The 56,498-nt window shown below is 71.9% G+C and carries 45 protein-coding genes and 3 tRNA genes (1 of these 48 running past the window's edge); 27 read left to right on the forward strand and 21 right to left on the reverse strand.

The annotated features are described in order from the left end of the window. The first annotated feature begins 65 nt into the window (after positions 1–65). Genes B351_RS0108990 through ispH form a run of 4 tightly spaced genes read left to right on the forward strand, consistent with a single transcriptional unit; the run spans position 66 to position 5,368 of the window. Positions 66–1,016, forward strand: a complete 951-nt coding sequence (locus B351_RS0108990) for a bifunctional riboflavin kinase/FAD synthetase (RefSeq protein ID WP_026010536.1) — start codon at positions 66–68, stop codon at positions 1,014–1,016. Further along, the gene (gene ileS, locus B351_RS0108995; protein ID WP_019398709.1) at positions 1,013–3,859 is read left to right on the forward strand and encodes an isoleucine--tRNA ligase; all 2,847 of its coding nucleotides are present in this window, start codon (positions 1,013–1,015) and stop codon (positions 3,857–3,859) included. The genes B351_RS0108990 and ileS overlap by 4 nt, the downstream gene beginning before the upstream one ends. Further along, positions 3,856–4,362 carry a signal peptidase II gene (lspA, locus tag B351_RS0109000; RefSeq protein ID WP_026010537.1) on the forward strand — a complete coding sequence of 169 codons (507 nt, stop codon included), beginning with the start codon at positions 3,856–3,858 and terminating at the stop codon, positions 4,360–4,362. The genes ileS and lspA overlap by 4 nt, the downstream gene beginning before the upstream one ends. A gap of 55 nt (positions 4,363–4,417) precedes the next feature. After that, a complete protein-coding gene (gene ispH, locus B351_RS0109005; RefSeq protein WP_019398711.1) occupies positions 4,418–5,368 on the forward strand; it encodes a 4-hydroxy-3-methylbut-2-enyl diphosphate reductase in 951 nt (316 codons plus the stop codon). Between the two features lie 15 nt (positions 5,369–5,383). On the opposite strand, the gene B351_RS0109010 is transcribed toward ispH, so the two are convergent. Beyond that, a complete protein-coding gene (locus tag B351_RS0109010; RefSeq protein ID WP_019398712.1) occupies positions 5,384–7,675 on the reverse strand; it encodes a DUF3772 domain-containing protein in 2,292 nt (763 codons plus the stop codon). 117 nt (positions 7,676–7,792) lie between these two features. Here B351_RS0109010 and B351_RS0109015 point away from each other — a divergent pair, with 117 nt between their 5' ends. After that, on the forward strand, positions 7,793–8,371 hold the full coding sequence (locus B351_RS0109015; protein WP_026010538.1) for a DUF488 family protein: 579 nt from the start codon (positions 7,793–7,795) through the stop codon (positions 8,369–8,371). A 207-nt stretch (positions 8,372–8,578) separates the two neighbouring features. On the opposite strand, the gene B351_RS0109020 is transcribed toward B351_RS0109015, so the two are convergent. Beyond that, a tRNA-Thr gene (locus tag B351_RS0109020) sits at positions 8,579–8,654 on the reverse strand. Between the two features lie 198 nt (positions 8,655–8,852). On the opposite strand from B351_RS0109020, the gene radA reads away from it, so the two are divergent. Next, a complete protein-coding gene (gene radA / locus B351_RS0109025; protein WP_019398714.1) occupies positions 8,853–10,250 on the forward strand; it encodes a DNA repair protein RadA in 1,398 nt (465 codons plus the stop codon). A gap of 13 nt (positions 10,251–10,263) precedes the next feature. Here the strand turns inward: radA and B351_RS0109030 are convergent, their stop codons facing one another. The 7 genes from B351_RS0109030 to B351_RS0109060 form a co-directional block, all read right to left on the reverse strand. Continuing rightward, positions 10,264–11,157: a filamentous hemagglutinin N-terminal domain-containing protein gene (locus B351_RS0109030; RefSeq protein WP_019398715.1), complete on the reverse strand. Its 894-nt coding sequence runs from the start codon at positions 11,155–11,157 to the stop codon at positions 10,264–10,266. Beyond that, entirely contained in the window at positions 11,154–12,875 is a 1,722-nt protein-coding gene (locus B351_RS0109035; protein ID WP_019398716.1) for a ShlB/FhaC/HecB family hemolysin secretion/activation protein, read from the reverse strand. The genes B351_RS0109030 and B351_RS0109035 overlap by 4 nt, the downstream gene beginning before the upstream one ends. Before the next feature lie 6 nt (positions 12,876–12,881). Beyond that, on the reverse strand, positions 12,882–13,673 hold the full coding sequence (locus B351_RS0109040) for an inner membrane protein YpjD (protein ID WP_019398717.1): 792 nt from the start codon (positions 13,671–13,673) through the stop codon (positions 12,882–12,884). Positions 13,674–13,876: 203 nt separating this feature from the next. Next, positions 13,877–15,463, reverse strand: a complete 1,587-nt coding sequence (locus B351_RS0109045) for a DHA2 family efflux MFS transporter permease subunit (protein ID WP_026010539.1) — start codon at positions 15,461–15,463, stop codon at positions 13,877–13,879. Positions 15,464–15,478: 15 nt separating this feature from the next. After that, on the reverse strand, positions 15,479–16,669 hold the full coding sequence (locus B351_RS0109050) for an efflux RND transporter periplasmic adaptor subunit (RefSeq protein WP_019398719.1): 1,191 nt from the start codon (positions 16,667–16,669) through the stop codon (positions 15,479–15,481). 13 nt (positions 16,670–16,682) lie between these two features. Next, positions 16,683–18,161: an efflux transporter outer membrane subunit gene (locus B351_RS0109055; protein WP_019398720.1), complete on the reverse strand. Its 1,479-nt coding sequence runs from the start codon at positions 18,159–18,161 to the stop codon at positions 16,683–16,685. Positions 18,162–18,164: 3 nt separating this feature from the next. Beyond that, positions 18,165–18,614, reverse strand: coding sequence for a MarR family winged helix-turn-helix transcriptional regulator (locus B351_RS0109060; protein WP_019398721.1), 450 nt, complete (start codon positions 18,612–18,614; stop codon positions 18,165–18,167). A 170-nt stretch (positions 18,615–18,784) separates the two neighbouring features. On the opposite strand from B351_RS0109060, the gene ffh reads away from it, so the two are divergent. Continuing rightward, the gene (gene ffh / locus B351_RS0109065) at positions 18,785–20,155 is read left to right on the forward strand and encodes a signal recognition particle protein (protein ID WP_019398722.1); all 1,371 of its coding nucleotides are present in this window, start codon (positions 18,785–18,787) and stop codon (positions 20,153–20,155) included. A gap of 70 nt (positions 20,156–20,225) precedes the next feature. After that, on the forward strand, positions 20,226–21,053 hold the full coding sequence (locus B351_RS0109070) for an aminotransferase class IV (RefSeq protein WP_232207910.1): 828 nt from the start codon (positions 20,226–20,228) through the stop codon (positions 21,051–21,053). 264 nt (positions 21,054–21,317) lie between these two features. Here the strand turns inward: B351_RS0109070 and B351_RS0109075 are convergent, their stop codons facing one another. The 3 genes from B351_RS0109075 to B351_RS0109085 are packed head-to-tail and all read right to left on the reverse strand — an operon-like array spanning position 21,318 to position 28,736. After that, positions 21,318–24,422, reverse strand: a complete 3,105-nt coding sequence (locus B351_RS0109075) for an efflux RND transporter permease subunit (protein WP_019398724.1) — start codon at positions 24,420–24,422, stop codon at positions 21,318–21,320. Position 24,423: 1 nt separating this feature from the next. Then, positions 24,424–27,519: a multidrug efflux RND transporter permease subunit gene (locus B351_RS0109080; protein WP_019398725.1), complete on the reverse strand. Its 3,096-nt coding sequence runs from the start codon at positions 27,517–27,519 to the stop codon at positions 24,424–24,426. Then, positions 27,516–28,736, reverse strand: a complete 1,221-nt coding sequence (locus B351_RS0109085; RefSeq protein WP_019398726.1) for an efflux RND transporter periplasmic adaptor subunit — start codon at positions 28,734–28,736, stop codon at positions 27,516–27,518. The genes B351_RS0109080 and B351_RS0109085 overlap by 4 nt, the downstream gene beginning before the upstream one ends. Positions 28,737–29,093: 357 nt before the next feature. Here B351_RS0109085 and rpsP point away from each other — a divergent pair, with 357 nt between their 5' ends. From rpsP to B351_RS0109115, 6 genes are all read left to right on the forward strand, one after another. Then, positions 29,094–29,360: a 30S ribosomal protein S16 gene (gene rpsP, locus B351_RS0109090; protein ID WP_019398727.1), complete on the forward strand. Its 267-nt coding sequence runs from the start codon at positions 29,094–29,096 to the stop codon at positions 29,358–29,360. Between the two features lie 37 nt (positions 29,361–29,397). Continuing rightward, entirely contained in the window at positions 29,398–29,931 is a 534-nt protein-coding gene (gene rimM, locus B351_RS0109095) for a ribosome maturation factor RimM (RefSeq protein ID WP_050992169.1), read from the forward strand. A gap of 127 nt (positions 29,932–30,058) precedes the next feature. Continuing rightward, positions 30,059–30,829, forward strand: coding sequence for a tRNA (guanosine(37)-N1)-methyltransferase TrmD (trmD, locus tag B351_RS0109100; protein ID WP_019398729.1), 771 nt, complete (start codon positions 30,059–30,061; stop codon positions 30,827–30,829). 197 nt (positions 30,830–31,026) lie between these two features. Continuing rightward, positions 31,027–31,422, forward strand: coding sequence for a 50S ribosomal protein L19 (rplS, locus tag B351_RS0109105; RefSeq protein ID WP_019398730.1), 396 nt, complete (start codon positions 31,027–31,029; stop codon positions 31,420–31,422). 224 nt (positions 31,423–31,646) lie between these two features. After that, positions 31,647–32,051: an RNA-binding S4 domain-containing protein gene (locus tag B351_RS0109110; protein WP_019398731.1), complete on the forward strand. Its 405-nt coding sequence runs from the start codon at positions 31,647–31,649 to the stop codon at positions 32,049–32,051. A 93-nt stretch (positions 32,052–32,144) separates the two neighbouring features. Beyond that, positions 32,145–32,378: a hypothetical protein gene (locus B351_RS0109115; protein WP_019398732.1), complete on the forward strand. Its 234-nt coding sequence runs from the start codon at positions 32,145–32,147 to the stop codon at positions 32,376–32,378. Between the two features lie 60 nt (positions 32,379–32,438). Here B351_RS0109115 and katG read toward each other — a convergent pair whose 3' ends face one another. Both katG and B351_RS0109125 read right to left on the reverse strand, forming a co-directional pair. Next, on the reverse strand, positions 32,439–34,664 hold the full coding sequence (katG, locus tag B351_RS0109120; protein WP_019398733.1) for a catalase/peroxidase HPI: 2,226 nt from the start codon (positions 34,662–34,664) through the stop codon (positions 32,439–32,441). Between the two features lie 268 nt (positions 34,665–34,932). Then, positions 34,933–35,994, reverse strand: coding sequence for a cytochrome-c peroxidase (locus B351_RS0109125; RefSeq protein ID WP_019398734.1), 1,062 nt, complete (start codon positions 35,992–35,994; stop codon positions 34,933–34,935). Between the two features lie 120 nt (positions 35,995–36,114). Between B351_RS0109125 and B351_RS0109130 the strand changes: the two genes are divergently transcribed. The 3 genes from B351_RS0109130 to B351_RS0109140 all read left to right on the forward strand — a co-directional run bounded on the left by B351_RS0109130 (position 36,115) and on the right by B351_RS0109140 (position 37,938). Then, positions 36,115–36,807, forward strand: coding sequence for a YafY family protein (locus B351_RS0109130; RefSeq protein ID WP_019398735.1), 693 nt, complete (start codon positions 36,115–36,117; stop codon positions 36,805–36,807). 81 nt (positions 36,808–36,888) lie between these two features. Then, positions 36,889–37,530 (forward strand): glutathione S-transferase family protein, encoded by a 642-nt coding sequence (locus B351_RS0109135; RefSeq protein ID WP_019398736.1) that lies wholly within the window; start codon positions 36,889–36,891, stop codon positions 37,528–37,530. 3 nt (positions 37,531–37,533) lie between these two features. Then, the gene (locus tag B351_RS0109140) at positions 37,534–37,938 is read left to right on the forward strand and encodes a GFA family protein (RefSeq protein WP_019398737.1); all 405 of its coding nucleotides are present in this window, start codon (positions 37,534–37,536) and stop codon (positions 37,936–37,938) included. 168 nt (positions 37,939–38,106) lie between these two features. On the opposite strand, the gene mutS is transcribed toward B351_RS0109140, so the two are convergent. Both mutS and B351_RS0109150 read right to left on the reverse strand, forming a co-directional pair. Further along, positions 38,107–40,704: a DNA mismatch repair protein MutS gene (mutS, locus tag B351_RS0109145; protein WP_019398738.1), complete on the reverse strand. Its 2,598-nt coding sequence runs from the start codon at positions 40,702–40,704 to the stop codon at positions 38,107–38,109. Positions 40,705–40,753: 49 nt separating this feature from the next. Next, positions 40,754–42,196 (reverse strand): diguanylate cyclase, encoded by a 1,443-nt coding sequence (locus B351_RS0109150; protein ID WP_019398739.1) that lies wholly within the window; start codon positions 42,194–42,196, stop codon positions 40,754–40,756. A gap of 522 nt (positions 42,197–42,718) precedes the next feature. On the opposite strand from B351_RS0109150, the gene B351_RS0109155 reads away from it, so the two are divergent. From B351_RS0109155 to B351_RS0109170, 3 genes are all read left to right on the forward strand, one after another. Further along, entirely contained in the window at positions 42,719–45,265 is a 2,547-nt protein-coding gene (locus tag B351_RS0109155; protein WP_232207911.1) for a TonB-dependent siderophore receptor, read from the forward strand. A gap of 353 nt (positions 45,266–45,618) precedes the next feature. Beyond that, positions 45,619–46,497, forward strand: coding sequence for a cation diffusion facilitator family transporter (locus B351_RS0109165; protein ID WP_019398742.1), 879 nt, complete (start codon positions 45,619–45,621; stop codon positions 46,495–46,497). A 93-nt stretch (positions 46,498–46,590) separates the two neighbouring features. After that, entirely contained in the window at positions 46,591–47,088 is a 498-nt protein-coding gene (locus B351_RS0109170; RefSeq protein ID WP_026010542.1) for a CinA family protein, read from the forward strand. A 23-nt stretch (positions 47,089–47,111) separates the two neighbouring features. On the opposite strand, the gene B351_RS0109175 is transcribed toward B351_RS0109170, so the two are convergent. Both B351_RS0109175 and B351_RS0109180 read right to left on the reverse strand, forming a co-directional pair. Beyond that, positions 47,112–47,321, reverse strand: a complete 210-nt coding sequence (locus B351_RS0109175) for a helix-turn-helix transcriptional regulator (protein WP_019398744.1) — start codon at positions 47,319–47,321, stop codon at positions 47,112–47,114. Next, the gene (locus tag B351_RS0109180) at positions 47,321–47,860 is read right to left on the reverse strand and encodes a hypothetical protein (protein ID WP_019398745.1); all 540 of its coding nucleotides are present in this window, start codon (positions 47,858–47,860) and stop codon (positions 47,321–47,323) included. Before B351_RS0109180 ends, B351_RS0109175 begins: the two co-directional genes overlap by 1 nt. Positions 47,861–47,972: 112 nt before the next feature. On the opposite strand from B351_RS0109180, the gene lexA reads away from it, so the two are divergent. From lexA to B351_RS0109220, 7 genes are all read left to right on the forward strand, one after another. Beyond that, entirely contained in the window at positions 47,973–48,623 is a 651-nt protein-coding gene (gene lexA / locus B351_RS0109185; protein WP_019398746.1) for a transcriptional repressor LexA, read from the forward strand. 167 nt (positions 48,624–48,790) lie between these two features. After that, positions 48,791–49,816: a recombinase RecA gene (recA, locus tag B351_RS0109195; RefSeq protein WP_019398747.1), complete on the forward strand. Its 1,026-nt coding sequence runs from the start codon at positions 48,791–48,793 to the stop codon at positions 49,814–49,816. A gap of 144 nt (positions 49,817–49,960) precedes the next feature. Further along, positions 49,961–50,341, forward strand: a complete 381-nt coding sequence (locus tag B351_RS0109200; RefSeq protein WP_019398748.1) for a TfoX/Sxy family protein — start codon at positions 49,961–49,963, stop codon at positions 50,339–50,341. A 31-nt stretch (positions 50,342–50,372) separates the two neighbouring features. Continuing rightward, positions 50,373–50,855 carry a recombination regulator RecX gene (recX, locus tag B351_RS0109205; protein WP_019398749.1) on the forward strand — a complete coding sequence of 161 codons (483 nt, stop codon included), beginning with the start codon at positions 50,373–50,375 and terminating at the stop codon, positions 50,853–50,855. Positions 50,856–51,021: 166 nt separating this feature from the next. Further along, entirely contained in the window at positions 51,022–53,667 is a 2,646-nt protein-coding gene (alaS, locus tag B351_RS0109210; protein WP_019398750.1) for an alanine--tRNA ligase, read from the forward strand. Positions 53,668–53,813: 146 nt separating this feature from the next. After that, positions 53,814–54,020 carry a carbon storage regulator CsrA gene (csrA, locus tag B351_RS0109215; protein ID WP_026010543.1) on the forward strand — a complete coding sequence of 69 codons (207 nt, stop codon included), beginning with the start codon at positions 53,814–53,816 and terminating at the stop codon, positions 54,018–54,020. A gap of 82 nt (positions 54,021–54,102) precedes the next feature. Next, positions 54,103–54,195, forward strand: a tRNA-Ser gene (locus tag B351_RS0109220). 1,007 nt (positions 54,196–55,202) lie between these two features. On the opposite strand, the gene B351_RS0109225 is transcribed toward B351_RS0109220, so the two are convergent. The 3 genes from B351_RS0109225 to thiD all read right to left on the reverse strand — a co-directional run. Beyond that, positions 55,203–55,279 (reverse strand) — tRNA-Arg (locus tag B351_RS0109225). A 41-nt stretch (positions 55,280–55,320) separates the two neighbouring features. After that, positions 55,321–56,181, reverse strand: a complete 861-nt coding sequence (locus tag B351_RS0109230) for an alpha/beta fold hydrolase (protein ID WP_019398752.1) — start codon at positions 56,179–56,181, stop codon at positions 55,321–55,323. Further along, a protein-coding gene (gene thiD / locus B351_RS0109235; protein ID WP_026010544.1) for a bifunctional hydroxymethylpyrimidine kinase/phosphomethylpyrimidine kinase crosses the window boundary here: on the reverse strand, positions 56,178–56,498 show its final stretch. The gene runs 489 nt beyond the window's last position; the window shows 321 of its 810 coding nt (coding positions 490–810); its start codon lies off the right edge, out of view — the gene reads right to left on this strand; its stop codon occupies positions 56,178–56,180. The genes B351_RS0109230 and thiD overlap by 4 nt, the downstream gene beginning before the upstream one ends.

Below are 56,498 nucleotides of genomic sequence, written 5' to 3' on the forward strand. Positions count from 1 at the left end.
TGCAGGCTCGGCCCCGGGCCGGCGCCGGCTGGCGCCGCGGGGCGTCCCAGGTCATACCCAAGCAGATGAGCAGGCTGTTCCGTGACGTCGATGGCGGGTTGCTGTGCCCGCGCGGCAGCGTGGTCTGCATCGGCGCCTTCGACGGCCTCCACCTCGGCCATCGGGCGCTGGTGCGGCATGCCGTGGCGCGCGCACGCGCGCTGGACGTGGCGGCGGTCGCGCTGAGCTTCGAACCGCTGCCGCGCGAGTTCTTCGGCCGCGGCAGCCCGCCGCCGCGCCTGACCCTGCCGCGCGACCGCATCCGCCTGCTGCTGGACCAGGGCCTGGACCACCTGGGCCTGTTGCGCTTCAACGCCGCGCTGGCGGCGATGCCGGCCGAGGACTTCGTGCGCCGCGTGCTGGCCGGCCGGCTGGGCGCGCGCGAGGTGTGGATCGGCCCCGACTTCCGCTTCGGCCACCGCCGCGGCGGCGACCTGGCCCTGCTGCAGGCCATGGGCGCGGAACTGGGCTTCCACGCCGGCGAGATCGAGCCGGTGCAGGCCCAGGGCGAGCGCGTCTCCAGCACCCGCATCCGCGAGGCCCTGGTCGCCGGCGACTTCGCCCGCGTGCATTCCTTGCTGGGCCGGCCCTACGCGATCGGCGGGCGCGTGGTGCGCGGCCGCCAGCTCGGCCGCACCCTCGGTTTCCCGACCGCGAACCTGCGGTTCCCCAAGGCGCCGGCGCTGTCCGGCATCTACGCGACCTGGGTGCACGGCGTGGCCGCGCAGCCGTGGCCGTCGGTGTCCAGCTTCGGCACCCGGCCCACGGTCGAGGGCGTGGAGCCACTGCTGGAAGCCCACCTGTTCGACTTCGCCGGCGACCTCTACGGGCGCCACATCGAGGTCGAGTTCGTCGCCAAGTTGCGCGACGAGGAGAAATTCCCCGACCTGCCGGCCCTGACCGCGCAGATGCAGTGCGATGCCGAGCAGGCGCGCGCCATCCTTTCCGAATCCGAACGACTGCGAGCCACGGCGTGAGCCAGGACTACAAAGCCACCCTACACCTGCCCGCCACCGACTTCCCCATGCGCGGCGACCTGCCGCGGCGCGAGCCCGAGATCCTCGCGCGCTGGGAGTCCGAGCGCCTCTACGAGAAGCTGCGCGCCCATGCCAAGGGCCGCCCGCTGTTCGTCCTGCACGACGGCCCGCCGTATGCCAACGGCGCGATCCACCTCGGGCATGCGGTCAACAAGATCCTCAAGGACATCATCGTCAAGTCGCGCCACCTGGCCGGCTTCGACGCGCCGTACGTGCCGGGCTGGGACTGCCACGGCCTGCCGATCGAGATCGCGATCGAGAAGAAGTACGGCAAGGTCGGGGTCAAGCTCGACGCGACCGAGTTCCGGCAGAAGTGCCGCGAATACGCGCAGTCGCAGATCGAGATCCAGCGCAAGGACTTCAAGCGCCTGGGCGTGATCGGCGACTGGGACAACCCGTACCGCAGCCTGGACTTCCGCTTCGAAGCCAACGAGATCCGGGCCCTGGCCAGGATCGTCGACAACGGCCACCTGACCCGCGGCGTGAAGCCGGTGCACTGGTGCTTCGACTGCGGCTCGGCCCTGGCCGAGGCCGAGATCGAGTACCAGGACAAGGTCTCCCCGGCGATCGACGTGGCCTACCTGGCGCGCGACCCGCAGGCGGTGGCGCGCGCCTTCGGCGTCGAGCTGCCGGAAGGCGTCGAGGGCGCGGTGCCGATCTGGACCACCACCCCGTGGACCCTGCCGGCCTCGCTGGCGGTGTCGCTGGGTCCGGACCTGGAGTACGCCCTGGTCGAAGGCCCGGCACAGGATGGCCGCCGCCGCTGGCTGGTGCTGGCCGACGCGCTGGCCGAGCGCGCGCTGCAGCGCTACGGCGTGGCCGGCGTGACCGTGCATGGTCGCGCCGCCGGTTCCGCGCTGGAGCACCAGCTGCTGGCGCATCCGTTCTACGCCGAGCGCGACATCCCGGTGATCCTCGGCAGCCACGTGTCGGCCGAGGACGGTACCGGCGCGGTCCACACCGCGCCCGGGCACGGCCAGGACGACTACGTGGTCGGCAAGGCCTACGGCCTGATCGAGAAGTACACGGCGGCCCAGCTCAATCCGGTCGACGGCCGCGGCGTGTACCTGCCGTCGACCCCGGCCGCGCGCGGCGTGGAGCTGGCCGGCCAGCACATCTGGAAGGCCAACGACGTCATCGTCGAGGTGCTGCGCGAGGCCGGCGTGCTGCTGGCCGCGAGCAGGCTCGAGCACAGCTATCCGCACTGCTGGCGCCACAAGACCCCGATCGCGTTCCGCGCCACCCCGCAGTGGTTCATCTCGATGGAGCAGGCCAACCTGCGCGCCGACGCGTTGGCCGCCATCGACACGGTCAAGTGGTATCCCGAGTGGGGCAAGGCCCGCATCGCTGGCATGGTCGAGGGCCGCCCGGACTGGACGATCTCGCGCCAGCGCACCTGGGGCGTGCCGATCGCGCTGTTCGTGCACCGCGAGACCGGCGAGCCGCACCCGCGCAGCAGCGAGCTGATGCGCCAGGTGGCCGACCGGGTGGAGCAGGGCGGCATCGACGTGTGGTACTCGCTGGATGCCGCCGAGCTGCTGGGCGAGGAGGCCGGCGACTACGAGAAGATCACCGACATCCTCGACGTCTGGTTCGATTCGGGCGTGACCCACGAGGCGGTGCTCCTGGAGCGCGGCCTGGGCAAGCCGGCCGACCTGTACCTGGAAGGCTCGGACCAGCACCGCGGCTGGTTCCAGTCCTCGCTGCTGACCGGCGTGGCGATCGACAAGGCCGCGCCGTACCGGCAGTGCCTCACCCACGGCTTCACCGTGGACGAGCACGGCCGCAAGATGTCCAAGTCGCTGGGCAACGGCATCGAGCCGCAGGACATCATGAAGACCCTGGGCGCGGACATCCTGCGCCTGTGGATCGCCTCGGCCGACTACTCCAACGAGATGTCGCTGTCGCAGGAGATCCTCAAGCGCAACGCCGACGCCTACCGCCGCATCCGCAACACAGCGCGCTTCCTGCTGGCCAACCTGCACGGCTTCGAGCCGGCGCGGCACCTGTGCCCGCTGGACGACATGGTCGCGCTGGACCGCTGGATCGTGCACCGCGCCTGGGAAGTGCAGGAGAAGATCAAGGCCGCCTACGAACGCTACGACTTCGCCGGCATCGTCCAGGCGCTGCTGAACTTCTGCTCGGTGGACCTGGGCTCGCTGTACCTGGACGTGACCAAGGACCGCCTGTACACGATGGGCGAGGACTCGCGCGGCCGCCGCAGCGCGCAGAGCGCGATGTACCGCATCGCCGAGGCCTTCGTGCGCTGGATCGCGCCGATCCTCAGCTTCACCGCCGACGAGCTGTGGGGCTACCTGCCCAAGGACACCGGCGACGGCCAGCGCGAGGAGAACGTGCTGTTCGCCACCTGGTACGAGGGCCTGGCGCCCATGCCGGAGGACGCGGAGCTGGGCGCGGCCGACTTCGAGCGCCTGCTGGCGCTGCGCGAGCAGGTGGCCAAGGTGCTGGAGCCGATGCGCGCCAACGGCCAGATCGGCGCCGCGCTGGAGGCCGAGATCACCGTGACCGCCGGCGCCGAGACCGCGGCCCACCTGCAGCCGCTGGCCGAGGAACTGCGCTTCCTGTTCATCAGCGGCGACGTGACCGTGGTGCCGGCGCAGACCGACGGCATCTTCGTCACCGCCCAGCCCACCAGCAAGCCCAAGTGCGTGCGCTGCTGGCACTACCGCGCCGACGTCGGCACGCATCCGGGGCACCCGGAGGCCTGCGGCCGCTGCGTGTCCAACATCGAGGGCCCGGGCGAAGCGCGGAGGTGGTTCTGAGCCCGCGTCCCGCCCCGCGCCCGAACGCGCTGCCGTGGCTGCTGCTGTCGGCGGCGGGGATCGTGCTGGACCAGTGGAGCAAGGCCTGGGTGCTGTCCAGCCTGCCCGAGTTCACCGCCGTGCCGGTGATCGAGGGCTTCTGGAACTGGTACCGCACCTACAACACCGGCGCGGCGTTCAGCTTCCTGGCCAACGCTGGCGGCTGGCAGATCGTGTTCTTCAGCGTGTTGGCCTTCGCCATCAGCGGGCTGATGGGCTGGTGGCTGTGGCGCACCCCGCGCGGCGACTGGCGCCAGGCCCTGCCGTACGCGCTGGTGATCGGCGGCGCCCTGGGCAACGTGATCGACCGCCTGGTCCACGGCCACGTGGTCGATTTCATCCAGTGGCACTGGCGCGACTATTACTGGCCGGCGTTCAACATCGCCGACTGCGCGGTGGTCGGCGGCGCGATCGGCATCGCCCTGTTCGGCCTGGCCGGCGCCCGCCGCAAGCCGGCTTCCTGAACCCCGCCGGCGCCGCGGCCGGCCGCCGCGGCCCGGATATCGGATAATCCCGCCCATGGACGTCATCCTCGCCAACCCCCGCGGCTTCTGCGCCGGCGTCGACCGCGCGATCGAGATCGTCAAGCGCGCGATCGAGACCCTCGGCGCGCCGATCTACGTGCGCCACGAGGTGGTGCACAACCGCTTCGTGGTCGACGACCTGCGCGCCCGCGGCGCGATCTTCGTCGAGGAGCTGGACGAGGTCCCCGACGGCAACACCGTGATCTTCAGCGCCCACGGCGTGTCCAAGGACGTGCGCAACGAGGCCGCGCGCCGCGGGCTGAAGGTGTTCGACGCCACCTGCCCGCTGGTGACCAAGGTGCACCTGGAGGTGGCGCGCCACTGCCGCGCCGGGCGCGACGTGGTCCTGATCGGCCACGCCGGCCACCCGGAGGTCGAGGGCACGATGGGCCAGTGGGACGCCCAGTGCGGCGGCGGCAGCATCTACCTGGTGGAAGGCGTGGAGGACGTGGCCAGGCTGGAGGTGCGCCAGCCGGAGAACCTGTTCTACACCACCCAGACCACGCTCTCGGTGGACGATACCCGCGGCATCATCGAGGCCCTGCAGCGCCGCTTCCCGGCGATCCAGGGGCCGAAGAACGACGACATCTGCTACGCCACCCAGAACCGCCAGGATGCGGTGCGCGAACTGGCGCGCCGCTGCGACCTGGTGCTGGTGGTCGGCTCGCCCAACAGCTCCAACTCCAACCGCCTGGCCGAGCTGGCCCGGCGCGAGGGCGTGGAGTCGTACCTGATCGACGGCGCCCACGAGATCGATCCGGCCTGGATCGCCGGCAAGCAGCGGGTCGGCCTGACCGCCGGCGCCTCCGCGCCGCAGGTGCTGGTGGACGGGGTGATCGAGCGCCTGCGCGAGCTGGGCGCCGGCGGCGTCACCGAGCTGGAGGGCGAGCCGGAGAACATGGTCTTCGCCCTGCCGAAGGAACTGCGCCTGCGCCTGGTCGACTGAGCGCGGCGCGCCGGCTCAGCCCGGCGGCATCTCCTGCGCGCGCAGCCGGCGCAGGATCTCGAACAGCAGCGCGCTGCGCGTGGCCGAGGCCTGGCGCGGCGAGGGCACGTAGCCGCTGGCGCTGAACACGATGCGGTCGTTGGTGATGTTGTCGATCGCCACCGAGGGCGCGGGCGTTTCCAGGATCGCCGGGTGTTCGCGGAACACTTCCAGCAGCAGGTCGCGCACCCGGTCCGGGTCGGTCGACAGCGGCATCGGCAGCTGGATCTTCACCAGGCCCTCGGCGTTGGCGTAGGTGCGGTTGCGCACCGCCTTGGTGATCAGCTCGGAGTTGGGCACCAGCACCGTGGTGCGGTCGCCGGTCTGGATCTCGGTGGCGCGCACGTTGATCCGGCGGATGTCGCCCTCGGCGTCGCCCACCACCACCCAGTCGCCGACCTTGACCGGGCGCTCGGCCAGCAGGATCAGGCCGGAGATGAAGTTCTGCACGATCGCCTGCAGGCCGAAGCCGATGCCCACCGACAGCGCGCTGGCGATCCACGCGATCCGCTCCAGGCCAACCCCGATCGCCGCCAGCGCCATCGCGATCGCCAGCACCATGCCGGCGTAGCCGACCAGGGTCGCGACCGAGGCACGCATGCCCTCGTCCATGCGCGTGGTCGGCAGCAGGCGGCGTTCCAGCCAGCGCCGGAACAGGTGCAGCAGCAGGCTGGCGCCGGCGAACACCAGCAGGGCGCGGACGATGTTGCGCGGGCTCAGGACCAGCTCGCCAATGGTGATGCCGCGCAGCAGCTGCATGCTGCGGTCGACCAGGTCGGTGCCGCCGGCGCCCCAGGGCATGGCCAGCGCGATCAGCGCCGCCAGCGCGACCACCGCGCGCAAGGCCACCGACAGCAGCACCGCGGCGCGGTCCACCAGGCGCGGCTCGATCCCGAAGCGGGTGTTGATGCGCCTGCCGGCGGCGCCGCGCGAGGCCAGGACCGTGCACACCAGGTCGTCGACGAAGCGCATCGCCAGCCAGGCCGTGGCGGCCACCATCACCGCCCAGATCACCTGCATGCCGACGAAGGCCGACAGCGCCACGTAGCCGGCCACCAGGCCCAGGAACGCGACCGCGTTGCCGATCCAGCCCAGGCTGACGGCCACGTTCATCCACGGCCGGAAGTGGACCGGCGGCGCGTCGCCCGCGTCGGCCAGCGGCTGCAGGCGCTGGATCCGCAGCAGCACCACCAGCACCAGCGCCACGCACAGCGCCGCCGACAGGCCGGTGATGGCCACCGCCAGGTCCAGGCTGGTCGCGGCCAGCCGGACCACCTCCTGGCCCAGGCTGGCCAGGGCGATCACCAGCGCCGCCGGCAGCGGGAACACGCGCAGCGCCCTGGCGCCGGCGTCGGAGATCGCCGGCAGGCGCCACGAGGGCCGGTCCACCGACAGCAGCGCGCTGCCCAGGGCGGTGGCCACCGCCACGAACACCGCCAGCGCCAGCGCATGCCCGGCCAGCGCCGCCACCGCGGCCGGCGGCGCATTCGGCAGCAGCGCGCCGCGTACCAGCTGCGCCACGCACAGCGCTGCGACCAGTGCCAGCAGCACCCGCAGCGTCGGCGGGGCCGAGCGCCGCAGGCGGCCCGGCGGCACGTGCCGGGTGGCCAGCTCCGGGATCCGGCGGCCCAGCCACCAGGCTCCGGCCGCCAGCAGCACGGCCAGGCCCAGGCTCACCAGCGGCTGCAGGCCGGCCGCCTTCCAGTGTTCGCGGCTGGCCTCGACGACGGCGTGCCACAGCTTGCGCACCCGGCCCAGGTCGCGCGGGGCGCTGGCGGCGAGCTGGCGCCAGAACGCCGGCCGCCACGGCGGCGTGGTCCGCTCCGAGAGCATCCCGAAGAAGCGCTGCTGGCGCAGCGTGGCGATGCGCTCCAGCAGCTGCGTGCCTTCCACGACCGCCAGCCGTGCCTGGCGCAGTTCCGCATCCACCGCCGCACGCTGGTCCTGCAGGGCGCGGCGCTCGCGGGCCACGTCGCCGGGTTCGTCCTGGCCTTCCGGCACCTCGCCCAGTTCGGCCAGGCGCGCGTCCAGGCTCTGCAGCTCCGGGGTGCGGCCGTCGATCAGCGCCTGCGCCGCGGCCTGGATCTCCAGCACCGCCTCGCGCGCCTTGGCGAGCTCGGCATCGTGCTCGTAGCGCTCCAGGCGGGTGGCGATCGTCTCCAGCTGGCGCCGGCCCGCGTCCACGTCGGGCTCGTCGGCCAGGGCTGGCGCGCCGAGGACGAGGCAGAGCAGCAGGAGCGGGCGCAGCAGGAAGGCGGTCCGGTGCATGGACGGTCGGGTCGCGGATGGGGCGGTTACGTTAGCACCGGGCGCGCGGCGCACGGGCGACCGTGCTTTCACCGGGCGGGGACCATGCTGGCGGCCGGATCCCTGGCGGCGGACGACATGGCGCAACGGCAGCACGACAGGCAGGACCCGGCGGCGCCGACCATCTGGACCGTCGGCCATTCCACCCTGGAGTGGGAGGCGTTCCTGGAGCTGCTGCGCGCGCACGGCATCGGCGCGATCGCCGACGTGCGCCGCTACCCGGGCTCGCGGCGCTACCCATGGTTCGCCAGCGACGCCCTGGCCCGCGCGCTGCCGCAGGCCGGGATCGGCTACCGCTGGCTGCCGCAGCTGGGCGGGCGCCGCGCACCGCGGCCGGATTCGCCCAACGCCGCCTGGCGCAATGCCGGCTTCCGCGGCTACGCCGACCACATGGCCAGCACCGAATTCGGCGAGGGCCTGGCCGCGGCACTGGAACTGGCAGCCACGCAACGCACCGCGCTGATGTGCGCCGAGGCGGTGTGGTGGCGCTGCCACCGCCGCCTGCTCTCCGACCTGCTGCAGCACCGCGGCTGGCAGGTCCTGCACATCCTCGACGCCGGCCCGGCGCAGCCGCACCCCGGCAACCCCGATGCGCGCCCGGCCGGCGATGGCCTCGTCTATCCGGCGCTGCAGGGCGGGCTGTTCCCGGAAGGATGACCGGCTGGCCGGTCCGGGCGGGAAGAGGAGGAGCCTCCAGGTGCCCTCTGTTGGCGCGCCGGCTGCAATCAGCGGCTGCCCGGGCCTGGAGTGCCGTCGCTTGATGGCTGGATCCGGGCCGCTGGCGATGACGCCGCCGGGAGCGGAGGTGGAAGGCTAGGGCGGCCGGAAGGACGAACGCCCGGCACGGGGCCGGGCGTTCGGGATTGGTGCCGGAAATAGGATTCGAACCTACGACCTACGCATTACGAATGCGCCGCTCTACCAACTGAGCTATTCCGGCAGGCCGGGCGCCGCAGCGGCCGGGGGGCGCGATTCTAACCGGACAGGCGCCGCGCAGGCCAGCGGGGCCGGGGACGGGGCATCGGCGGTGCGCGCGGCGGCGGGCCGCCTGCCTTGGCCTGCCCGGCCGGGCGCGTGCGTCTCAGCCGGCGCGAACCGCGGCGGGTATGCTGCCGCCCTCGTTGGACGAAAGGCATCGATGGCCATGGCGAAACCGGGCAAGGCGCGCACCGCCTACGTGTGCGGCGAATGCGGCGCCGAGTACAGCAAGTGGCAAGGGCAGTGCGGCGAGTGCAGTGCCTGGAACTCGCTCTCGCAGGTGGTGCTGGAGCCGGCCTCCGCCGCGGGCACGGCGACGCCGGCGGCGCGCCGCAGCGGCTGGGCCGGCAAGGTCGACCCGCCGAAGGTCACCGCGCTGAAGGACGTCACCCAGGCCGCCGAGGTGCGCGTGTCCACCGGCATCGGCGAGCTGGACCGGGTCCTGGGCGGCGGCCTGGTCGAGGGCGCGGTGGTGCTGGTCGGCGGCGACCCGGGCATCGGCAAGTCCACCCTGCTGCTGCAGGCGGTGGCGAAGATGGCCCCGCAGCTGCCGGCGCTGTACGTCACCGGCGAGGAATCGCTGGCCCAGGTGGCCGGGCGCGCGGTGCGCCTGGACCTGCCGCTGGACAACCTGCAGGCGCTGGCCGAGACCGGGGTCGAATCGATCCTGCGGCACGCGGCGGAGGCCAAGCCGCGGCTGATCGTGGCCGACTCGGTGCAGACCCTGTGGACCGAGACCTTGACCGCCGCGCCGGGCTCGGTCAGCCAGGTGCGCGAGAGCGCCGCGCGCCTGGTGCGCTACGCCAAGGAGACCGGCACCGCGGTGTTCCTGGTCGGCCACGTCACCAAGGAGGGCGGCATCGCCGGCCCGCGCGTGCTCGAGCACATGGTCGACGCGGTGCTGTACTTCGAGGGCGAGAGCGGCAGCCGCTTCCGCGTGCTGCGCGCGTTCAAGAACCGCTTCGGCGCGGTCAACGAGCTGGGCGTGTTCGCGATGGGCGAGAAGGGCCTGAAGGAAGTGCCCAACCCTTCGGCGATCTTCCTCTCCGGCAGCGCGCGCCAGCCCGGCAGCTGCGTGATGGTGACCCGCGAGGGCACCCGTCCGCTGCTGGTGGAGGTGCAGGCGCTGGTGGATTCCTCGCCGCTGTCCAACCCGCGCCGGGTCGCGGTGGGCCTGGAGCAGAACCGCCTGGCCATGCTGCTGGCGGTGCTGCACCGGCATGGCGGCGTGGCGGTCGGCGACCAGGACGTGTTCGTCAACGTGGTCGGCGGCATCCGCGTGCAGGAAACCGCGGCCGACCTGCCGGTGCTGCTGGCGGTGCTGTCCTCGCTGCGCGACCGGCCGTTGCCGGACAAGACCATCGCCTTCGGCGAGGTCGGCCTGTCCGGCGAGATCCGCCCGGTCCCCAACGGCGAGGAGCGCCTGCGCGAGGCGGCCACGCATGGCTTCCGGCGCGCGATCGTGCCCAGGGCCAACGCCCCGCGTGGCGGCACGAAGTACAAGGACCTGGAAGTGATCGCGGTCGAGCGCCTGGCCGACGCGCTGGAACACGCCTGAGCGCGGCAGCGCCTCAGGGCCGGCCGGGTGCGGAGGCCTGCGGCGCCGCCGGGGCGGCGCCGGCGGGAACGGCCACCAGCAGCACCCGACCGTCGCGCACGGCCACGCCGCGCGCCTGCGGCGTGGTGCCCGTGGCCACCGCGCTGGAAACCAGGGCGGCGCTGCCGGCATCCGACAGCACCAGGTCCCCGCCATCCTCCTGCAGGCCGCCCTCGTCGACCAGCGCCTGCACCTGCTCCGGCTGCAGGCCGATGCGCAGGTGCCCGCCGGCACCCGCATCCAGGGTCAGCAGGCCGCGGCCGGGCGCGGCGCCTGCGCCGGCCGGCGGTTCGGCATCTTCCGCTTGCGGATCGGCGACCCGCAGGGGCAGCGGCGGATTGCCTGCACTCGGCGCCATCGGCAGCAGGCCTTCCGGAGCGGCCTGGTCGAAGCGGCCGTCGCTGGCCATGAATTCGCTGTCGGCGATGTCCAGGCCGGTGCTCACCAGCCGGCCCACGTCCACCTGCGCGCCGGGCGCGAACAGCACGCCGGCGGCGTTGACCAGGTAGACGTGGCCGTTGCCGGAAAGCCGGCCGGCGATGCGCGAAGGCTGCCCGCCCAGCACCCGGTTGAGCACCACCGCCGAGGCATCGGGCTGGACGAAGTGCACGGCGGCATCGGCGCCGATGTCGAAGCTGCGCCATTCCAGGATCGCGCGCTGGCTGTGCTGGGTGATGGTGAGGCTGCGCTCGTGGCGGGCCAGGTCGGCCTTGCCGGCGACCACGCGCCCGTCCTGCGGCAGGGCATCGCGCTCTTGCGCGCCGGCGCCGGCCGCAAGCGCCAGGGTGGCGGCCGTGGCCAGGCACAGGACATGGATGCGGGTCGGGCGCATGGCGGTGTACTCGCTAGGGCCGGAGCGGTGGGTCATGGCGAAAAGCGCTGGCGCAGGTTGAACCATAGCTGCGGCCCGCGGCGGGTGCCATCCTGGTTGGCGCCGTCCAGGCCGCCCGGGTTGTCGCCCAGCGGTGCGGCGAGCGCCAGGCCCAGGGTGGTGCCGCGGCGGTACCAGCGCAGGCCCAGCCCGGCCGCGGCCAGGCCGTAGCGGTTGACCAGCGCCGGGTCCCAGGGATCCTGGCGCGCGCGGATGCGGCCGCCGTCGGCGAACAGGAAGGCGTCGACCTCGCTGCTGCCCGGCGCCGGGAACACCCGGTGCAGTTCCAGCTGGGCCAGCGCGCCGCTGTCGCCGGGCGCCTCGTTGACCGGATAGCCGCGCACGCCCGAGGGGCCGCCGAGCACGAACTGCTGCGAGGAATCGAGGTTGCCGTCGGCCCACTGGCCGTTGACGCGCGCGCGCAGGTACCAGTCCCGGCCAAGCCAGCGGTCGTGGCGCAGCTCCAGCCGGGCGAGGGAGAAATCGCCGTGCACGCCGGCGCTGTCGAACTCCAGCTCGACCGGAAGGCCCAGGCGCACGCGGCCATGGGCCAGGTCCAGGATCCAGGCGGTATGGCCGCTGCCGGCGTGCACGGCATCGCCGAACAGGCTCAGGGTTAGGTCGTGCAGGCGGCGCCGGCGCAGCTCCTCGCCGAGGCTGGCGTCTTCCTGCAGGCGCCGGGCCCAGGCCAGCTCCATCTCGAGGTTGGCCGCCTCGCTGCGCAGCAGGGGATAGCTCACGCCGGCGCGGTACAGGCGCGAGGCGCCGCGCGCCTCCAGCTCCTCGAACTCCTTGCCCAGGCGGTAATGCAGGTCGGTATAGCCGAGGCTACCGCGCAGGCCGCTGGCGCCCAGCGGCAGGGTGTAGCTGGCGCCGGCGTACTCCAGCTCCTCGCCGCGCATCACGGTGGCGCCGAGCTGGTCGCCGTAGCCACTGGGGTTGTCCACGGTCAGCCGGCCGATCGCCTGCGCGCGCCCGGTGTAGCGGCTGCCGTCGTTGCCGACCGCGAGGCTGCCGCCGAACAGCGGGCCGTCCTCGACCTGCAGCACCAGGTCGCTGGTGCCCGGTTCCTGGCCGGGTTGCAGCACACCGTCGACGTACACGCCCGGCAGGTCGTTGGCCAGCAGCAGGCCGCGCTCCAGCCGCCACATGGGATAGGGCTCGCCGGCACGCAGGCCGCGGCCGGCCATGGCGGCCACGAAGTCGCCGCGCGCGCGGCTGCCTGCGTCCAGCACGCCGATCCGGCCAAGGCGGCCTTCCAGCACCTGCACGACGACCGTGCCGTCGGTGATGTCCTGTTCCGGCAGTTCGGCGCGGGCGAACCAGCCGTGGGCGCGGTAGAGCGCCACGATCCGGCGCAGGGCCGCCTGCAGGTCGGAGAAGCGCAGCGGGCGGTCGCGCCAGGGCGCCAGCGCTTCCTGCAGGGTCGCCTCCGGCAGCAGGGTGGCGCCTTCCAGGCGGAAGCGGCGGACCTCGAACCGCGGCCCGGCTTCGTCGGCCGCGGGCTGTTCGCGCGTCGCGGGCGCGGGCGGCGCCACCGGCGCCATGCCAAGCGCGCGCTCGGCCTGGCGCTGCACCTGGCCGGCATCCGGCGGCGTGGCCAGCGCCGATGCCGGGGGCAGCAGCGCGGCGAGGGCCGCGGCCAGGACCGCCGCCCCGCGGGGAGCGGGCCGGCTACGGGTGGGCCGGTGCGGGCGCCGTGCGGTCGAGCGCATGGCGGTTCAGGGCCTGCCCAGCACCAGTTCCAGCACGAACTTGCTGCCGAAGAAGGCCAGCAGCAGGAGCACCATCGCGGTCAGGGTCCAGCGCACCGCGCGCACGCCGCGCCAGCCGTAGCGCCAGCGGCCCAGCAGCAGGCCGCCGAACACCAGCCACGACAGCATGCTCAGCACGCTCTTGTGCACCAGGTGCTGGGACAGGAAGTCCTCGACGAAAAGTACGCCGGTCAGCAGGGTCAGGCTCAGCAGGGCGAAGCCGGCGCCGATCGTGCGGAACAGCAGCGACTCCAGTTCGGTCAGCGGCGGCAGCGAGCGCAGCCAGGTGCTGAAGGTGCGCCGGCGCAACGCGCGCTCCTGGATGCGCAGCATCACCGCCAGCACCGTGGCGATGGCCAGGGTGGCGTAGGCCAGCAGCGCCAGCCAGGCATGCAGCTGCAGGCGCCAGCCCAGCACCGTCGAGGTGGTGTGCCCGTGCAGGTGGTAGGCGACCAGCAGCGCCGCCGCCAGCGGGAAGGCGAACACGCCCAGCGCGGCCATGCGTCCGCGCGCGCCCACCAGCATGGTCATGCCGGCCATGCCCATGCCCACCAGCGACAGGGCGGAGAAGAAGTGCATGTCCGGGCCGCCGGGCGTGCGCCAGGCGACGAGGAGGTGGTAGGCGGCGTGCAGCAGGACCGCCGGTGCCGCCGCGGTCAGCCAGGCGCGTCCCGGCTGCGGCCGGCCCTGGCCCATGGCGCGGAACAGCAGGCCCGCGGCGGTCAGGTAGGCAAGTGCGGCAATGAGAACGATTGTCATCGCGTGAGTGTCGCATAGCGCCGCGGCCAACCGGAATGTCATGGGTTGCCTTGACCGCCACGGCGGGCGCCAAGGCAGCGTCGCGGCGTCACCGCTGGCGGCGGCGCGGGAGGGATGGGCCGGCCATCATGCCAGCCTGGCGCGGTGCCCGGGGCGGCACTGTGTGTGGCCGTGCTGCGCGCCCGCCGCGGCGGCGGGCGCGCTCAGTGGTCGCCGCCCACCGGCCGCGGCCCCTTGGCCGTGAACGGCGGCCGCGCGAACCACACCAGCACGATCACCGCCAGGAAGATGATGCCAAGCAGGTGGAAGATCTCGTTGAAGCCGATCTGCGCGGCCTGCTGGCCGATCTCCTGGTTGAGCATCAGCGCCCCGCGGGTGAGGTCGCCCTGGCCCAGCTGGATCGCCAGCTGGCGCACGCCTTCGTCGCTGGCGGGCAGGTGCTCGGTCAGGCGCGCATGGTGGATGGTGGTGCGCTGGTTCCAGGCCCAGGTGGTCAGCGAGGCGGCGAAGCTGCCGCCCAGGGTGCGCACGAAGGTGGCCAGGCCGGAGCCGGCGGCGATCTCGTGCGGCTCCAGGTCCGACAGCAGGATGGTCAGCACCGGCATGAAGAACAGCGCCACGCCGATGCCCTGCACCAGCTGGATGATCGCCACCCGCTCGAAGTCCACGTCCAGGTTGAAGCCTGCGCGCATGAAGCTGGTGGTGGCCATCGCCACGAATGCCAGGCTGGCCAGCATGCGCAGGTCGAAGCGGGTGGCGTACTTGCCCACGAACGGCGTCAGCAGCACCGGCAGGATGCCGATCGGCGCGGTGGCGAAGCCGGCCCAGATCGCGGTGTAGCCCATGTTCCGCTGCAGCCACAGCGGCACCATCAGGCCGATCGCGAAGAACGCGGCGTAGGCCGTGACCATCGCCACCGTGCCGGCGGCGAAATTGCGGTGGCGGAACAGGCGCAGGTTGACGATCGGGTCCTTCTCGGTGAGTTCCCAGATCACGAACACCGCCAGCGCCACGACCGCGATGATGGTCAGGACCACGATCTCGGTGGACTGGAACCAGTCCTTCTCGTTGCCGAGGTCGAGCATGATCTGCAGCGCGCCCACGCCCAGCACCAGGGTGGCCAGGCCGATGTAGTCCATCTTCGGCCGCTCGGTGCGCTCCGGCCGGCCCTTCATCTGCGAGCTCACCACCCAGGCCGCGAACAGGCCGATGGGCACGTTGATGAAGAAGATCCACTCCCAGCTGTAGTTGTCGGTGATCCAGCCGCCGAGGATGGGGCCGGCGATCGGCGCGACCACGGTGACCATCGCCAGCAGGGCGATGGCCTGGCCGCGCTTGGCCGGTGGATAGATCGACAGCAGCAGGGCCTGGGTCACCGGGTACATCGGGCCGCAGACGAAGCCCTGCAGGGCGCGCGAGACCACCAGCATGCCCATGCTCTGCGAGATGCCGCACAGCAGGGAGGCGACGACGAAGGCCAGGGTCGCCCACTGGAACAGGCGCACCTCGCCGAAGCGGCGGCTGAGGAAGCCGGTCAGCGGCAGGGCGATGGCGTTGCTGACCGCGAACGAGGTGATCACCCAGGTCGCCTGGTTGGCACTGGCGCCGAGGTTGCCGGAGATGGTCGGCAGCGAGACGTTGGCGATCGTGGTGTCCAGCACCTGCATGAACGAGGCGAGCGCCAGGCCCAGGGTGGCCAGGGCCACGCTGGGCGGACGGAATGGCTGGGCCGCGGCGGCCGCGCGTGGCGCGGCGCCGGATCCGGGGGCGGTGGCGGCGGTGGAGGACATGGGGGAGGGCGTCCGTCAGCCGTGCGCGCGCGGCAGGTTCTGCTCGATGATCCGGGTGATCAGCGCGTTGGCCTCGTCCAGCTGCCTGCGGTAGACGGCGGTGGAGAAGCGCGGCTCGCCTTCGCCGCGCGACTGCGCCAGCACCTGGCCGCTGTCATCGCGCACGTCCACGTCGACATGCATGCTCAGGCCCAGGCGCAGCGGATGGGTGGCCAGCTGCTGCGGGTCCAGCTCGATCCGCACCGGCACGCGCTGCACGATCTTGATCCAGTTGCCCGAGGCGTTCTGCGCCGGCAGCAGGGAGAACGCGCTGCCGGTGCCCAGGCCGAGGCTGGCGACCTTGCCCTGGTAGCGGACGCTGCCGCCGTACAGGTCGGCCCTGACCTCGACCGGCTGGCCGATGCGCATGCGCGCCAGCTGGGTTTCCTTGAAGTTGGCCTCCACCCACATCTGCTCCAGCGGCACCACGGTCATCAGCGTGGCGCCGGGCTGCACGCGCTGGCCCAGCTGCACCTGGCGCCTGGCCACGTAGCCGGACACCGGGGCGACGATCGCGGTGCGCTGCAGTTCCAGGTAGGCCTGGCGCAGCTGCGAGGCGGCGGCCTGCACCTGCGGCTGCTCCTGCACGGTGGTGGCATCGACCAGGGCGCGGCTGCGCTGCAGGTTGCCCCGGGCGGTGCCCAGCGCGGCCTCGGCGGCGGCGAGCACGTCGCGGGCGTGGGCCAGTTCCTCGCGCGAGATCGCGCCGCTGGCGACCAGGCCCTCGCGGCGCTTCACGTCGGCGCGTGCCTGCTCGACCGCGACCTGGCGCGCGCGCAGTTCGGCCTGGGCAGCGTCGGCGCTGCCGAAGTAACCGCGCACCTGGCGCACGGTCGCGGCCAGGTTGGCCACGGCCTGGTCGTAGGCGACCTGGGCGTCGTTCGGGTCCAGCTGCACCAGCACCTGGCCGGCCTCGACCCGGTCGCCGTCGTCGGCCTGGATGCCGACCACGGTGCCGGCGGTCTGCGGCACCACGCTCACCACGTTGCCCTGGGCGTAGGCGTCGTCGGTGTCCTCGTGCCAGCGGGCGTACAGCAGGTACCAGGCCAGCCAGGCGGCGCCGGCCAGGACCACGACCAGCAGCAGGATCTTCAGGGCGCGCTGGCGCTTGCCATTGCTGGCGGGCGCGGCCGGCGCGGTCACTTGCGGATTGGTTTCGGTGGTCATGGGCGTGGGGGGCTCAGGAGTTCGGTTCGGAGGCGGTGGATGCGGTAGCGGGCGCGTCGAAGGACAGGCCGCCGCCAAGCGCGCGGTCGAGGTCGACCGCGGCCAGGTAGCGCTGCGCGCGCAGCGCCGCCAGCTGCTGCTCGACCTGCAGCAGCGGACGCTGCGCGGACAGCACCTCGAGCTGGCTGCCGATGCCGGCGTGGTAGCGGGCCTCGGCCAGCTGCAGCGCGGCCTCGGCGGAGGCGCGCGCCTCCTGCAGCGAGCGTTCCTGCGCGTCCAGCGAGCGGATCGCCTGGACTGCGTCGGTCACCTCGTGCAGGGCATCGACCACGCCCTGGTTGTAGCGGGCCACGGCCAGGTCGTAGTCGGCATTGCGCGCATCCAGCCGGTTGCGGCGCGCGCCGGCGTCGAAGATCGGCAGGCTGATTGCCGGGCCGCCGAAGCCGAGCACGGCGTCGCCGTCGAACAGGTCGGCGAAGTCGGTGGCGGCCAGGCCGACCAGGCCGCTGAGGTCGATGCTGGGCCTGAAGGTGGCCTTGGCCGACTTGATGCCCTGCGCCGCGGCCTCGACCCGCCAGCGCGCGGCGACCACGTCGGGGCGGTGGCCCAGCAGTTCGCTCGGCAGCACCCCCGGCAGCGCCGGCGCGGGAGCCTGCAGCAGGCGTGGGCGGGCGATGTCCAGGCCGCGGTCCGGGCCCTGGCCCAGCAGCGCGGCGAGGGCAGTGCGCAGGGCGTCGATCTGCTGCTGCGCCGCCTCCACCTGGGCCTTGGCCGTGGCGATGGCGGTCTCGGCGTTGCGCAGCGACAGCGCGCCGTCGATGCCGGCGTCCACGCGCTGGCGGCCCAGCTGCAGCAGGCGCTCGCTGCGCTGCTGCTCGCGCAGGGCGATGTCGTGCGCCTCGTGGGCCTGGGCCAGGGCGATGTAGCTGCGCGCCACGTTCGCGGCCAGGGACAGGCGTGCGGCCTGGGCCTCGATCTGGCTGGCGCGGGCCTCGCCCAGCGCAGCCTCGTAGTCGGCGCGCCTGCCGCCCCACACGTCCAGCGGCCAGTCGAAGTTGAGCATCAGCACCGCGTTGTGCATCAGCTGGCCGCCCAGCTCCTCGCCGGCCAGGCCCTCGGGCAGCTGGGCCACCGCGTACTGCGCGCTGCCGGCCACGGTCGGCTTGCGCGCGGCGGAAGCGAGGCCGGCCTGGGCGCGGGCCTTGCGCAGGCGGGCGTCGGCGGCCACCAGCGAGGGACTACCGTCGAGGGCCTCGGCGACCAGCGTGTCCAGCTGCGGGTCGCCGAAGGCGCGCCACCAGTCCTGGCGCGGGAACGCGGCCGGGCTGGTGGGCGCGCCGTCCAGGCTGCGCGCGGCGGCATGGGTGTCGGCATCGCGCAACTGCGCGGCCGGCTCCAGCCCGCCGGTGCTGGCGCAGCCGGCCAGCGCGAGCGCAAGGGACAGGGTACCGATGGCCGCCAGGCGGCGGCCGGGGTGGGGGAGGGCAGGCATCGGTCAGGTTTCCGGAATGGAAAGGTTGTCGCGGACCTGCTCCAGCAGGCGCACGAACTGCGCGCGCTGGGCTTCGTCCAGGCCGGCGAAGGCGGCCTCGCTGACCCGCTCGCCGCACTGGGCGATGTCGCGCGCGATCTGCTTGCCGCCTTCGGTCAGGCGGATGTTGAGCGCGCGGCGGTCGCCCGGATCGGCGCCGCGCACGATCAGGCCGCGGGCCTCGAGCCTGTCCAGCAGGCGGGTCATGGCGCCCGGGGTCAGTTCGGCGATGCGCGCCAGCTCGGTGGCGTTGGCCACGCCCTCGGACAGCTTCTTGATGATCAGGAACTGGCTGAAGGTGAGGTCGTGGCCGACCTTGACCAGCTCGTGCTGCCAGCGCGCGCGCATGGCGTCGCGGACCTGGCGCACGAGCAGGCCGAGGCTGGAGCCGGAGCAGACGGGGGGCGAAGACATGGGGACGGGAGGATACTCGCCCTGGCAATATTTGCAAGCGCAAATATTGCCTGTTCAACCTGTGCCCGGGGCCGGAACCGGCCGGGCACAGTGCGCAGGCGCAACGGACGGGGGCACTGCCCCGCGCCCGCTATAATCGCCGGCCGTTTTCCGCCTTCCGGTCCGCCTGCATGTTCGAATCCCTGACCCAGCGCCTGTCCGGCACCCTCGAGCGCCTGCGTGGCCGCGGCCGGTTGACCGAGTCCAACATCAGCGAGGCCGTGCGCGAGGTCCGCATCGCCCTGCTGGAGGCCGACGTCGCCCTGCCGGTGGTCCAGGCCCTGATCCAGCGCATCAAGGTGCGCGCGGTCGGCCAGGAGGTGCTGAAGTCGTTGACCCCGGGCCAGGCCCTGATCAAGGTGGTGCGCGACGAGCTGACCGCGGTCATGGGCTCGTCCGCCACCGACCTGAACCTCAATGTCCCGGCCCCGGCGGTGTTCCTGATGGCCGGCCTGCAGGGCGCCGGCAAGACCACCACCGTCGGCAAGCTGGCCAGGCACCTGAAGGAAAAGCGCAAGAAGAAGGTGATGGTGGTCAGCGCCGACGTCTACCGTCCGGCCGCGATCGAGCAGCTGAAGACGCTGGCCGAGCAGACCGGCGTGCTGTTCTTCCCGTCCGACGCCGGGCAGAAGCCGGAGGACATCGTCCGCGCCGCCATCGCCGATGCGCGCAAGTCCTTCGTCGACGTGCTGATCGTCGATACCGCCGGCCGCCTCGCCATCGACGAGGCGATGATGGCCGAGATCAAGGCGCTGCACGCGGCGGTCAACCCGGCCGAGACCCTGTTCGTGGTCGATGCCATGACCGGCCAGGACGCGGCCAACACCGCCAAGGCGTTCTCCGACGCCCTGCCGCTGACCGGCGTGGTCCTGACCAAGACCGACGGCGATGCCCGCGGCGGCGCGGCGCTCTCCGTGCGCTACATCACCGGCAAGCCGATCAAGTTCGTCGGCACCGGCGAGAAGGTCGACGGCCTGGACGTGTTCCACCCCGACCGCGTCGCCGCGCGCATCCTCGACATGGGCGACGTGCTGTCGCTGGTGGAGCAGGTCGAGCAGACCGTCGACCAGGAGAAGGCCGCCAAACTGGCCGCCAAGGTCGCCAAGGGCAAGAAGTTCGACCTCAACGACATGCGCGACCAGCTGGAGCAGATGCAGAACATGGGCGGCATCGCCGGCCTGATCGACAAGCTGCCCGGCCTCGGCCAGGTGCCCGAGCACCTCAAGCAGCAGGTGGCGCAGAGCCGCGAGGTGCCGCGCATGATCGCCATCATCGGCTCGATGACCCCCAAGGAGCGGCGCAACCCGGGCCTGCTCAACGGCTCGCGCCGTGCCCGCATCGCCCGCGGTTCGGGTACCACCCCGGCCGACGTCAACAAGCTGCTGAAGCAGTACCAGCAGATGGAGAAGATGATGGCGAAGATGGGCCGCGGCGGCATGAAGGGGATGATGCGCGGCCTGCAGGGCATGATGGGCGGCATGGGCCGCATGCCGTTCCGCTGATCCACGCGCGGGCTGGCCACGCGGCCCCGGCGCCGGCCGGCTGGCCCGGTCGAGGACGATGGAGGACGCGATGACGCAGCCGCCTTCGGGCAGCTTCCTGCTCAACGGCCGCCCGGCCGCCTCCGATCCCGAGGGCCTGCGCGCGCTGGCGCAGGTGAACTACGGCCACTTCACCGCGTTGCAGGTGCGTGGTGGCCGCGCCCAGGGCATGGAGCTGCACCTGGCGCGGCTGGGCCAGGGCAACGCCGAGCTGTTCGACGCTGCGCTTGATGAGGCCCAGGTCCGGGCCTGGATGGCCCAGGCCGCGGCGGAACAAGGCGGCGACTGCTCCCTGCGCGTGGCCGTGTTCGCGCGCGGTTTCGACCACCGCCAGCCGCTGCGCGCGCTGCAGGCGGACGTGCTGGTCTCCGCCACCGCGCCGGCACGGCCATCGGGCAAGGCGATCCGGGTGCGCAGCGTCGCCTTCGTGCGTCCGTTCCCGCACCTCAAGCACGTGGCCACCTTCCCGCTGTTCCAGCACCGGCGCCTGGCCATGCGGGACGGCTATGACGATGCGCTGTTCGTGGACGGCACGGGCGCGGACGCACGGGTGGTGGAAGGCACGGTCTGGAACATCGGCTTCTGGGACGGGCGGGGCATCACCTGGCCGGCGGGCCCGGCCCTGCGCGGCACCGCCGAGCAGCTGCTGCAGGCCGGGCTTGGGACCCTGGGCTGCATGCAGCAGGTGCGGCCGGTCGCGCTGGGCGAGGTCGGCGACTTCGCCGCCGCGTTCGCGGCCAACGCCAGCGGCGTGCAGCGCATCGCCGCCATCGACACGGTGGAATTCGCGCCGTCGCCGGAGCTGGACGCCTTGCTGGCATACGCCGCCGCCCATGCCCCCTGGGAGCCGTTGGCGTGACGGGGATTGGTGGTTGGTGATTCGGGATTGGTGATTGGTGATTGGTGCCTGGTGATTCGTAGGCGGCTGCGTCGCCAGGAATCCATGGTGGCCTTGCAGACCATGACCAATCCGAATCCGGATCCCACTCCCGGAGACGCGGCCGCGCAGGGTTGGGCCTGCAATCGCACCTGGATCCCGGATGCGCTTGGGTTATCCGGGCGACGACCCTTCCGCCAGCCCGGCCGGTACCAGCAAGCGCTCCTGCCAATCCCGAATCCCGAATCACGAATCCCGAACCACCAATCCCGTCCTTCCCGCCATCCGCTCGCGCAGCCGGTCCAGGGCCAGGAACACCGCCGGGGTGGTGTAGAGCGTCAGCACCTGGCTGACCAGCAGGCCGCCGACGATGGCGATGCCCAGCGGGCGGCGCATTTCCCAGCCCTCGCCGGTGGCCAGCATCAGCGGCAGCATGCCCAGCAGCGCGGCCACGCTGGTCATCAGGATCGGGCGGAAGCGCAGCTTCGCCGCCTCCAGGATCGCCGCCTGCGCCGGCTGGCCCTCGCGCTGCGCCGCCAGCGCGAAGTCCACCATCAGGATGGTGTTCTTCATCACCACGCCCACCAGCAGGAACAGGCCCAGCAGCGAGATCAGGTTGAGCTCGCCGTCGAACAGCAGCAGCGCGACCAGCGCGCCGATCCCGGCCGAAGGCAGGATCGACAGGATCGCCAGCGGCTGCACCAGGCTCTCGTACAGCACGCCCAGCACCAGGTATACCGCCAGCACCGCGCCCAGGATCAGCCACGCCTGGCGGTCGCGCAGGTCCTGCAGGCTGCCGGCCTCGTCGCCGAGCCGGGCCTGGACCTCGGTGGGCAGCATGATCTTCGCCATCGCGTCCTCGATCGCCGCGGTGGCCTCGCCCAGGGTGACGCCCGGGGCGAGGGCGAAGCTGATCCGGGTGGAGACGAACTGCGAATGGTGCTGGATCCGGTCCGGGGCCATGCCGTAGCCCCAGCTGGCGATCGCCGAAAGCGGCACGCGGTGGCCGCCGGCGGCGATCACGTACACCTGGTCCAGCGTCTCCGGCGAGGTGGTGTAGCGCGGATCCAGCTCCATCACCACCCGGTACTGGTTGAGGCTGTCGTAAAGCGTGGCCACCTGGCGCTGGCTGAAGGAGTTGTTGAGCACGGTGCCGACCGTGCGCATGTCCACGCCCAGCCGCGCCGCCGCCTCGCGGTCGATCTCCAGGCGCACCTGGCGCATGCCCTCGTCGCCGCTGGAGTCCACGTCCACCAGCTGCGGCAGCGCCGCCAGCGCCTCCTGCACCTTCGGCGTCCACTCGCGCAGCGGCCCGATGTCGCCGGCCAGCAGCTGCAGGTCCAGGTTGCCGTCGTCGTTGCCGCCGCCGATGCGGATGTCCTGGTCCACCCAGAACCACAGGTTGCCGCCGGGCACCTTGGGCAGGTTCCGGCGCAGGCGGTCGATCACCTCGCGGCTGGAGACCTTGCGCTCGGCCAGCGGCTTCATCTGCATCATCACGAAGCCGTTGTTCACCCCGGTGCCGCCGCCGATGTAGCCGGCGATGTCGGCGATCGCCGGGTCCTGCAGCAGGAACTCGCGGTAGGCCTGGATCTTCGGCTGCATCACCTGGAACGAGAGGCCGTCGTCGCCGCGGATGAAGCCGCGCAGCTGGCCGGTGTCCTGCTGCGGCACCGTGCCCTTGGGCACCTTGGCGAACAGGTAGGCATTGAGCGCCACCGTGCCCAGCAGCAGGCAAAGCATCAGCGGCAGGCGGGCGAGGCTGCGGTCCAGCGAACGCAGGTACAGCCGGCGCAGGCCGCCGAACAGCAGCTCGCCCAGCCGCTCCCACGGCGGCACCACCCGGTCCGGGCCGGCGCTGCGCAGCAGGCGCGAGCACAGCGCCGGGGTGAAGCTCAGCGAGACCGCCACCGACACCGCCATCGCCGCCACCAGGGTCAGCGAGAACTCGCGGAACAGTTTCTCGACGAAGTCGTCCAGGAACAGGATCGAGACGAACACCACGCCCAGGGCGATGTTCATCGACAGCAGGGTGGCGCCGACCTCGCCGGCGCCGCGCATCGCCGCCGCCACCGGCGACAGGCCGGCGGCCAGGTGCCGGGAGATGTTCTCCAGCACCACGATGGCGTCGTCCACCACCAGCACCGCGGCCACGATCAGCGCCATCAGCGACAGCGTGTTGAGCGAGAACCCGGCCAGCCAGATGATCGCCAGCGCGCCGAACAGCGAGACCGGGATCGCCAGCGAGGGCACCAGCGCCGCGCGCCAGCTGCCCAGGAACGCCAGCACCACCAGCACCACCAGGCCGATCGCCAGCACCAGGGTGGCCTCGGCCTCGCGCAGGGTGGCGCGGATCACCGGCGAGCGGTCCATCACCACCTTCATGTCCACGCCTGCCGGCAGCAGCGCCCGCAGCGTGTCCATCTGCCCGTGGATCGCGTCCACGGTGCGGATGATGTTCGCGTTCGGCTGGCGGTTGACCATCATCAGCACCGCCGCGCGGCGGTTGTGGAAGCCGGAGGCGTAGCGGTTCTCGGTGCCTTCGCCGACCTGGGCCACGTCGCGCAGGTGCACCGCGCGGCCGTCGCGCCAGGCCACCACCAGGTCGCGGTATTCCTCCGCTGTGCGCAGCTGCAGCCCGGCCTCGACCTGCCACTGGCGGTCGTCGCGGGCCACCGTGCCCAGCGGGCGCAGCGCGTTGGCGTTGCGGATCGCCGCGGCCACGTCCTCCAGGGCGATGCCGTACTGGTTCAGCGCGCCGGGGTTGAGCGAGACCCGCACCGCCGGCAGCGAGCCGCCGCCGACGCCGACCTCGCCCACGCCCGGCACCTGCGCGATCTTCTGCGCCAGCACGGTCGAGGCCACGTCGAACACCTGCGCCGGGGTGAGCGTGTCCGAGCTCAGCGCGATGGTCATGATCGGCGCCTGCGACGGATTGATCTTGCGGTACTGCGGCATGCCCGGCATGCCCGAGGGCAGCTGCGCGCGCGCGGCGTTGAGCGCGGCCTGGACCTCGCGCGCGGCCTCGTCGATGTCGCGGTCCAGCGAGAACTGCAGGTCGACGCGGGTGCTGCCCTGGTTGCTGCTGGAGGTGATGCGGGTGATCCCGGGGATGCTGCCCAGCGCCCGCTCCAGCGGGGTGGCCACGGTGGCCGCCATCGACTCGGGGCTGGCGCCGGGCATGCTGGCGCTGACCTGGATCGCGGGGTAGTCGACCTGCGGCAGCGGCGCCACCGGCAGCTGGCGCAGGGCCAGCAGGCCGCACAGCACCACCGCCACCGCCAGCAGCACGGTGGCGACCGGGCGCTCGATGAACACCCGCGACAGGTTGGGCGAGGCGCCTTCGTGCATGTCAGGCCGCCGCGCCGGCGCCTTCGGCCGCCGCCTCGCGGCGGCGCGAGAGGCGGTCGAAGAACAGGTACACCACCGGGGTGGTGAACAGGGTCAGCACCTGGCTCACCAGCAGGCCGCCGACCATCACCAGGCCCAGCGGCTGGCGCAGCTCGGCGCCGGAGCCGGAGGCGAACACCATCGGGATGGCCGCGAACAGTGCCGCCAGGGTGGTCATCAGGATCGGGCGGAAGCGCAGCAGGGCGGCGCGGTGGATCGCCTCGCGCGGCGCCAGTCCCTGCTCGCGCTCGGCCTCCAGGGCGAAGTCGATCATCATGATCGCGTTCTTCTTCACCAGGCCGATCAGCAGGATGATGCCGATCACCGCGATCAGGTCCAGGCTGCGCCCGGACAGCAGCAGCGCCGCCAGCGCGCCCACCGTGGCCGAGGGCAGGGTGGAGAGGATGGTCACCGGGTGGATGAAGCTCTCGTAGAGCACGCCCAGCACGATGTACATCACCAGCACCGCGGCCAGGATCAGCCACAGGGTGCTGGAGAGCGAGTTGCGGAACGCCTGCGCCGCGCCCTGCAGGCGCAGCTCGACGCTGGCCGGCATGCCGATGTCGGCACGCGCCTGCTCGATCGCCGCCACCGCCTCGCCCAGCGAGGCGCCCGGCGCCAGGTTGAAGGAGAAGGTCACCGCCGGGAACTGGCCCAGGTGGCTGACCTGCAGCGGGGTCGGGCGGGTCTCCACGCGCGCCAGGCCCGACAGCGGCGTCTGCCGGCCGTCGGCGGTGGCCACGTGGATGCGGCCGATCGCCTCCGGTCCCAGCTGGAAGCGCGGATCGGCCTCCAGCACCACCCGGTACTGGTTGGCGTGGGTGAAGATGGTCGAGACCTGGCGCTGGCCGAAGGCGTCGTACAGCGCGTCGGCGATCGCCGAGACCGACACGCCCAGGCGCGCGGCCGCGTCGCGGTCGATGTCCAGCCAGGCCTGCAGGCCCTGGTCCTGCAGGTCGCTGGCCACGTCGGCCAGGGCCGGGTGCTTGCGCAGCGCCTGCAGCATCGCCCCGGTCCAGCGCGACAGCTCGTCCAGGTCCGGGGTGGTCAGGGCGAACTGGTACTGGGTGCGGCTGACCCGGTCCTCGATGCTCAGCTCCTGCACCGGCTGCAGGTACAGGTCGATGCCCGGCACCGCGGCGGCGCGGCGCTTGATCCGCTCGATGATCTCCAGCGCGCCGGCGCTGCGCTCGGCGTGCGGCTTGAGTTCGATCAGGAAGCGGCCGCTGTTGAGCGTGGCGTTGCTGCCGTCCACGCCGATGAAGGAGGACAGGGTGGCCACGTCCGGATCGGCGAGGATGGCGTCGGCCAGCGCCTGCTGGCGGCGCGCCATGGCCTCGAACGAGACCGACTGCGGCGCCTCGCTGATGCCCTGGATCAGGCCGGCGTCCTGCACCGGGAAGAAGCCCTTGGGCACGGCGATGTACAGCGCGACGGTCAGGGCCAGGGTGGCCGCGGTGGCGCCCAGCATCAGCGGCTGCCGCGCCAGCACCCAGTGCAGGCCGCGGTCGTACAGCGCCACCACGCGGTCGAACATGTCGCCCTGGGCGCCGTCGGCGCCGGCCTCGCCATGGCCGTGCCCGGCCTTGAGGAAGCGCGCGCACAGCATCGGAGTCAGGGTCAGCGAGACCACCAGCGAGATGCCGATGGCCACCGCCAGGGTGATCGCGAACTCGTGGAACAGCTTGCCGACCACGTCGCCCATGAACAGCAGCGGGATCAGCACGGCGACCAGCGACACCGTCAGCGAGACCAGGGTGAAGCCGATCTGGCGCGCGCCGTTGAGCGCGGCCTCCATCGGGCCTTCGCCGTCCTCCATGCGCCGGGCGATGTTCTCCAGCATCACGATCGCGTCGTCGACCACGAAGCCGGTGGCGATGGTCAGCGCCATCAGGGTCAGGTTGTTGAGCGAGAACCCCGCCAGCAGCATCACCCCGAAGGTGGCCACCAGCGACAGCGGCACCGCGATCGAGGGAATGATCGTGGCCGGCACCGTGCGAAGGAACACGAAGGTCACCAGCACCACCAGGCCGATCGCCAGCAGCAGCTCGTGCTGCACGCCCTTGATCGAGGCGCGGATCGACTCGGTGCGGTCGCTGAGCACGGCCACGTCCACCGCCGCCGGCATCGAGGCGCGCAGCTGCGGCAGCAGGGCGTGGATCCGGTCCACCACCTCGATCACGTTGGCGCCGGGCTGGCGCTGGATGTTGACCAGGATCGCCGGGGCCTTGCCCGACCAGGCGGCGAGCTGGCTGTTCTCCGGCCCCTTCTCCACGGTGGCGACGTCGCCCAGGCGCAGCGGCGCGCCGTCGTTCCAGGCCAGCACCAGCTGCCGGTACTCCTCGGCCGAACGCATCTGGTCGTTGGCGTCGAGCATGGTGGCGCGGGTGGGGCCGTCGAAGCTGCCCTTGGGCATGTTCACGTTGGCCGCGCCGATCGCGCGGCGGATGTCGCCCATGCCCAGGCCCGCGGCGGCCAGCGCCTGCGGGTTGACCTGGATGCGCACGGCAGGGCGCTGCCCGCCGGCCAGGCTCACCAGGCCCACGCCCGGCAGCTGCGACAGGCGCTGGGCCATGCGCGTGTCGACCAGGTCGTAGACCTCGGGCAGGGCCATCGAAGGCGAGGTCACCGCCAGGGTCAGGATCGGGGTGTCGGCCGGGTTGACCTTGCGGTACACCGGCGGCATCGGCAGGTCGTCGGGCAGGAAGTTGGAGGCGGCATTGATCGCGGCCTGCACCTCCTGCTCGGCCACCCCCAGGTCCACCTCCAGCGAGAACTGCAGGGTGATCACCGAGGCCCCGCCGGAGCTGGTGGAGGTCATCTGGTTCAGCCCCGGGATCTGGCCCAGGCGCCGTTCCAGCGGCGCGGTCACCGCGCTGGTGGTCACCGCCGGGCTGGCGCCCGGGTACAGGGTGAGCACCTGGATGATCGGGTAGTCGACCTGGGGCAGCGCCGAGACCGGCAGCAGGCGGTAGGCGAACAGGCCCGACAGCAGCAGCGCCAGCATCAGCAGCGAGGTCGCCACCGGGCGCAGGATGAACGGGCGGGACAGGTTCATCGCGCGGCGGCCGCCTTGCTGCCACCAGCCGCGGCGTCGATGGGCCTGCCGGCGTCGGCCGCGACAGGCACGCCGTCGGCGTCGACCACCTGCACCTTGCCGCCCTCGCGCAGGCGGTCCAGGCCCTCGAGCACCACGCGCTCGCCGTCCGCCAGGCCCTCGAGCACGGCCACCCGGCCCTCGTGGCTGGCGCCCAGCTTCACCTCGCGCACGCTGGCGGTGTCGTCCTCGCCCACCACGTACACGTAGGTGCCGCGGTTGCCGAACTGCACCGCCGCATCGGGGATCGAGACCACGTCCGCGCTGCCCAGGCGCAGGCGCACGTTGACCGACTGGTTGGGGAACAGCGACTCGTCCGCGTTCTCGAACAGGGCGCGCAGGCGCAGGGTGCCGGTCTGCACGTCGATGCGGTTGTCCAGGCTGGACAGGGTGCCGCTGGCCAGCGGCTGGCGCTCGTCGCGGTCCCAGGCCTGCACCGCCAGCGCCTGGCCCCCGCGCACCGCCGCCTGCACCGAGGGCAGCACGCCTTCGGGCAGGGCGAACACCACGCTGATCGGACGGGTCTGGGTGATGGTGGCGATCCCGCCCTCGTCGCCGGCGCGCACCAGGTTGCCCACGTCCACCGTGCGCAGGCCGATGCGGCCGTCGATCGGCGCGGTGATGCGGGTGTACTGCAGCTGCAGGCGGGCCTCGTCCACCGCGGCCTGGTCGCTCTCGCGGCGGCCCTCGAACTGGCGCACGCGCGCCTGCAGGTCGGCCACTTCCTGGGCGGAGACGTAGTTGGCGCCGGCCAGGTCGCGGAAGCGCTGCAACTGGATGCGGGTGTTCTCCAGCTCGGCCAGGTTCTGCTTCTGCGCGCCCTCGGCCTGGGCCAGGCGCACCTGGAACGGGGCCGGGTCGATCTCGGCCAGCAGCTGGCCGGCGCGGACCTGCTGGCCCTCGTCGAAGGCGATGCGCAGCAGCTCGCCCTCGACCCGCGGGCGCACGGTCACCGTGCGCAGCGGGGTGACGGTGCCCAGCGCCTTGATCTCCAGGTCCAGCGGGCCGCGCTCGGCGGTGGCCACGCGCACCGGGGTCGGCGGGCGCTCGCCCCAGCCGCCGCGACCGCCGCCCGGAGGCGCGTCCTCCTTCCCGGAGCAGCCCCGCCACAGCAGGACCAGGGCCAGCACCAGGCCGAGGACCAGGAGCGCTTTGAGGAGGCGGGGCAGCTTTTTCATCGGTAGTCCATCAGGGCGGCGGGCGCAGGGCCCGCCGTGGGGGAGGTGTACGGGGCAAGGCCTGGGGTCGCGGCGCCGCTTTCCCTGGCCGGGCTGTGCGCCCGGCGCGACGCCTGCCCGGTGATGGTACGGGAGCGGTTTGCCGCGGTTGCATGACTTTGGTCATGCTGCGCGTAATTCACCAGGGATCGCGCGCCCGTGAAGCGGGGGCAGGAGCCCGCAGCGGTGCGGGTCGCGGCCGGGCGGGGTGGCCGGCAAGGCGGCCGGGCGGGGTGGGGTGGTTTCCCTGGCGGCGGTGTTCGGCTAGAATCGCCGGCTTACCTCGTCATCCTGGCGACTGGGCAACACGAAAAACACATGGTCAAGATCCGTCTCACCCGCGGCGGCGCCAAGAAGCGCCCGTTCTACCACATCGTCGTCACCGACTCGCGCAGCGCCCGCGACGGCCGCAACATCGAGCGCGTCGGCTACTACAACCCCGTTGCCCAGGGCAACGAGCAGCGCGTTGTGCTGGACATCGCCCGCGTCGACTACTGGGTGGGCAACGGCGCGCAGCTGACGGACAAGGTCCGCAGCCTGTACAAGGAAGTGGTCAAGGCCCAGGGCCAGGCCCAGGCCGCCTGATGGCGACGGCCGCCCCTGGCGGCGGCCGGTACCTGACATGAACGACGCAGGGCGTCCCACTCCAGCACCGCGGAAGCTGATTCTGCTGGGCCGGGTGACGGGCGCCTTCGGCGTGCGCGGCGACGTCAGGCTCGAGTCCTGGACCGAGCCGCGCGCGCAGATCTTCCGCTACCAGCCCTGGATCCTGCGTTCGGCCAACGGCGCCGAGCGCGAGCTGCGCGGGGCCAGGGGGCGCGACACCGGCAAGCACGTAGTGGCGACCCTGCCCGGCTGCGACGACCGCGATGCCGCCGAGGCCCTGCGCGGCACCGAGATCCTGGTCCCGCGCGAGGCGCTGCCGCCGCCGGCACCCGGCGAGTACTACTGGGTCGACCTGGAAGGGCTGAAGGTGGTCACCGTCGACGGCGTGGCCCTGGGCGAGGTTTCGCACCTGCTGTCCACCGGCGCCAACGACGTGCTGGTGGTGCGCGGCGAACGCGAGCGCATGATCCCCTTCGTCCGGCCCGACTACGTCACCTCGGTGGATTTCGACACCGCCACCATCACGGTCGACTGGGATCCCGATTTCTAGGGGCCGTGATTCGTGATTGGTAATTGGTGATTTGAAAGAGCGATAAGCTCGGATTGCCAGCCGAACTGGGTTGCCAGCGCCTCCCGCTTTTCCGAATCACGAATCCCGAATCACCAATCACCGCTCCATGCGCATTGACGTCGTCAGCCTGTTCCCCGAAGAGGTCGACCGCTGCACGGCGTTCGGCGTGACCGGGCGCGCGCGCGAGCGCGGGCTGCTGCAGTTGCACGGCTGGAACCCGCGCGAGTACGCCGACGGCAACTACCGCAAGACCGACGACCGCACCTTCGGCGGCGGGCCGGGCATGGTCATGCTGGTGGAGCCGCTGCGGCGCTGCCTGGCGGCGGTGCGGCAGGCCGACCCGACCCCGGTGCACGTGGTCTACCTGAGCCCGCAGGGCCGGCGCCTGGAGCAGAAGCGGGTGCGCGAGCTGGCGGCGATGCAGCGCCTGGTGCTGCTGTGCGGCCGCTACGAGGGCATCGACGAGCGCCTGGTCCAGGCCGAGGTGGACGAGGAGCTGTCGATTGGCGACTACGTGCTGTCCGGTGGCGAGCTGGCCGCGGCGGTGGTGGTCGACGCGGTGGCCCGGCTGCAGGACGGCGCGCTCAACGACGCCGGCTCGGCTGCCCAGGACAGCTTCGAGGACGGGTTGCTGGACTGCCCGCACTACAGCCACCCGGTCGAGCACGCGTACGGCACCGTCCCGGAGGTGCTGCGATCGGGCAACCATGCTGCGATCGCGCGCTGGCGCCGGCAGCAGGCCCTGGTGCGGACCTGGCTGCGGCGCCCGGACCTGCTGCAGGGGCGGGAACTGTCCAAGGTCGACCGCAAGCTGCTGGAGGAGGGCCTGCGCGCGCTGGAACAGGACCCGGCGGGGCAGGAGGCACCGCCGGCCTGACCCTGCCCGGTTCCGGTCCATGGGGTGACTAGCCACGGACCTTGCGGACCGGCTACAATGCCCGATTCCTGCAAGAGGCAGGCCCCGAAGGGCGCCGGAGCAGGCATCCACAACAACAAACGCGCAGCGCAATCCGGCGACTGCGTTAGCCCGAGTTGTCATCCAGACACGCCCACCCGAACAAAGAGTCGGTCACCATGAGCAAGCTGAACAAGTCCATCATCGCGGAGTTCGAGTCCGCCCAGATCAACCGCGAACTGCCGAAGTTCAGCCAGGGCGACACCGTCGTGGTGAACGTCAAGGTCAAGGAAGGCAACCGCGAGCGCGTGCAGGCCTACGAAGGCGTGGTCATCGCCACCAAGAACGCCGGCCTGAACTCGTCCTTCACCGTGCGCAAGATCTCGCACGGCTACGGCGTCGAGCGCGTGTTCCAGACCTTCAGCCCGATGATCGAGTCGGTCGAGGTCAAGCGCCGCGGCAAGGTCCGCGCCGGCAAGCTGTACTACCTGCGTGGCCTGGAAGGCAAGGCGGCCCGCATCAAGGAAGACCTGGCTGCCGTGGCCAAGGCCAAGGCCGAGAAGAACGCCGGCTGATCCGCCGCGTCTTCGCTGTCCGCGACGGCCGCCCCAGGGCGGCCGTTTGCGTGGTGGCCTCCGCGCGCTGGCGTCCCCGCGCCGACGGGCGCACACTGCGGACGTACCGCGGCCTGCCGGCAGCCGCCATCCGCACCGGCCGTACACGCAATCGATGCCGAACACCCGTACCTGCAACCTGGCCTGCATGATCCCGCCCCACGCGGGCGCCGCTGGTGCCTCCCATGGCTGAGACGGAAGCCGGCGCGCACGTGCGCCTGGACGTCTGGCTGTGGGCGGCGCGCTTCTTCCGCACCCGCAGCCTGGCCCGCCAGGCGGTGGACACCGGCAAGGTCGAGGTCGGCGGACAGCGCGCCAAGCCTTCGCGTGCGATCCGGGTCGGCGATGCCCTGCGCGTGACCCGCGGCGAGGAAACCTTCGAGGTCCAGGTACTGGGCCTGAGCGACACCCGCGGCCCGGCCCCGGTGGCGCAGGCGTTGTACGCCGAGAGCGCCGAATCGGCGAAGCGGCGCGAGGAGCAGCGGCTGCAGCGCGCCGCCATGCGCGATGGCTACCGCCCGCCGGAGCACAAGCCGGACAAGCGCGCCCGCCGCCTGATCCAGGCCCTGGGCGACATCGACGCGTTCTGATCCACCCCTGACTTCCGGCCTGTCGCGCGGGCACCCGTGCCGGTGTAGAACGGGCGTGTTCCCGCCGACCGGAGTTGCCGAATGCTTCGCAGGATGTCCGCCCTTGCCGTGCTGTCGCTGGGCCTGGCCGGTTGCGCCAGTGTCCAGGACGATCCACTCGCCCCGATGGCCGCCGATTGCCTGGTGGGCGGCGACAAGGGGCCGGCGCTGCCGGGCCAGCCGGGTACCAGCCGCGACCGCCGCTGCAAGCCGGCGGAGGAAGCGGTGATCTGGTCCAGCGAGCGCGACAGCCGGATCAAGCTCGACCTGCGCGCGCGCGACCAATAAGCACCAACGAAAAGCCCCGCCCGGAACCCGGGCGGGGCATGCTGCGTGCCGCGTGCGGGCTCAGGCGCGCAGGTCGAAGCGGTCCAGGTTCATCACCTTGGTCCAGGCGGCGACGAAGTCGCGGGCGAACTTCTCCGCGCCGTCGTCGGACGCGTACACCTCCGACAGGGCGCGCAGCACCGAGTTGGAGCCGAACACCAGGTCGACCCGGGTCGCGGTCCACTTCACCGCGCCGCCGTTGCGCTCGCGCACTTCGTACAGCTGGCGCTCCGCGTCCACCGGCGTCCACTCGTAGGCCATGTCCAGCAGGTTGGTGAAGTAGTCGGTGCTGAGCACGCCCGGGCGCTCGGTGAACACGCCATGGCGGCTGCCGTCCCCGCTGGCGTCCAGTGCCCGCAGGCCACCGACCAGCGCGGTCATCTCCGGCGGGGTCAGGGTGAGCAGCTGGGCCTTGTCCACCAGCAGGTGCTCGGCCGGCACTTCGGACGGGGCCTTGAGGTAGTTGCGGAAGCCATCGGCGAACGGCTCCATGTGGCGGAAAGCCTCGACGTCGGTCTGCTCCTGCGAGGCATCCACGCGGCCGGGCGCGAACGGCACCTCGACGTAGACGCCGGCCGCCTTGGCCGCCTGCTCGATCGCCACGCCGCCGGCCAGCACGATCAGGTCGGCCAGCGACAGCCGCACCTGCGGCTGCAGCTCCTCCAGCTTCTCCAGCGCCTTGATCGCGCGCTGGTTGACCAGCCAGCCGCGCTGCGGCTCCAGGCGGATGCGCGCACCGTTGGCGCCGCCGCGCTTGTCGCCGCCGCGGAAGGTGGAGGCCGAAGCCCAGGCCAGGGTGACCAGGTCGCCGGCCGGCAGGCCCAGCGCCTCGATCTTCGCCTTGGCATCGGCGATGTCGGCCGCCTCGGGGGCGTGCACCGGCCTGGGCAGCGGGTCCTGCCAGATCAGGTCCTCGGCCGGCACTTCCGGGCCCAGGTAGCGGGCCTTGGGGCCCATGTCGCGGTGGGTCAGCTTGAACCAGGCGCGGGCGAAGGCATTGGCGAAGGCCTGCGGGTCATCGCGGAAGCGGCGGGAGATGGGGCCGTAGACCGGGTCGAAGCGCAGCGCCAGGTCGGTGGTGAGCATGGTCGGCTTGCGCCTGGGCGAGTCCGGGGTGGGGCCGGGGATGAAGGGCTCGACGTCCTTGGCCACCCACTGGTGCGCACCGGCCGGCGACCTGGTGAGCTCCCACTCGAAGTCGAACAGGAACTTGAAGAAGTCGTTGTTCCACTGCGCCGGGGTGCTGGTCCAGGTCACCTCCAGGCCGGAGGTGATGGTGTCGGCGCCCTTGCCGGTGCCGAACCTGTTGGCCCAGCCCAGGCCCTGCATCTCCAGGTCGGCCGCTTCCGGATCCGGGCCGACATTGTCGGCCGGGCCGGCGCCGTGGGTCTTGCCCAGGGTGTGGCCACCGGCGATCAGGGCCACGGTTTCCTCGTCGTCCATGCCCATGCGGCCGAAGGTCACGCGGATGTCGTGCGCGGCCAGCAGCGGATCGGGGTTGCCGTCCGGGCCTTCCGGGTTCACGTAGATCAGGCCCATCTGCACCGCGGCCAGCGGGTTCTCGAGGTTGCGGCTGTGGATCTTGCCGTCGGCGTCGTCCTCGGACACCAGCACGCTGTCGCCCTCGGGCTTGGGCACGCCTTCCGAGCCGCGGGCGTAGCGCTCGTCGCCGCCCAGCCAGGTCTTCTCGCGACCCCAGTACACGTCCAGGTCCGGTTCCCAGGTGTCCTCGCGGCCGGCGCCGAAGCCGAAGGTGCGGAAGCCGGCGTGCTCGAGGGCGACGTTGCCGGCCAGGATCATCAGGTCGGCCCAGGAGATCTTCTGTCCGTATTTCTTCTTGACCGGCCACAGCAGGCGGCGGGCCTTGTCGAGGCTGACGTTGTCCGGCCAGGAGTTGAGCGGGGCGAAGCGCTGCTGGCCGCGGCCACCGCCGCCGCGGCCGTCGCCGACGCGGTAGGTGCCGGCGCTGTGCCAGGCCATGCGGATCATCAGGCCCACGTAGCTGCCGAAGTCGGCCGGCCACCAGTCCTGCGAACTGGTCATCAGGTCCAGCAGGTCCTTCTTCAGCGCCGCGTAGTCGAGCTTGCTGAACTCCTCGCGGTAGTTGAAGTCCTTGCCCAGCGGATTGGAGCGCTCCGAGTGCTGGGTCAGCAGGTCCAGGCGCAGCTGGTTCGGCCACCAGTCGCGGTTGGTGGTGCCTGTGCCGGCGACGCCGGCGTGGAACGGACACTTCTTCTCGGTCGTCATTGGGATTGCCCCTCTGCTTCGTGCCCACGGGGGAGCGGGCGGTGGATGCGATGCGGCGCGGGCCGCGCGCCGCCTGTGGCGAAGGGACTGCTGCTGCAAGCCCGTAGCCGGTGTGAATCGAACGGCCACAGGCTAGTTGGCAGGGGCTATCAAGAGAAATTGTTAGTTGCGAATTTCCCGATAGCACCTGCCTATGGAACAGGCGGCGCCCCGCAGGGCGCCGGACCGGAAGAACGGGGCGGCGCGTGGCCGCCCGGCCCGCCAAGCATCACTCCGGACGCGGCGTGGTGGAAGTGCTCGGCGGCAGCAGCGGCGTGGTCACCTGCGGCTGGCGCCCGGTGAGGGTCTTCAGGAAGCGGGCGATGGCCTCGACCTCGGCCGCGTCCAGTTCGTGGCCCAGCTGGCTGCTGCCCATGATCGCCACCGCCTGGTGCAGGTCCCAGACCTGGCCGCTGTGGAAGTAGGGCGCGGTCAGTTCCACGTTGCGCAGCGGTGCGGCGCGGAACACGTACTCGTCGCTGGCGGTCTGGGTCACGGCGAAGCGGCCCTTGTCGCCGGCCGGCAGCACGTCGGCGCCGGGGCGCGCGACCACGCCGAACGGGAAGTAGGCCTGGCCACCCACGTTGGGACCGGAATGGCAGGACGCGCAGCCCTTGTCGATGAACAGCGACAGGCCGCGCAGCTCGGTGGCGTCGAGGCTGTCCTTGCCGGCGAGGAACTGGTCGAAGCGCGAGTCCGGCGTCACCAGGGTGGTCTCGAAGGCTTCCAGCGCGCGTGCCATGTTCTCGAAGGTCACCGGCTCGCGCTCGCCCGGGAAGGCCTTGCGGAACGCTTCCACGTAGGCCGGGATGCTGCGCAGGGTGGCTTCCACGCGCTCGGGCGTGTTGTTCATCTCCACACTGGCCTGGACCGGGCCCTTGGCCTGCTCCTTCAGGTCCTCGGCGCGGCCGTCCCAGAACTGGGCGATGTTGAGCACCGCGTTGAGCACGGTGGGCGAGTTGCGCGGGCCCTTCTGCCAGCCGTGGCCGATCGAGGTGGGCACGTTGTCGGCGCCGCCGGTGGCGACGTTGTGGCAGGTGTTGCAGCTGATCACGTGGCTGCGCGACAGGCGCGGCTCGAACCACAGCGACTTGCCCAGTTCCACCTGGGCGGCGGTGACCTGCTGGCCGCGCACCTGTTCGATCCTGTGCGGGACCGGGCCGAACAGGGCGTTGGCGGTCTCGCGCAGCGCGGCCGCGTCCGGCTGGTCGGCGGCTTGCGTCGACTGGGCCTGCAGGCCGGTGCAGGCCAGGGCGAGGGCGGCGGCAAGGACGGTGCTGCGGTGGCGCATGGACTTCTCCGGTGGGGCTGTGGCGCAGTTATCGGATGCGCCCGCGACCGTGGCATTGACTGCGATCAACCGCGCCGCCGCGGCTATGCTTGGCATCCCGTCGCCAGGCCTGCCGTAGGGATGACCCAGCGCGCCACCCGTCTGCTACGGATGCTCGAGGAACTGCGCCAGCGCCGTGGTGCGGTGCGCGGCGCGCAACTGGCCGAATGCCTGGGCGTGAGCCTGCGCACCGTGTACCGCGACATCGAGGCGCTGCGCTCGCAGGGCGCGCAGATCGACGGCGATGCCGGCGTCGGTTACCGCCTGCGCCCCGGGTTCGTGATGCCGCCGCTGATGTTCCCGGCCGAGGAGCTGGAGGCGCTGGTGCTGGGCGCGCGCTGGGTGGCCTCGCATTGCGACCCTGAGCTGGCGGCCGCCGCCAACCGCGCGCTGTCGCGCATCGCCGGCGTGCTGCCCGGCGAGCGGCGCCTGGAGATCGAGACCAGCGGCCTGTTCGCACCGTACTGGCAACAGCGCGCACCCGAGCCATGGGTGCCGGCGCTGCGCCGCGCGATCCGCGACGGCCATGCCGTGCGCCTGCGCTACCGCGACGCCGAGGGGCGCGAGAGCGAGCGCGTCGTTTGGCCCTTCGCCATGGCCTTCCTCGACGACATGCGCCTGATCGCCGCCTGGTGCGAGCAACGCGGCGACTTCCGCCATTTCCGCGCCGACCGCGTGCTGGACCTGGAGGACACCGGCCGCCGCTATCCCCAGACCCGCCACCAGCTGCTGCGCCGCTGGGAACAGCTGCGCCTGCGCCGCAGCGAGGGCTGAGCAGGCCCTCGCACGCTGCTGACAGCAGCTGTCAGCAGGCCCGTCCCAGACTTGGATTCCCTTCCAGTGACGGAGACGACCATGGGCAAGACGCTGACCTTCTACACCAACCCCCTGTCCCGGGCGCGCATCACCCGCTGGATGCTGGAGGAGACCGGCCTGCCGTACGAAGAGGTCGTGCTCGACTTCGGCACCACGATGAAGTCGCCCGAGTACCTGGCGGTCAACCCGATGGGCAAGGTGCCGGCGATCCGCCACGGCGACCTGGTGGTGACCGAGAACGCCGCCATCTGCGCCTACCTGGCCGACCTGGTCCCGGAGAAGGGGCTGGCGCCGCCGCCGGGTGCGCCCGAGCGCGGCAGCTACTACCGCTGGCTGTTCTTCCTCGCCGGGCCGGTGGAGTCGCTGCTCACCGCCAAGGAAGCCGGCGCGCTGGCCAGGCCGCTGTCGGCCGGCTACGGCACCGAGGCCGACCTGCTGCGCACTCTGGAGCAGGCGGTGGCCGGGCGCCAGCACCTGGTCGGGGACCGCTTCACCACCGCCGACCTGCTGATGGCAGCCTTCCTCGGCTACTACATGATGGTCGGCATGCTGGAGAAGAAGCCGGCGTTCGTCGCTTTCGCCCAGCTGCACGCCGCGCGCCCGGCGGCGGTGGCGGCCAACGCGCGCGACAACGCGCTGGCGGTGCAGCACCCGGTGCCGGCCGGGATGCAGGAGGCCTGAGCGATGGAGAAGGCCTACCACGGCAGCTGCCACTGCGGCGCGGTGCGCTACCAGGCGGTGATCGACCTGGCGGCCGGCACCGGCCGCTGCAACTGCACCTTCTGCACCAAGACCCGCTCCTGGGGCGCGCAGGCAAAGGATTTCGAGCTGCTGCAGGGTGAGTCGGCCCTGGGCGACTACGGCCGCGACTGGGGCGAGGGCAACATCCACCACCGCTTCTGCACGCGCTGCGGAACCCATGTGTACGGGCACGGCTACATCGCCGAGGCCGGCGGCGACTACCTGGCGGTGCGGGTCAACACCCTGGACGATGCCAGCATCGACGAGCTGGTCGGCGGCGGCATCCGCTACGCCGACGGCCGCCACGACAACTGGATGAACCCGCCGGCCGACATCCGCGCGCTGTAGCGCGGGCAGGCGAGGCGCACGCGCCGCCACCCTTGTCGCCGGTCGTCCCCTGGCGTGGCGGATCCGCGGATGCGGCCCTTGGCCTTGTCCGGGCTACGCCGGTGAAGCCGTGGCCCGGTGGGCGAAGTGCTCCCGGGCCTTCGGGCGGCAGGCGCAGGCGCCCCCGCCCTACAGCAGCGACTTCAGCCGGTACAGCGCCTCCAGCGCCTGCTTCGGGGTCAGCTCGTCCGGATCCAGCGCGGCCAGTGCCTCCTGCGCGGCCGAGGGCGCCGGCGCGAACAGGCCGAACTGCTGCGGGGCGTCCAGTGCCTGCGGCGCCATTTCCGAGGCGTGGGTCTCGCGGCCGCGCTGCTCCAGTTCGGCCAGGCGCCGCCGCGCCTGCGCCAGGGTCGCCTTGGGCAGGCCGGCCAGCGCCGCCACCTGCAGGCCGAAGCTGCGGTCGGCCGCGCCTTCGCGCACCGCGTGCATGAACACCAGCGAATCGCCGTGCTCCACCGCGTCCAGGTGCACGTTGGCGATGCCGCTTTCCGGCGTGGCCAGCGAAGTCAGCTCGAAGTAGTGGGTGGCGAACAGGGTCCAGCAGCGGTTGACGGTAGCGAGGTGGCGCGCCACCGCGTCGGCCAGGGCCAGGCCGTCGTAGGTCGAGGTGCCGCGGCCGATCTCGTCCATCAGCACCAGCGACTGCTCGGTGGCGTGGTGCAGGATGTAGGCGGTCTCGGCCATCTCCACCATGAAGGTGGACTGGCCGCGCGCCAGGTCGTCGCCGGCGCCGATGCGGGTGAGGATGCGGTCGATCGGGCCGATCACCGCGCGGCTGGCCGGCACGAAGCTGCCGATGTGCGCCAGCAGCACGATCAGCGCGTTCTGGCGCATGTAGGTGCTCTTGCCGCCCATGTTCGGGCCGGTGATCACCAGCATCCGCCGCGCCTGGCCGTCGCGGTCGCCGTACAGCTCCAGGTCGTTGGGTTCGAACGGTTCCTCGCGCACCGCCTCCACCACCGGGTGGCGGCCGCGCTCGATGCACAGGCAGGGCGCGTCGGTCAGCTCCGGCTGCGACCAGTCCAGCGCCTGCGCGCGCTCGGCGAAGCAGGCCAGCACGTCCAGCTCGCTGAGCGCCGCGGCGCAGCGCTTGAGCGGTTCCAGCACCTCGTTGAGCGCGTCCAGCAGCGCGTCGTACAGGAACTTCTCGCGCGCCAGCGCGCGCTCGCGCGCCGACAGCACCTTGTCCTCGAATGCCTTCAGCTCCTCGGTGATGTAGCGCTCGGCCCCGGTCAGGGTCTGGCGCCGGGTGTAGTGCACCGGGGCCTTGTCGGACTGGCCCTTGCTGATCTCGATGTAATAGCCGTGGACCCGGTTGTAGCCGACTTTCAGCGTGGCGATGCCGGTGGCCGCGCGCTCGCGCGCCTCCAGGTCGACCAGGAACTGGTCGGCGTTGGTGGACAGCCGTCGCAGCTCGTCCAGCTCGGCATCGTAGCCCTCGGCGATCACCCCGCCGTCGGCCAGCTTCAGCGGCGGCTGCGGGGCGATCGCCGTGGCCAGCAGGTGCGCGATCTCGTCGTGCTGCCCCAGCTCGGCCGCCAGCGCCTGAAGCCGCGGCGAATCCAGCGGCGCCAGCGCCTGGCGGATGCCGGGCAGCAGGCCCAGCGCGTCGCGCAGGGTGGACAGGTCGCGCGGCCGCGCCGAGCGCAGGGCCACGCGGGTGAGGATGCGTTCGACGTCGCCCAGGCCGCGGAAGCCGTCGCGCAGGTCGGCGTCGGCGCGCTGCTCGACCAGGGTGGCCACTGCGTGGTGGCGGGCGCCGAGCACGCCGCGGTCGCGCAGCGGACGGTGCAGCCAGCGCCGCAGCAGGCGTCCGCCCATGGGGGTGATGGTCGAATCCAGCACGCCCAGCAGGGTGTGGCGGGTCTGGCCGTCGACCCGCGAATCCAGCTCCAGGTGGCGGCGGGTGGCCGCGTTCATCGCGATCGCCTCGCCGGAGGTCTCCAGCGCGATCGAGGTCAGGTGCGGCAGGCGCTGCTTCTGGGTTTCCTCGACGTAGCCCAGCAGCGCGCCGGCGGCGGCGATCGCCAGCGGCTTGTCGTCGATGCCGAAGCCGGTGAGGTCGTGCAGGCCGAAGAAACGCAGCAGCTGGCGGCGGCCGCTGTCCGGGTCGAACAGCCACGGCGGGCGGCGGCGGATGGCACCGGCCGACAGCCGCGGCCAGCCTTCCTCGTCCGGCACCAGCAGTTCGGCCGGTTCGAGGCGGGCGAGCTCGGCCTCCAGCTGGTCGGCGTTCTCCACCTCGCTGACCAGGAAGCGGCCGGCGGACAGGTCGGCCCAGGCCAGGCCGTAGCCGCTGCGCCCGTGCGCCACCGCCATCAGCAGGGTGTCGCGGCGCTCGTCCAGCAGCGCCTCGTCGGTGACCGTGCCGGGGGTGACGATGCGCACCACCTTGCGCTCGACCAGGCCCTTGGAAGTGGCCGGGTCGCCGATCTGCTCGCAGATGGCCACCGACTCCCCCAATGCCACCAGCCGCGCCAGGTAGCCTTCGTAGGCGTGCACCGGCACGCCGGCCATCGGGATCGGCGCGCCGCCGGAGCTGCCACGCTGGGTCAGGGTGATGTCGAGCAGGCGCGCGGCCTTGCGCGCGTCGTCGTAGAACAGCTCGTAGAAATCGCCCATCCGGAAGAACAGCAGCAGGTCCGGATACTCCGCCTTGGCGGCGAAGTACTGCTTCATCAGCGGGGTGTGTTCGGGCGCTGCGGACTTGTCTGCGGTCTTGGCCATCGGCTTGCGGGTTCTGCGGGGCTGCCGATTGTAGCGGCCGCGGCCGCGCTCAGCCCCGCAAGGCGCGCTGTCCCGGCGGGTCTGGCAGGCCGCCGTCGGCCACCACCACCTGGTCGCGGCCGCCGCGCTTGGCCTGGTACATGGCCGCGTCGGCGCGGGCCAGCACGCGCTCGTAATCCGGGTGCCCGTCCTGCAGGGCCACGCCGATGCTGGCGGTCAGCGGCAGGCGCACGCCGCCCTGCAGCAGCACCGGCGATTCGGCGATCGCGCGCCGCAGCGCGTGGGCGATGGCCACCGCCTCGGTACGGCTGACCGAGCCCAGCACCACCACGAACTCCTCGCCGCCGTAGCGGAACAGGTAGTCGCTGCCGCGGGTGTTCTCCACCAGGATCGCGGCCACGTGCTGCAGGGCGCGGTCGCCGGCCTCGTGCCCGTACTGGTCGTTGATCGCCTTGAAGTGGTCCAGGTCCAGCATCAGCACCGCGAACTGGCGGCCGGTGTTGGCCTGCAGCGCCACCTCGCGGCGCAGGATGGTCGGCAGGAAGCGGCGGTTGAGCAGGCGGGTGAGGGCGTCGCGGCCGGACTCCAGGTCGCCGATGCCTTCGAACAGCACCCCGACCAGGTTGCGGATCTCCGCGGCCCAGCCGCGGATCTCGTCCAGCAGGGCGCGGCGTTCGGCGGCGCTGCCGGATCCCGGCAGGCGCTCGCGCAGGGCCGCGTCGATGCGCTCGGCCAGCTCGCCGACCTGGCGGGTCTCGCTGGTCTCGCCGAAGCTGGCCATGCCCTTGTGCAGGAACCACAGGCCGAACTCGGAGCGGGAGACCAGCAGGTTCTCCACCGGGCCGGGCTGGTCCGCGGTGAGGGCGTAGAGCAGGGCGTTCTCCCAGGCCAGCAGCAGGGCGCGCTGGCGCTCGCGCTCGGTGCCCACGTTCTGGATCAGCGAGAACAGGCGGAAGGAGCCGTCCAGCTCGCTGGCGGCCTCGCGCGAGCGGGCGTAGGCGCGGGTCATCGACTCCAGCGCCAGGTCCATCAGGCCGTCCAGGTGCAGGCTGGCGCGCAGCGCCAGCGTGGCGTCGGCGGTGGCGGCGCCGATCACCTGGTGCATGTGCTCCTTGAGAATGCGCGTGCCGCGGCCGACCAGGTCGACCGGGATGCCGATGCGGGCGTGCACCTGGCCGACGTGCTCGTGCAGGCGGTGCAGCGATTCGACATCGCCGGCGCGGGCACTGGCCAGCTGCCGCAGCCAGCGCTGCAGCGAGGGCTTGAGCCGGCCCTGGACCTGGTCCGGGTCGAGGAAGCGGTTGGCGCGCGGGTCCTTGAGCAGGCCGCCGTAGAAGCACTCCGCAAGCGCGGGAGCGTTGGCGGCCACCAGGTCCTCGACCAGCCGTGCGACCTCGTCGCCGGCGCTCTGCAGCCGGCAGGTCCAGTCGGCGATCAGCTGGGGGTCGGGAGGCGGGTGTGCGGGGGCGTGTGGGGCAGGGGAAGTCGACATGTCGGGGGAACCATCCATGCCCAATTATCGCCCGTCGCGGAGGGCCTGCGTGACGACGCGGCGCGCAGGCCGGCCGGCGATCCGTGCGGGGGCGGGGCAGGTGGCCAAGGGGGCGGGGCGGTATTCCGTGCCGGATAAAACGCCGACTGGAGTAATTCATTCGCAAGCATGATGGGCGCCATTTTGGTGATGGTCGAATCAAAACGGTGCTGGCGAATGAATCGCACCTGTTCGGTGCCTATAAGGAAATGCCATGTAATCAATCGCTTGCTGGTTAATTCCGCTTGCATACGTGGATTATCGAAAATCACCCGTGATTGATTTTTCGGTTTGCCAACGCGCGCCTGTTTGGATGTAATGCTGCAGTGCACCAACCGAATGTCGGTGCCGGATGGGGAGCCCAACGAAAACCACCAGTTAATCCGGAGGCGCAGCATGAAACCGCTCCATAGCAGGCGCGTGATGTTCCCGAGTGTCCGGTTGGCGATTGCCGTCCAGGCTGTCATGGCCACGGCCCTGGCCGTGGCGAGTCCCCCGGTACTGGCGCAGGCCGTGGCACCCGACGGGGCCGGGACTTCGCCGGAGGCCGCGGCCCCGCAGGGCAGTGCCACCAACCTGGATACCGTGTCGGTGCTGGGCAACCGCAGCCAGCCACGCTCGGTGTCCTCATCGGCGGTGCCGATCGACATCCTCGGCGGCGACGAATTCCGCAACCAGGCCGCCACCGATGCCCTCGACCAGCTGCGGGTGCTGGTGCCCTCGTTCAACGTCAGCACCATCCCGATCGACGACGCAGCCAGCCTGGTGCGCCCGGCCAACCTGCGTGGCCTGCCACCGGACAACACCCTGGTCCTGGTCAACGGCAAGCGCTTCCACCGCTCGGCGGTGATCACCTTCCTCGGCCACGGCCTGTCCGACGGCGCGCAGGGTCCGGACCTGTCGGTGTTCCCCTCGCTGGCGCTGGAGCAGGTGGAGGTCCTGCGCGACGGTGCCGCCGCGCAATACGGCTCCGACGCGATCGCCGGGGTGATCAACTTCGGCCTGAAGAAGGCCAACGAGGGCGGCGCCTTCGAGGCCTTCGCCGGCCAGTATTACGAGGGCGACGGCTTCACCACCCAGTATTCGGCGCAGGTGGGCCTGCCGCTCACCGCGCGCGGCTTCGCCACCCTGACCCTGGAGTGGCGCGAGGCGGACGACACCTCGCGCAGCGTGCAGCGCGACGATGCAGCCGCCGCGATCGCCGCCGGCTACCCCGGCGTGCCCGCGCCGGCGCAGGTCTGGGGCTCGCCCAAGGTCGAGGACGACCTCAGGTTCGTCGCCAACCTCGGCATCTCCGGCGACACGGTGGACTTCTACCTGTTCGGCAACTACGCCAGCCGCGAGGTGGACGGCGGCTTCTACTTCCGCGACCCGACCGCGCGCTCGGGCGTGTACTCCAACGACGACGGCCAGACCCTGCTGGTCGGCGACCTCACCGGCGCCGGCGGCTGCCCGGTGATCCCCCTGCGCGATGCCGACGGCAACCTGTTCCCGTACAGCACGGTCAGCGCCCAGGTCGCGGCGCTGCCGGGCAACTGCTTCACCTTCCTGCAGACGCTGCCGGGCGGCTTCACCCCGCGCTTCGGTGGCGAGCTGGAGGACTACTCGGTGGTGGCCGGGGCCAAGGGTGCATGGGGCGCCTGGCACTGGGACCTCAGCGCCAGCTACGGCCGCAACGACATCGAGTTCCTGATCTACAACACGGTCAACGCCTCGCTTGGCCCGGACCAGCCGGCCAACCTGCGCTTCCGCCCCGGCGGCAATACCCAGACCGAAAAGGGCATTAACGTCGACCTCGGCCGCGATTTCGACGTGGGCTTCAGCCAGGGGCCGCTGCGCCTGGCGCTGGGCGCCGAATGGCGCGAGGAGAGCTTCAAGGTCAGCGAGGGCGACGCTGCCTCCACCGGCATCGGCCCGCTCACCGAACAGGGCTTCGCCCTGGGCTCCAACGGCTTCAACGGCTTCAGCCCGCGCACCGCCGGCACCTTCGACCGCAGCAACTGGGCGGTATACGTGGACGTGGAGGTCCAGTCCACCGAGCGGTTCCTGCTGGCGGCGGCGGTGCGCCACGAGGACTTCGAGGACTTCGGCGGCACCACCAATGGCAAGCTCACCGCGCGCTACGACGCCAGCGACAGCTTCGCCCTGCGCGGTGCGCTGAGCACCGGCTTCCGCGCGCCGACCCCTGGCCAGGCCAACATCAGCCAGATCAGCACCGTGTTCGGCGGCACCTCGCTGCAGGACATCGCCACCCTGCCGCCGACCAACCCGATCGCCGAGCTCAAGGGCGCGCGGCCGCTGGGCCCGGAGGAGTCGCGCAACCTGTCGCTGGGCCTGGTCTGGGACAGCGGTGACTGGCTGGTGACCGTGGACGCCTACCGCATCGAGGTGGACGACCGCATCGCCCTGAGCACCAGCTTCGACCTCAGCGACGCCGAGCGCGCCGCGCTGGTGGCCGGCGGCAACCCGGAAGCGGCGTCGATCTCCTCGGTGACCTACTTCGGCAACGCCTTCGACACCACCACCACCGGCGTGGACCTGGTGGCCAGCGTGGAGACCGCGCACTTCGGCGGGCGCACCACCTATTCACTTGCGCTGAACTGGAACCGCACCGAGGTCGATGCCTGGGACCCGGACTTCATCGACGAGGCGCGGGTGTACAAGCTGGAGGAGTCGCTGCCCAGGACCAAGGGTTACTTCAGCATCAACCACCAGCGCGAGGTGTTCCATGCCAACCTGCGCCTGGGCTATTACGGCTCCTGGTACGAGGACCACCTGGACAGCGGGGTGATCCGGGCCGAGGACGGCGGGCTTCCGATCCACGAGGGCAGCAAGCTGATCGTGGATGCGGAGGTCGGCTGGGAGCTGCCCTCCGGCCTGTACTTCAACATCGGCGCGCAGAACCTGTTCGACGAGACGCCGGCCGACAACCCCTGGGGTGCATCGGTGGCCGGTGCGGCCTATCCGGTGCATTCGCCCTACGGCTTCAACGGCGGCTTCTACTACGCACGCGTGGGCTGGAAGTTCTGACTGGCGGCGCCGGGGCCCCGGTGCCGGGGCACCGGCCTGCGCCGCGGCAAACGCCCGCGGACTTGTAATAGTCTCCGCCGGAGGCTTTGCCGATAGTGCGGCCCAGGGCCCCCCAACATCATCCGCAGACGGCGCGGACCGGCGCCGATCCAGGCCTAGGCGCAGGCGGGTGCGTGCATGCGCCCGCCGGTGCCGGTCATGACGCGCGCGAACACGGGCAACATGGCCACGACGCCCATGGCTCCGGCCGCCACGACCATGCTCCGTCCGGCGCGCACGCCGCGGGCGGCCACGACGGGCACGAGCATGGCCACGGCGGGCACCACCACCACGGCCCGGGCGGGCATAGCCACGTGCCCGCGGAGATCCGCCACGAGCGCCCACTGTGGTGGGCGCTGGGCCTGACCGCCACGGTGCTGGCGGCCGAGGCGGTCGGCGCCTGGCTGACCAACAGCCTCGCCCTGCTGTCCGATGCGGCGCACATGGCCACCGACACCCTTGCCCTGGGCATCGCGCTGGTTGCGGTGCGGCTGGCGCGGCGCCCACCGGATGCGCGCCGCACCTACGGTTACGCCCGTTTCGAGGCGCTGGGCGCGCTGGCCAATGGCGGCCTGCTGTTCGTGCTGGCCGGCTACATCCTGTGGGAGGCGTGGCAGCGCTTCCGCGCGCCGCTGCCGGTGGCCAGCCTGGGCATGCTGGGCGTGGCCTGCGTCGGCCTGGCCTGCAACCTGGCGGCGATGAAGCTGCTGCATGCCGGCGCGGGGCAGAGCCTGAACCTCAAGGGCGCGTACCTGGAGGTGTGGAGCGACATGCTCGGCTCGCTGGCGGTGATCCTGGCCGCCGGCATCATCCATTTCACCGGCTGGACCTGGGTGGATCCGCTGCTGGCGGTGCTGATCGGGCTGTGGGTGCTGCCGCGTACCTGGATCCTGGTGCGCGAGGCGCTCAACGTGCTGATGGAAGGCGTGCCGAACGGCGTGGACCTGCAGGCGCTGCGCCGCGACCTGGAGGCCCAGGCCGGCGTGGCCGGGGTGCACGACCTGCACGTCTGGGCGCTGGCCTCGCGCACGCCGGCGCTGAGCGCGCACGTGGTGGTGGGCGAGGACGCCGATGCCGACGCCGTGCGCCGCGCGCTGGCGGGGATGATCGCCGAGCGCCACGGCATCGCCCACGTCACCCTGCAGATGGAGGCCGGCGGCGGCGAACCCTGCCATGGCTGCGGGCACGCCTGAGCGGCGCCCGCAGGCCGGCGCATTGCGCCGGCGCACGACAGCGGGCGTGGTTCTGCGGTAGAACGGGGCGGTTCCTTCCCACGGACCATGCCGATGCTTCCACCCACTGATGCCCAATTGCGCGAGCAGGCGCAGGCCCTCGGCGACCGCCTCGCCGCCGCGCGCGAGCACCTGGTCACCGCCGAGAGCTGCACCGGCGGCTGGATCGCCAAGTGCCTGACCGACATCGCCGGCTCCTCGGCCTGGTTCGACTGCGGCATGGTCGTGTACAGCTACGAGGCCAAGCAGGCGCTGCTGGGCGTGCGCCCGCAGACCCTGGAGGAACACGGCGCGGTCAGCCGCGAGACCGCGATCGAGATGGTCTCCGGGGCGCTGGTGCACTCCGGCGCCAGCCTCGCAGTGGCGGTCACCGGCATCGCCGGGCCCGGCGGCGGCAGCGAGGACAAGCCGGTGGGCACGGTATGGATTGCATGGAAGCGCCGCGGCGGCTATGCCAGCGCCTCGGTGTTCCGCTTCGAGGGCGACCGCGAGGCGGTACGGCGGCAGACCGTGGGCAAGGCGCTGGAAGGCGTGGCCGCGCTGCTGGGCTGACGGCGCGCCGCGGTCCGGCCGGATCAGTCCTCCGGCCGGTACTCGAGCAGGTCGCCGGGCTGGCACTGCAGGACCCGGCAGATCGCCTCCAGGGTGGCGAAGCGCACGCCCTTGACGTGGCCCTGCTTGAGCAGCGACAGGTTGGTCTCGCTGATGCCCACCGCGTCGGCCAGTTCCCTGGACTTCATCTTGCGGCGGGCGAGCATCACGTCGAGGGTGACCACGATCGGCATCAAACGATGCTCCGCGCGTCTTCGGCCGCCCGCACCGCCAGGCGCAGCAGGTGCGCCACGCTGTACAGGCACAGGCAGGCCAGCAGGAAGTAGTACGGGTTGGTGTCCACGGTGATGTGCAGTACCCAGTCGCCCTGCTGGCTGCGCACCACCGCGGCGATCACGCCGGCGGCCACGACCAGCGCCGCCGAGAGCGGCAGCGAGTGGGCCAGGCGCATGAACGCGGTGGCCACCGCCGGCGACAGCGCATCGCAGGCATACAGCGCCTTGCCCAGCCGCCGTACCGCGGCCAGCGGCACGACGTAGGCGGCGGTGGCGACCAGGATCGAAACGGCCAGCAGGCCGCGGTCACCGGGCGGCAGGCGGCTGGCTTCGTCCCAGGGCAGGCCGAATACCACCCAGGCCCCGAACAGGCTTCCGTGCCCGGACAGCAGCCACAGGGCGGAACCCATTCCGAGGGTGACACTGACGACGGTACCGAGCGAGGCCAGCGACATCAGGCGGTAGCCGTGCCGGCGGATCTTCATTTCCGGGGTCATGGCGCTCCTCCTTGAGCGGGTTGTTTACGCAAAACATAAAGAAATTTATGCCCGGGTCAAGCCTGTATGGCCGGGTTGCGCCGAGCTTCGGTTAGCAGTATTACTACTAACCATGGACCTGACCGACACCCAGCAGGCGATCCTGCGGCTGATCGCCGAGCGCATCGAGGCCGAGGGCATGCCGCCTTCGCAGGCCGAAATCGCCCGCGCCTTCGGCTTCAAGGGCGTGCGCGCCGCGCAATACCACCTGGAGGCCCTGGAGGCCGCCGGCGCGATCGAACGCGTCCCGGGCCGGGCCCGTGGCATCCGTCTCCGCCAGCTGCCGCCGGCCCTGCAGCCGGAACTGGCGCTGCCGCCGGCCAACGACGACGCCCTGCGCCTGCCGGTGCTGGGGCGGGTGGCCGCGGGCATGCCGATCGGCGCCGACGTCCCCACCGACCTGGCCGAGAGCTTCCTGGTCCTGGACCGGGTGCTGTTCTCGCCGTCGCCGGACTACCTGCTTCGGGTGCAGGGCGATTCCATGCGCGACGAGGGCATCTTCGACGGCGACCTGATCGGGGTGCACCGCACCCGCGAAGCGCGCTCGGGCCAGATCGTGGTGGCGCGGGTGGACGACGAGATCACGGTCAAGCTGCTGAAGATCGGCAAGGACCGCATCCGCCTGCTGCCGCGCAATCCCGACTACGCCCCGATCGAGGTCCTGCCGGACCAGGACTTCGCGATCGAGGGGCTTTACTGCGGCCTGGTCCGCCCCAACCGGTGAGCCGGCCGCGAACGCGGCGTCTTCCGACGCCATGCCGGGCACTCCGGCGATGGGCGCGCCCGGCCCGGCCCGCTAGCCTGGTGCCACGCCGCTCCGTGCGTCGCAGCTTTTGCGACCGCCCCCGGCCACACTACGCACATACTCACTGACACCGAGGACACACCCAGATGGACGAGAACAAGAAGCGCGCCCTCGCGGCGGCCCTGAGCCAGATCGAGAAGCAGTTCGGCAAGGGCTCGGTGATGCGCATGGGCGACCGCGTGGTCGAACCGGTGGAGGTCGTGCCGACCGGCTCGCTGATGCTGGACATCGCCCTGGGCATCGGCGGCCTGCCCAAGGGCCGCGTGGTCGAGATCTACGGCCCGGAGTCCTCGGGCAAGACCACCCTGACCCTGCAGGCCATCGCCGAGTGCCAGAAGCAGGGCGGCACCGCCGCCTTCATCGACGCCGAGCACGCGCTGGATCCGATCTACGCCGCCAAGCTGGGCGTGAACGTCGACGACCTGCTGCTGTCGCAGCCGGATACCGGCGAACAGGCGCTGGAAATCGCCGACATGCTGGTGCGCTCCGGCTCGGTCGACATCCTGGTGGTGGACTCGGTCGCCGCGCTGACCCCGAAGGCGGAAATCGAGGGCGAGATGGGCGACCAGCTGCCCGGCCTGCAGGCCCGCCTGATGAGCCAGGCGCTGCGCAAGCTGACCGGCAACATCAAGCGCTCCAACACCCTGGTGATCTTCATCAACCAGCTGCGCATGAAGATCGGCGTGATGATGCCGGGCCAGAGCCCGGAAACCACCACCGGCGGCAATGCGCTGAAGTTCTACGCCTCGGTGCGCCTGGACATCCGCCGCATCGGCTCGATCAAGAAGGGCGACGAGATCATCGGCAACCAGACCCGGGTCAAGGTGGTCAAGAACAAGCTGGCGCCCCCGTTCAAGCAGATCGTCACCGAGATCCTGTACGGCGAGGGCATCAGCCGCGAGGGCGAGCTGATCGACATGGGCGTGGAAGCCAAGCTCGTGGAGAAGTCCGGCGCCTGGTACAGCTACGGCTCCGAGCGCATCGGCCAGGGCAAGGACAACGCGCGCCAGTACCTGCGCGAGAACCCCGAGGTCGCGGCCAAGCTCGAAGCCGAGCTGCGCGAGAAGTTCCAGCCGGCCGAGGCCGCCCGCGACGAGGACGCCGCGGACTGAGTCCACCCGTCTCTCCGTTCCCTGCCGGCGTGCTGTCAGTGACGCGCCGGCGGGGAACGGTTCCCCATCCAGGAGGTCCGGTGCCAGGGATGGCGCAACCTGGGCGGCGCGACGGGACGCAGGCCGGCCGGAAAGGAGGAGGCGATGGCCACCGATCCGCAGTTCCTTCAATACGTGCTGGAACAGGCCGGACTGGGCGCCGCGCTGGCCGCGCGCCGCATGTTTGGCGAGTACGGGTTCTACCTGGACGGCCGCTTCGTCGCCGTCGCCGCCGACAACCAGCTGCTCCTCAAGCCCACCGCCGAGGCACGCGCGCTGCTGCCGGACGCCAGCGAGGCCCCGCCGTACCCCGGCGCCAGGCCCTGGCTGCGGCTGGATGGGGCCCTGGAGGAGCCGGAGCTGCTGCGGCGCCTGCTGCGGGCGACCGCCGCCGCGTTGCCGCTGCCCGCACCCCGGCCTGCCCGCGGCACGGCGAAGTTCGCTGCCTCGCGCAGGCCATCCGCGCGACCGCCCGACCGCCCCTGAGCCCCGTCCCGGCGCCATCCACTGCCAGCCGATGACCGAAGACTCCCCCTCCCGCCGCAAGCCGCGTACCCCGCAGACCCCGGTGCAGCGGGCCCTGGGCCTGCTGGTGCGGCGCGAGCACTCGCGCCGGGAGCTGGCCCGCAAGCTGACCGCCCGCGGAGTGGACGCCGAGGAGGCCTCGGCCGCGGTGGAGCGCCTGGCCGGGGAGGGCTGGCAGGACGATGCCCGGTTCGCCGAATTCCTGGTCCGCAGCCGCGCCAATGCCGGCTACGGGCCGCTGTACATCCGCGCCGAACTGGGCACCCATGGCCTGCCCGGCGAGGTGGTCGCCGCCGCCATGGACGGCTTCGAGGGCGACTGGACCGAGCTGGCCCGCGACCTGGTCCGGCGCCGCTTCGGGCCCGCCGGCCCGGCCGACCTGGCCCAGCGACGCAAGGCGGCCGACCTGCTGGCCCGCCGCGGATTCGACGGCGAGGCCATCCGCGCCGCCACCCGCTGGGATCCGGACGACTGAGGCCAGGCCGGCGCTCGCGGGCCGCGCCGGGGCCTGGCGGACAGGGGAGGGCGCCGCGTTCCGCCGGCCGGAGGCCGCGCTCTGATACCCTTTACCGGTTGATTTCCCGTCCGTCCGGGCGCGCCAGGCGCGTCCCGGCCCGGACCCGTCCGCCAGCCGAAGCCAGATGACCCCCACCACCCCGTATACCACCGCGCGCATCCGCAGCGATTTCCTCGAGTTCTTCAAGGGCAAGGGCCACACCATCGTGCCGTCCGCGCCGCTGGTGCCGGGCAACGACCCGACCCTGCTGTTCACCAACTCGGGCATGGTCCAGTTCAAGGACGTGTTCCTGGGCGCGGAAAAGCGCAGCTACGTGCGCGCGGCCGACGTCCAGCGCTGCCTGCGTGCCGGCGGCAAGCACAACGACCTCGATTCGGTCGGCTACACCGCCCGCCACCACACCTTCTTCGAGATGCTGGGCAACTGGTCCTTCGGCGACTACTTCAAGAAGGAAGCGATCGCCTGGGCCTGGGAACTGCTGACCGGCGTGTGGAAGCTGCCGGCCGAGCGCCTGCTGGTCACGGTCTACCACACCGACGACGAGGCCTACGCGATCTGGCGCGACCAGGTCGGCCTGCCCGAGGACCGCATCATCCGCATCGGCGACAACAAGGGCGCGCCGTACGCCTCGGACAACTTCTGGCAGATGGCCGACACCGGCCCCTGCGGCCCGTGCACCGAGATCTTCTACGACCACGGCGAGCACATCGCCGGCGGCCCCCCGGGCTCGCCGGACGAGGACGGCGACCGCTTCATCGAGATCTGGAACCTGGTGTTCATGCAGTTCGACCGCCAGCCCGACGGCACCTTGGTGCCGCTGCCGGCGCCGTGCGTGGACACCGGCATGGGCCTGGAGCGCCTGGCGGCGGTGCTGCAGCACGTGCACAGCAACTACGAGATCGACCTGTTCCAGGCGCTGATCCGCCGCACCGCGGAGCTGACCGGCACCTCCGACCTGGAGAACAAGTCGCTGCGCGTGATCGCCGACCACATCCGCGCCAGCGCTTTCCTGATCGTGGACGGCGTGCTGCCCTCCAACGAGGGCCGCGGCTACGTGCTGCGCCGGATCATCCGTCGCGCGCTGCGCCACGGCTGGATGCTGGGCGTGCGCCAGCCGTTCTTCCACAAGCTGGTGGACGCGGTGGTCGAGCAGATGGGCCAGGCCTATCCCGAGCTGCCGGCCGCGCGCGACACCGTCGAGCGCGCTCTCAGGGCCGAGGAGGAGCGCTTCGCCGAGACCCTCGACGCCGGCATGAAGATCTTCGAGGAAGTCGCGTCGCAGGCCAGCGGCGTGATCCCGGGCGTGGACGCGTTCCGCCTGTACGACACCTATGGCTTCCCGCTGGACCTGACCCAGGACATCGCGCGCGAGCGCGGCCTGACCGTGGACGTGGACGGGTTCGAGGCGGCGATGGAGCAGCAGCGCGAGACCGCGCGCGCGGCCGGCAAGTTCGGCGGCGGCGTGCAGCTGCCGGCCGAGCTGGTCGCCACCCTGGAGCCGACCGAGTTCCTGGGCTACGACGCGCTCGAGGCGGAGGGCATGAAGATCGTCGCCCTGCTGCACGACGGCCGTCCGGTTGAGGCCATCGCCGCCGGCGAGGAGGCGATCGTGCTGCTGGACCGCACCCCGTTCTACGCCGAGTCCGGTGGCCAGGTCGGCGACACCGGCGTGCTGGAGGGCGAGGGCGCGAAGCTGCAGGTCACCGACACCCAGAAGTTCGCCGGCCAGTTCCACGGCCACTTCGTGCGCGTGCTCGAGGGCGGGCTGAAGCTCGGCCAGGTGCTGCGCGGCGCGGTCGATGCCGAGCGCCGCCGCGCGATCGTGCTCAACCACTCCGCCACCCACCTGCTGCACGGCGCCCTGCGCGGGCTGCTGGGCACCCACGTGCAGCAGAAGGGCTCGCTGGTGGCGCCGGACCGCCTGCGCTTCGACTTCTCGCACTTCCAGCCGGTGTCGGCCGAGGAGCTGGCGCGGATCGAGCGCATGGTCAACGCCGAGGTGCGCGCCAACCATCCGGTGGTGATCCAGCAGATGGGCATCCAGGACGCGCTGGACATGGGCGCGATGGCGCTGTTCGGCGAGAAGTACGGCGAGCGTGTGCGCGTGGTGAAGATGGGCGACTCGGTGGAGCTGTGCGGCGGCACCCATGTCGCGCGCACCGGCGACATCGGCCTGTTCAAGATCGTCAGCGAAGGCGGCGTGTCCGCCGGCGTGCGCCGCGTCGAGGCGCTCACCGGCCAGGCCGCGCTGGACCACGTGGCCGGCGAGGGCCGCGCGCTGGACGAGGCCGCCTCGCTGCTGGGCGGCAGCCGCGGCGACGTGGTCGATCGCGCGCGCGCGATGGCCGAGCGCATCCGCAAGCTGGAGCGCGAGCTGGAATCGATCAAGGCCAAGGCCGCCAGCAGCGCCGCCGCCGACCTGGCCGGTTCGGCGGTGGACGTGTCCGGCATCAAGGTGCTGGCCGCGCGCCTGGAAGGCATCGACGCCAAGGGCCTGCGCGAGGCGGTGGACCGCCTCAAGCAGCAGCTTGGCGACACGGTGGTGCTGCTGGCCGGCGCGCAGGGGGGCAAGGTCGCCCTGGTCGCCGGCGTGAACGGCAGCGCAACGGGGCGGATCAAGGCCGGCGAACTTCTTTCGCATGTCGCCGGTCGTATTGGAGGCAAGGGCGGTGGCCGCCCGGACCTCGCCCAGGGTGGTGGCGAGGACGGGCCCGCCCTTGCGCCTGCCCTTGCCGACGTGCCTGCGTGGGTTGCCGAGCGTATTGCCTGAGTCAGCTGACAGTCGGCCACGCGCTTGCCGCACCGTAGGGCGGGCAGTACGATCCACCGACCCCGACGCTGCACACCGGATGCGCGCGGCTTCACCCGAAGCCCTGCGTCGGCACCGAGAGGCCGCCGACGCCATGGAGAACGAAAATGTTGATTCTGACCCGCCGTGTAGGCGAGACCTTGATGATCGGTGATTCGATCACCGTTACCGTGCTCGGGGTCAAGGGAAACCAGGTGCGGATTGGCATCACCGCGCCGAAGGACGTCGCCGTGCACCGCGAGGAGATCTACCAGCGCATCCAGCGCGGTGAATCGCCCGCCGACGCCCAGGACGAGGGCGCTTCCGGCGAATGACGCAGGAAGTGTTTGCCGGGCACGTGCGCAGGCTGTATCCTTGCGCGGCCCGCAGCGCTGGTGCAGCGCGGCGGGCTCCAACGGAGTGATGCCCGAGAGGCCGAAGGGGCTCCCCTGCTAAGGGAGTATAGGGTCAAAAGCTCTATCGAGGGTTCGAATCCCTCTCACTCCGCCAGATCCCGAAAGCCCGCGACCTGCTCGCGGGCTTTTTCTTTTCCCGAATGCCTCATGGCGCCTGGTTGCGGCTCGGATGCATCCATCCTGCGCGTCGCGGCCAGCCGCGACGGCTGGTGCACACCGGCCAGCAAGGAGCAGCCGGCGTGCGGACATGGCCGCAGTGACGGATGGCGCGACGCACGGCGGTGATGGCAGGGCGTGAGCCCTCCCGGCCGTGCCGGCGCGCCTGCCCACGTTGTCACGCCTTTGTGCCGTCACTCCACCGCGCCACGAGGTTCTGGTGTGCTGCGTGCGCCTGCCGTCCATGGGCCGGCTGGTGGCTGGAAGGGGCGGCGCCGGGCGGGGGGTGCAGGTGCAGGGCGCGAGGGTGGCGAGGCATGGAGGTGGCGTGCTGCCGTTGCCGCTGCGCTGGCATCGCGTGGCGGGCGGTGCCCTGGACCGGTCCGCATGTCCGCGGGTTCGCGCAAGGACCGCAGCGGTGCCAGTTGATGGACTGGCCAATGGCTGGTCGGGGGTCGCCGGCGCGGCCGCTTCGTGCGCCTGTTGTCCTGTGGCTGCGGGATTCCCGATGACCTCGTGCCGGTCCGTGGGGCACGCGACGCCTGTCCGCCGCGCCGGCCGCATGCCCGGCATCGAGCCGCGGGTGGCATGTTGCGGCCAGAGCCGTGCTCCGCAGACGCTTCCTTGTGCAGTCATGGTCGCCAGGGCGCGCTGCGGCGATGGTGGACCTGGCGCGTACGTGTGCGGGCGGCCGCACATGGGGATTGCCTGCTTGCAGCAGGCTGTCGTCGCTCCGGAGGCTGCGCCACGGGTGTTGCTTCCGTGCCAGGCCTGCGGGCTTTGTCGCGTGCCGCGGATAGCGACGGGCGCCTGCGCGGAAGTGGCGGGCGTGTGGCCCGTGTGCGCGTGCCGCGTCGACCAGGCCTCGCGCGGGTCCGTGGCTTGCATGCGGTGCGCGGGGCAAAAAAAAGACCGTCGACGGTAAAGTCGACGGTCCTTGAAAAATGGCGCGCCCGGAGAGATTCGAACTCCCGACCGCCTGGTTCGTAGCCAGGTACTCTATCCAGCTGAGCTACGGGCGCGCTGCTGAGGCGCGAAATTATGCGTGGGTGGGGCAGGGTCGTCAACACCTTTTTTGCGTCTGGTCGAAAATTTTTTCCGCGAGGGTTGAGGCCACCGTCCCGGGGCTGCGCATCCAGCTGAAATGGTCGGCGCGGACCTGCAGCTGTTGCTGGTCGAGCACGACGATTCCGGCCTGCGCGCGCGGCAGGTGCGCCAGCAGTCCGTGCAGCGACGAGGCCGGACCCAGCCAGTCGTCGGCCAGCACCACCGCCTGCACAGGGAGCTGCAGTGCAGCCATGCCGGCTTCCAGGTCCAGCGTGGTGCCGGCGGCGGCGTAGCGTCCGCTGCGGCCCACCGCGGCCCAGTCGGCGATCAGGCCTCGCGCCTCGGTGCCGCCGAAGCCCAGGCGGCGTCCGTGCAGCACGCCCTGGCGTCGCGCCAGCCACGGCAGCAGGCGGTAGGCCAGTGGCAGCAGCCAGCGCCGCGGCGCGGGGAAGCTGCGCCAGTACGGCGTGCCGCTGGCGACCAGGGCCAGGCCGGCAATGCGCTGCGGATGCAGCCCGGCCAGGCAGCAGGCCAGCTGGCCGCCGAGGCTGTGGCCGCCAAGCCATAGCGGCGCGTCGCCGGGCACCGCGTCCAGGCTTGCCGGCAGGTCGCGGCTCAGCAGCTCGGCGTAGCCCCAGTCCCGTTCGCGCGAGGGCCGCAGCGAACTGCTGCCGTTGCCGCGCCATTCGTGCAGGTGCACGGCGATGCCGTGCGCGGCCAGCGCCGCGGCCAATGGCAGGTAGTGGCGCGCGGCCACGCCCAGCGCCGGCAGCCACAGCAGCCGCGCGCGCGGCTGCGGCGGGGCGACGCGGGCCAGCGTCCAGCGGTGGCCGTCGGCGGCGGCGAGGACCTGTTCGACCGTGGTCGGTTCGCTCATCGGCCGGGAAGGACGGCGAAGTGGTCCAGCACCAGCACGTCGCCGCGGCCGGGACGCGAGCCGGCGCGCAGCGCGGCGTGCACGTAGTCGGTGGCCTGGCGGCAGGCCTCGCGCAGCGGCAGGCCGCGGGCCAGGTTCGCGGCCACCGCCGAGGCCAGGGTGCAGCCGGTACCGTGCGCCTCGCCCTGCAGGCGCGGGTGCGCCGTGCGCTGTTCGCCCTGGGCGTCGACCAGGATGTCCACCACGTCGCCGCTGCCGGGCAGGTGGCCGCCCTTGAGCAGCACCGCCGCGGCGCCAAGCGCGCGCAGCGCGGTGGC

It is taken from the genome of Pseudoxanthomonas sp. GW2, from assembly GCF_000283075.1.
Taxonomy (GTDB): domain Bacteria; phylum Pseudomonadota; class Gammaproteobacteria; order Xanthomonadales; family Xanthomonadaceae; genus Pseudoxanthomonas.

Excerpts from the sequence above, each read along its gene's own strand:
- B351_RS0109070 (WP_232207910.1), top strand. The coding sequence starts at position 20,226 with ATGACGCAGCCGCCTTCGGGCAGCTTCCTGCTCAACGGCCGCCCGGCC.
- ffh (WP_019398722.1), top strand. The coding sequence starts at position 18,785 with ATGTTCGAATCCCTGACCCAGCGCCTGTCCGGCACCCTCGAGCGCCTG.
- B351_RS0109075 (WP_019398724.1), bottom strand. The coding sequence starts at position 24,422 with ATGCACGAAGGCGCCTCGCCCAACCTGTCGCGGGTGTTCATCGAGCGC.
- lexA (WP_019398746.1), top strand. The coding sequence starts at position 47,973 with ATGGACCTGACCGACACCCAGCAGGCGATCCTGCGGCTGATCGCCGAG.
- B351_RS0109125 (WP_019398734.1), bottom strand. The coding sequence starts at position 35,994 with ATGCGCCACCGCAGCACCGTCCTTGCCGCCGCCCTCGCCCTGGCCTGC.
- B351_RS0109030 (WP_019398715.1), bottom strand. The coding sequence starts at position 11,157 with ATGACCCACCGCTCCGGCCCTAGCGAGTACACCGCCATGCGCCCGACC.
- csrA (WP_026010543.1), top strand. The coding sequence starts at position 53,814 with ATGTTGATTCTGACCCGCCGTGTAGGCGAGACCTTGATGATCGGTGAT.
- B351_RS0109135 (WP_019398736.1), top strand. The coding sequence starts at position 36,889 with ATGGGCAAGACGCTGACCTTCTACACCAACCCCCTGTCCCGGGCGCGC.
- recX (WP_019398749.1), top strand. The coding sequence starts at position 50,373 with ATGACCGAAGACTCCCCCTCCCGCCGCAAGCCGCGTACCCCGCAGACC.
- rpsP (WP_019398727.1), top strand. The coding sequence starts at position 29,094 with ATGGTCAAGATCCGTCTCACCCGCGGCGGCGCCAAGAAGCGCCCGTTC.
- recA (WP_019398747.1), top strand. The coding sequence starts at position 48,791 with ATGGACGAGAACAAGAAGCGCGCCCTCGCGGCGGCCCTGAGCCAGATC.
- B351_RS0109200 (WP_019398748.1), top strand. The coding sequence starts at position 49,961 with ATGGCCACCGATCCGCAGTTCCTTCAATACGTGCTGGAACAGGCCGGA.
- mutS (WP_019398738.1), bottom strand. The coding sequence starts at position 40,704 with ATGGCCAAGACCGCAGACAAGTCCGCAGCGCCCGAACACACCCCGCTG.
- B351_RS0109130 (WP_019398735.1), top strand. The coding sequence starts at position 36,115 with ATGACCCAGCGCGCCACCCGTCTGCTACGGATGCTCGAGGAACTGCGC.
- ispH (WP_019398711.1), top strand. The coding sequence starts at position 4,418 with ATGGACGTCATCCTCGCCAACCCCCGCGGCTTCTGCGCCGGCGTCGAC.
- B351_RS0108990 (WP_026010536.1), top strand. The coding sequence starts at position 66 with ATGAGCAGGCTGTTCCGTGACGTCGATGGCGGGTTGCTGTGCCCGCGC.
- rplS (WP_019398730.1), top strand. The coding sequence starts at position 31,027 with ATGAGCAAGCTGAACAAGTCCATCATCGCGGAGTTCGAGTCCGCCCAG.
- B351_RS0109010 (WP_019398712.1), bottom strand. The coding sequence starts at position 7,675 with ATGCACCGGACCGCCTTCCTGCTGCGCCCGCTCCTGCTGCTCTGCCTC.
- B351_RS0109045 (WP_026010539.1), bottom strand. The coding sequence starts at position 15,463 with ATGTCCTCCACCGCCGCCACCGCCCCCGGATCCGGCGCCGCGCCACGC.
- rimM (WP_050992169.1), top strand. The coding sequence starts at position 29,398 with ATGAACGACGCAGGGCGTCCCACTCCAGCACCGCGGAAGCTGATTCTG.
- B351_RS0109015 (WP_026010538.1), top strand. The coding sequence starts at position 7,793 with ATGGCGCAACGGCAGCACGACAGGCAGGACCCGGCGGCGCCGACCATC.
- B351_RS0109115 (WP_019398732.1), top strand. The coding sequence starts at position 32,145 with ATGTCCGCCCTTGCCGTGCTGTCGCTGGGCCTGGCCGGTTGCGCCAGT.
- B351_RS0109035 (WP_019398716.1), bottom strand. The coding sequence starts at position 12,875 with ATGCGCTCGACCGCACGGCGCCCGCACCGGCCCACCCGTAGCCGGCCC.
- B351_RS0109050 (WP_019398719.1), bottom strand. The coding sequence starts at position 16,669 with ATGACCACCGAAACCAATCCGCAAGTGACCGCGCCGGCCGCGCCCGCC.
- B351_RS0109150 (WP_019398739.1), bottom strand. The coding sequence starts at position 42,196 with ATGTCGACTTCCCCTGCCCCACACGCCCCCGCACACCCGCCTCCCGAC.
- B351_RS0109085 (WP_019398726.1), bottom strand. The coding sequence starts at position 28,736 with ATGAAAAAGCTGCCCCGCCTCCTCAAAGCGCTCCTGGTCCTCGGCCTG.
- B351_RS0109080 (WP_019398725.1), bottom strand. The coding sequence starts at position 27,519 with ATGAACCTGTCCCGCCCGTTCATCCTGCGCCCGGTGGCGACCTCGCTG.
- B351_RS0109180 (WP_019398745.1), bottom strand. The coding sequence starts at position 47,860 with ATGACCCCGGAAATGAAGATCCGCCGGCACGGCTACCGCCTGATGTCG.
- B351_RS0109055 (WP_019398720.1), bottom strand. The coding sequence starts at position 18,161 with ATGCCTGCCCTCCCCCACCCCGGCCGCCGCCTGGCGGCCATCGGTACC.
- B351_RS0109110 (WP_019398731.1), top strand. The coding sequence starts at position 31,647 with ATGGCTGAGACGGAAGCCGGCGCGCACGTGCGCCTGGACGTCTGGCTG.
- alaS (WP_019398750.1), top strand. The coding sequence starts at position 51,022 with ATGACCCCCACCACCCCGTATACCACCGCGCGCATCCGCAGCGATTTC.
- katG (WP_019398733.1), bottom strand. The coding sequence starts at position 34,664 with ATGACGACCGAGAAGAAGTGTCCGTTCCACGCCGGCGTCGCCGGCACA.
- B351_RS0109175 (WP_019398744.1), bottom strand. The coding sequence starts at position 47,321 with ATGCCGATCGTGGTCACCCTCGACGTGATGCTCGCCCGCCGCAAGATG.
- trmD (WP_019398729.1), top strand. The coding sequence starts at position 30,059 with ATGCGCATTGACGTCGTCAGCCTGTTCCCCGAAGAGGTCGACCGCTGC.
- B351_RS0109040 (WP_019398717.1), bottom strand. The coding sequence starts at position 13,673 with ATGACAATCGTTCTCATTGCCGCACTTGCCTACCTGACCGCCGCGGGC.
- B351_RS0109060 (WP_019398721.1), bottom strand. The coding sequence starts at position 18,614 with ATGTCTTCGCCCCCCGTCTGCTCCGGCTCCAGCCTCGGCCTGCTCGTG.
- radA (WP_019398714.1), top strand. The coding sequence starts at position 8,853 with ATGGCCATGGCGAAACCGGGCAAGGCGCGCACCGCCTACGTGTGCGGC.
- B351_RS0109230 (WP_019398752.1), bottom strand. The coding sequence starts at position 56,181 with ATGAGCGAACCGACCACGGTCGAACAGGTCCTCGCCGCCGCCGACGGC.
- B351_RS0109170 (WP_026010542.1), top strand. The coding sequence starts at position 46,591 with ATGCTTCCACCCACTGATGCCCAATTGCGCGAGCAGGCGCAGGCCCTC.
- B351_RS0109140 (WP_019398737.1), top strand. The coding sequence starts at position 37,534 with ATGGAGAAGGCCTACCACGGCAGCTGCCACTGCGGCGCGGTGCGCTAC.